Source organism: Autumnicola patrickiae (assembly GCF_031846525.1).
Taxonomy (GTDB): Bacteria; Bacteroidota; Bacteroidia; order Flavobacteriales; family Flavobacteriaceae; genus Autumnicola; species Autumnicola patrickiae.
In genome coordinates, this window is record NZ_JAVRHM010000001.1 from 57672 (window position 1) to 115342 (window position 57671).

At 38.5% G+C, this 57671-nt stretch carries 54 protein-coding genes and 1 pseudogene (2 of these 55 cut by a window edge); 24 read left to right on the forward strand and 31 right to left on the reverse strand.

What is annotated here, in order from left to right; genetic code table 11:
- A protein-coding gene (gene gap, locus RM549_RS00245) for a type I glyceraldehyde-3-phosphate dehydrogenase (protein WP_311679527.1) crosses the window boundary here: on the reverse strand, positions 1–158 show its start. Its footprint begins 841 nt before the window's first position; 158 of the gene's 999 nt are visible here — the first part of the coding sequence; its start codon is at positions 156–158; its stop codon lies beyond the left edge, outside the window.
- A 16-nt stretch (positions 159–174) separates the two neighbouring features.
- On the reverse strand, positions 175–1161 hold the full coding sequence (gene pfkA, locus RM549_RS00250; RefSeq protein WP_311679529.1) for a 6-phosphofructokinase: 987 nt from the start codon (positions 1159–1161) through the stop codon (positions 175–177).
- 795 nt (positions 1162–1956) lie between these two features.
- Here pfkA and RM549_RS00255 point away from each other — a divergent pair.
- Positions 1957–4512 carry an adenosylcobalamin-dependent ribonucleoside-diphosphate reductase gene (locus tag RM549_RS00255; protein ID WP_311679530.1) on the forward strand — a complete coding sequence of 852 codons (2556 nt, stop codon included), beginning with the start codon at positions 1957–1959 and terminating at the stop codon, positions 4510–4512.
- A 116-nt stretch (positions 4513–4628) separates the two neighbouring features.
- Here RM549_RS00255 and RM549_RS00260 read toward each other — a convergent pair whose 3' ends face one another.
- Positions 4629–5528 (reverse strand): hydroxypyruvate isomerase family protein, encoded by a 900-nt coding sequence (locus RM549_RS00260; protein WP_311679532.1) that lies wholly within the window; start codon positions 5526–5528, stop codon positions 4629–4631.
- Between the two features lie 105 nt (positions 5529–5633).
- Positions 5634–6338 carry an NUDIX hydrolase gene (locus RM549_RS00265; protein WP_311679534.1) on the reverse strand — a complete coding sequence of 235 codons (705 nt, stop codon included), beginning with the start codon at positions 6336–6338 and terminating at the stop codon, positions 5634–5636.
- Between the two features lie 106 nt (positions 6339–6444).
- Between RM549_RS00265 and galK the strand changes: the two genes are divergently transcribed.
- Positions 6445–7614, forward strand: coding sequence for a galactokinase (galK, locus tag RM549_RS00270; protein ID WP_311679536.1), 1170 nt, complete (start codon positions 6445–6447; stop codon positions 7612–7614).
- 15 nt (positions 7615–7629) lie between these two features.
- A complete protein-coding gene (locus RM549_RS00275; protein WP_311679538.1) occupies positions 7630–8673 on the forward strand; it encodes a UDP-glucose--hexose-1-phosphate uridylyltransferase in 1044 nt (347 codons plus the stop codon).
- Positions 8674–8777: 104 nt separating this feature from the next.
- On the opposite strand, the gene RM549_RS00280 is transcribed toward RM549_RS00275, so the two are convergent.
- The 9 genes from RM549_RS00280 to RM549_RS00320 all read right to left on the reverse strand — a co-directional run bounded on the left by RM549_RS00280 (position 8778) and on the right by RM549_RS00320 (position 19212).
- Entirely contained in the window at positions 8778–10454 is a 1677-nt protein-coding gene (locus RM549_RS00280; protein WP_311679541.1) for a sodium/sugar symporter, read from the reverse strand.
- Between the two features lie 74 nt (positions 10455–10528).
- A complete protein-coding gene (locus RM549_RS00285) occupies positions 10529–11527 on the reverse strand; it encodes an aldose epimerase family protein (protein ID WP_311679542.1) in 999 nt (332 codons plus the stop codon).
- Between the two features lie 10 nt (positions 11528–11537).
- Entirely contained in the window at positions 11538–13358 is a 1821-nt protein-coding gene (locus tag RM549_RS00290) for a DUF885 domain-containing protein (protein ID WP_311679544.1), read from the reverse strand.
- A 5-nt stretch (positions 13359–13363) separates the two neighbouring features.
- Complete coding sequence (locus tag RM549_RS00295) at positions 13364–15217, reverse strand: CocE/NonD family hydrolase (RefSeq protein WP_311679546.1); 1854 nt, start codon at positions 15215–15217, stop codon at positions 13364–13366.
- Positions 15218–15287: 70 nt separating this feature from the next.
- Positions 15288–16613, reverse strand: a complete 1326-nt coding sequence (gene tilS / locus RM549_RS00300; protein WP_311679548.1) for a tRNA lysidine(34) synthetase TilS — start codon at positions 16611–16613, stop codon at positions 15288–15290.
- A gap of 76 nt (positions 16614–16689) precedes the next feature.
- Positions 16690–17991: an aminodeoxychorismate synthase component I gene (pabB, locus tag RM549_RS00305; protein WP_311679550.1), complete on the reverse strand. Its 1302-nt coding sequence runs from the start codon at positions 17989–17991 to the stop codon at positions 16690–16692.
- Positions 17992–18076: 85 nt separating this feature from the next.
- Positions 18077–18373, reverse strand: a complete 297-nt coding sequence (locus RM549_RS00310) for a type II toxin-antitoxin system RelE/ParE family toxin (RefSeq protein ID WP_311679552.1) — start codon at positions 18371–18373, stop codon at positions 18077–18079.
- A complete protein-coding gene (locus tag RM549_RS00315; protein WP_311679555.1) occupies positions 18355–18591 on the reverse strand; it encodes a hypothetical protein in 237 nt (78 codons plus the stop codon). Before RM549_RS00315 ends, RM549_RS00310 begins: the two co-directional genes overlap by 19 nt.
- Positions 18592–18669: 78 nt before the next feature.
- Positions 18670–19212 carry an NADPH-dependent FMN reductase gene (locus RM549_RS00320; protein WP_311679557.1) on the reverse strand — a complete coding sequence of 181 codons (543 nt, stop codon included), beginning with the start codon at positions 19210–19212 and terminating at the stop codon, positions 18670–18672.
- A gap of 104 nt (positions 19213–19316) precedes the next feature.
- Between RM549_RS00320 and RM549_RS00325 the strand changes: the two genes are divergently transcribed.
- From RM549_RS00325 to RM549_RS00335, 3 genes are all read left to right on the forward strand, one after another.
- On the forward strand, positions 19317–20195 hold the full coding sequence (locus RM549_RS00325) for an aldose 1-epimerase family protein (RefSeq protein ID WP_311679559.1): 879 nt from the start codon (positions 19317–19319) through the stop codon (positions 20193–20195).
- A gap of 569 nt (positions 20196–20764) precedes the next feature.
- On the forward strand, positions 20765–21001 hold the full coding sequence (locus RM549_RS00330; protein WP_311679561.1) for a hypothetical protein: 237 nt from the start codon (positions 20765–20767) through the stop codon (positions 20999–21001).
- A 384-nt stretch (positions 21002–21385) separates the two neighbouring features.
- Entirely contained in the window at positions 21386–22729 is a 1344-nt protein-coding gene (locus tag RM549_RS00335; protein WP_311679563.1) for a DEAD/DEAH box helicase, read from the forward strand.
- Between the two features lie 318 nt (positions 22730–23047).
- On the opposite strand, the gene lpdA is transcribed toward RM549_RS00335, so the two are convergent.
- Entirely contained in the window at positions 23048–24454 is a 1407-nt protein-coding gene (gene lpdA / locus RM549_RS00340; protein ID WP_311679565.1) for a dihydrolipoyl dehydrogenase, read from the reverse strand.
- Between the two features lie 440 nt (positions 24455–24894).
- On the opposite strand from lpdA, the gene nhaC reads away from it, so the two are divergent.
- From nhaC to RM549_RS00375, 7 genes are all read left to right on the forward strand, one after another.
- Positions 24895–26376, forward strand: a complete 1482-nt coding sequence (gene nhaC / locus RM549_RS00345) for a Na+/H+ antiporter NhaC (RefSeq protein WP_311679567.1) — start codon at positions 24895–24897, stop codon at positions 26374–26376.
- Positions 26377–26571: 195 nt separating this feature from the next.
- The gene (locus tag RM549_RS00350; RefSeq protein ID WP_311679569.1) at positions 26572–27210 is read left to right on the forward strand and encodes a peroxiredoxin; all 639 of its coding nucleotides are present in this window, start codon (positions 26572–26574) and stop codon (positions 27208–27210) included.
- An 18-nt stretch (positions 27211–27228) separates the two neighbouring features.
- The gene (locus RM549_RS00355) at positions 27229–27543 is read left to right on the forward strand and encodes a thioredoxin family protein (protein ID WP_311679571.1); all 315 of its coding nucleotides are present in this window, start codon (positions 27229–27231) and stop codon (positions 27541–27543) included.
- Complete coding sequence (locus RM549_RS00360; RefSeq protein WP_311679573.1) at positions 27524–27772, forward strand: DUF6952 family protein; 249 nt, start codon at positions 27524–27526, stop codon at positions 27770–27772. The genes RM549_RS00355 and RM549_RS00360 overlap by 20 nt, the downstream gene beginning before the upstream one ends.
- A gap of 130 nt (positions 27773–27902) precedes the next feature.
- Positions 27903–28403, forward strand: a complete 501-nt coding sequence (tpx, locus tag RM549_RS00365; RefSeq protein WP_311679574.1) for a thiol peroxidase — start codon at positions 27903–27905, stop codon at positions 28401–28403.
- Positions 28403–28768, forward strand: a complete 366-nt coding sequence (locus RM549_RS00370; protein ID WP_311679575.1) for a diacylglycerol kinase — start codon at positions 28403–28405, stop codon at positions 28766–28768. Before tpx ends, RM549_RS00370 begins: the two co-directional genes overlap by 1 nt.
- A 39-nt stretch (positions 28769–28807) precedes the next feature.
- A complete protein-coding gene (locus RM549_RS00375; RefSeq protein WP_311679576.1) occupies positions 28808–29812 on the forward strand; it encodes an alpha/beta fold hydrolase in 1005 nt (334 codons plus the stop codon).
- 7 nt (positions 29813–29819) lie between these two features.
- Here the strand turns inward: RM549_RS00375 and RM549_RS00380 are convergent, their stop codons facing one another.
- Positions 29820–30647, reverse strand: a complete 828-nt coding sequence (locus tag RM549_RS00380; protein WP_311679577.1) for a universal stress protein — start codon at positions 30645–30647, stop codon at positions 29820–29822.
- A gap of 208 nt (positions 30648–30855) precedes the next feature.
- Here RM549_RS00380 and RM549_RS00385 point away from each other — a divergent pair, with 208 nt between their 5' ends.
- The 4 genes from RM549_RS00385 (at position 30856) to ribB (ending at position 36562) form a co-directional block, all read left to right on the forward strand.
- Positions 30856–33228 (forward strand): DNA translocase FtsK, encoded by a 2373-nt coding sequence (locus RM549_RS00385; RefSeq protein WP_311679578.1) that lies wholly within the window; start codon positions 30856–30858, stop codon positions 33226–33228.
- Between the two features lie 64 nt (positions 33229–33292).
- A complete protein-coding gene (gene lolA1, locus RM549_RS00390) occupies positions 33293–33934 on the forward strand; it encodes an outer membrane lipoprotein periplasmic chaperone LolA1 (protein WP_311679579.1) in 642 nt (213 codons plus the stop codon).
- A gap of 70 nt (positions 33935–34004) precedes the next feature.
- The gene (locus RM549_RS00395) at positions 34005–35384 is read left to right on the forward strand and encodes an LptF/LptG family permease (protein ID WP_432264689.1); all 1380 of its coding nucleotides are present in this window, start codon (positions 34005–34007) and stop codon (positions 35382–35384) included.
- A gap of 29 nt (positions 35385–35413) precedes the next feature.
- A complete protein-coding gene (ribB, locus tag RM549_RS00400; protein ID WP_311679583.1) occupies positions 35414–36562 on the forward strand; it encodes a 3,4-dihydroxy-2-butanone-4-phosphate synthase in 1149 nt (382 codons plus the stop codon).
- On the opposite strand, the gene RM549_RS00405 is transcribed toward ribB, so the two are convergent.
- Positions 36559–37191 (reverse strand): NAD(P)H-dependent oxidoreductase, encoded by a 633-nt coding sequence (locus RM549_RS00405; RefSeq protein ID WP_311679585.1) that lies wholly within the window; start codon positions 37189–37191, stop codon positions 36559–36561. The genes ribB and RM549_RS00405 overlap by 4 nt on opposite strands.
- Before the next feature lie 134 nt (positions 37192–37325).
- Here RM549_RS00405 and RM549_RS00410 point away from each other — a divergent pair, with 134 nt between their 5' ends.
- Together RM549_RS00410 and RM549_RS00415 are read left to right on the forward strand one after the other, a co-directional pair.
- Entirely contained in the window at positions 37326–37958 is a 633-nt protein-coding gene (locus RM549_RS00410; RefSeq protein WP_311679586.1) for a SanA/YdcF family protein, read from the forward strand.
- A 44-nt stretch (positions 37959–38002) separates the two neighbouring features.
- Positions 38003–38359, forward strand: coding sequence for a phage holin family protein (locus RM549_RS00415; protein WP_311679588.1), 357 nt, complete (start codon positions 38003–38005; stop codon positions 38357–38359).
- A gap of 75 nt (positions 38360–38434) precedes the next feature.
- Here the strand turns inward: RM549_RS00415 and RM549_RS00420 are convergent, their stop codons facing one another.
- Positions 38435–39601, reverse strand: coding sequence for a PepSY-associated TM helix domain-containing protein (locus RM549_RS00420; RefSeq protein WP_311679590.1), 1167 nt, complete (start codon positions 39599–39601; stop codon positions 38435–38437).
- Positions 39602–39963: 362 nt separating this feature from the next.
- Positions 39964–42450 (reverse strand): TonB-dependent siderophore receptor, encoded by a 2487-nt coding sequence (locus RM549_RS00425; RefSeq protein WP_311679592.1) that lies wholly within the window; start codon positions 42448–42450, stop codon positions 39964–39966.
- Positions 42451–42707: 257 nt separating this feature from the next.
- Between RM549_RS00425 and RM549_RS00430 the strand changes: the two genes are divergently transcribed.
- Positions 42708–43523 (forward strand): HAD family hydrolase, encoded by an 816-nt coding sequence (locus RM549_RS00430; RefSeq protein ID WP_311679594.1) that lies wholly within the window; start codon positions 42708–42710, stop codon positions 43521–43523.
- Positions 43524–43609: 86 nt separating this feature from the next.
- On the opposite strand, the gene RM549_RS00435 is transcribed toward RM549_RS00430, so the two are convergent.
- Both RM549_RS00435 and RM549_RS00440 read right to left on the reverse strand, forming a co-directional pair.
- A complete protein-coding gene (locus RM549_RS00435; protein WP_311679596.1) occupies positions 43610–44368 on the reverse strand; it encodes a hypothetical protein in 759 nt (252 codons plus the stop codon).
- 28 nt (positions 44369–44396) lie between these two features.
- On the reverse strand, positions 44397–45365 hold the full coding sequence (locus tag RM549_RS00440) for a L,D-transpeptidase (RefSeq protein ID WP_311679598.1): 969 nt from the start codon (positions 45363–45365) through the stop codon (positions 44397–44399).
- Positions 45366–45500: 135 nt separating this feature from the next.
- Between RM549_RS00440 and RM549_RS00445 the strand changes: the two genes are divergently transcribed.
- The 3 genes and pseudogenes from RM549_RS00445 to RM549_RS00455 all read left to right on the forward strand — a co-directional run.
- Entirely contained in the window at positions 45501–46586 is a 1086-nt protein-coding gene (locus RM549_RS00445; protein WP_311679600.1) for a Gfo/Idh/MocA family protein, read from the forward strand.
- A 46-nt stretch (positions 46587–46632) separates the two neighbouring features.
- The gene (locus tag RM549_RS00450; protein WP_311679602.1) at positions 46633–47217 is read left to right on the forward strand and encodes a M15 family metallopeptidase; all 585 of its coding nucleotides are present in this window, start codon (positions 46633–46635) and stop codon (positions 47215–47217) included.
- Between the two features lie 28 nt (positions 47218–47245).
- Positions 47246–47299, forward strand: a pseudogene (locus tag RM549_RS00455) (hypothetical protein); the annotation flags it as partial.
- A gap of 15 nt (positions 47300–47314) precedes the next feature.
- Here RM549_RS00455 and RM549_RS00460 read toward each other — a convergent pair.
- The 8 genes from RM549_RS00460 to RM549_RS00495 all read right to left on the reverse strand — a co-directional run bounded on the left by RM549_RS00460 (position 47315) and on the right by RM549_RS00495 (position 53542).
- Positions 47315–47773 (reverse strand): ankyrin repeat domain-containing protein, encoded by a 459-nt coding sequence (locus RM549_RS00460; RefSeq protein WP_311679604.1) that lies wholly within the window; start codon positions 47771–47773, stop codon positions 47315–47317.
- Between the two features lie 271 nt (positions 47774–48044).
- Positions 48045–49409 carry an oxygen-independent coproporphyrinogen III oxidase gene (gene hemN / locus RM549_RS00465; protein WP_311679606.1) on the reverse strand — a complete coding sequence of 455 codons (1365 nt, stop codon included), beginning with the start codon at positions 49407–49409 and terminating at the stop codon, positions 48045–48047.
- A 134-nt stretch (positions 49410–49543) separates the two neighbouring features.
- Positions 49544–50458, reverse strand: coding sequence for a bifunctional molybdenum cofactor biosynthesis protein MoaC/MoaB (gene moaCB, locus RM549_RS00470; protein WP_311679608.1), 915 nt, complete (start codon positions 50456–50458; stop codon positions 49544–49546).
- A gap of 14 nt (positions 50459–50472) precedes the next feature.
- Positions 50473–50913: a molybdenum cofactor biosynthesis protein MoaE gene (locus tag RM549_RS00475; RefSeq protein ID WP_311679609.1), complete on the reverse strand. Its 441-nt coding sequence runs from the start codon at positions 50911–50913 to the stop codon at positions 50473–50475.
- Complete coding sequence (locus tag RM549_RS00480) at positions 50903–52003, reverse strand: ThiF family adenylyltransferase (RefSeq protein WP_311679611.1); 1101 nt, start codon at positions 52001–52003, stop codon at positions 50903–50905. Before RM549_RS00480 ends, RM549_RS00475 begins: the two co-directional genes overlap by 11 nt.
- Positions 52000–52236: a MoaD/ThiS family protein gene (locus RM549_RS00485; protein ID WP_311679613.1), complete on the reverse strand. Its 237-nt coding sequence runs from the start codon at positions 52234–52236 to the stop codon at positions 52000–52002. The genes RM549_RS00480 and RM549_RS00485 overlap by 4 nt, the downstream gene beginning before the upstream one ends.
- A complete protein-coding gene (mobA, locus tag RM549_RS00490; RefSeq protein ID WP_311679616.1) occupies positions 52218–52808 on the reverse strand; it encodes a molybdenum cofactor guanylyltransferase in 591 nt (196 codons plus the stop codon). The genes RM549_RS00485 and mobA overlap by 19 nt, the downstream gene beginning before the upstream one ends.
- On the reverse strand, positions 52805–53542 hold the full coding sequence (locus RM549_RS00495; RefSeq protein WP_311679617.1) for a sulfite exporter TauE/SafE family protein: 738 nt from the start codon (positions 53540–53542) through the stop codon (positions 52805–52807). Before RM549_RS00495 ends, mobA begins: the two co-directional genes overlap by 4 nt.
- Before the next feature lie 385 nt (positions 53543–53927).
- Here RM549_RS00495 and RM549_RS00500 point away from each other — a divergent pair, with 385 nt between their 5' ends.
- Positions 53928–54272: a DUF3140 domain-containing protein gene (locus tag RM549_RS00500; RefSeq protein WP_311679618.1), complete on the forward strand. Its 345-nt coding sequence runs from the start codon at positions 53928–53930 to the stop codon at positions 54270–54272.
- A gap of 70 nt (positions 54273–54342) precedes the next feature.
- Here RM549_RS00500 and RM549_RS00505 read toward each other — a convergent pair whose 3' ends face one another.
- The 3 genes from RM549_RS00505 to moaA form a co-directional block, all read right to left on the reverse strand.
- Complete coding sequence (locus RM549_RS00505) at positions 54343–55824, reverse strand: cryptochrome/photolyase family protein (RefSeq protein WP_311679619.1); 1482 nt, start codon at positions 55822–55824, stop codon at positions 54343–54345.
- Between the two features lie 107 nt (positions 55825–55931).
- On the reverse strand, positions 55932–57113 hold the full coding sequence (locus tag RM549_RS00510; protein ID WP_311679620.1) for a molybdopterin molybdotransferase MoeA: 1182 nt from the start codon (positions 57111–57113) through the stop codon (positions 55932–55934).
- On the reverse strand, positions 57110–57671 hold the 3' portion of the coding sequence (gene moaA / locus RM549_RS00515) for a GTP 3',8-cyclase MoaA (RefSeq protein ID WP_311679621.1). 419 nt of this gene lie beyond the right edge of the window; 562 of the gene's 981 nt are visible here — the last part of the coding sequence; its start codon lies off the right edge, out of view — the gene reads right to left on this strand; it ends in the stop codon at positions 57110–57112. The genes RM549_RS00510 and moaA overlap by 4 nt, the downstream gene beginning before the upstream one ends.

Here is a 57671-nt window from a genome sequence, read left to right on the forward strand (position 1 = left end):
TTCCCATGTACTGAATCATGAGCTAACAAATATGCCAAATGATCTACTTCAAGTAAATCATTAATTGCTACTACTTCAACGTTGTCGTTTTCAGCTGCGATTCTAAAAGCTATTCTTCCAATACGGCCAAAACCGTTAATTCCAATTTTTGTACTCATTTCTCTATTTTTAAATTTAAACTGAAGTGATGTCTGCCACCCTTCTTAACTCTTTATCTACTTTTGGTTCTCCTTTTATAGCAGTTTCCAAAGGAACCCGAACTACATTCTGATGATGAAGACCTATCATTACTTTAGTCTTACCATCCATAATAGCTTCTACTGCTCCAACCCCAAGTTTACTGGCCAGAACACGATCGAAACAGCTTGGAGAACCTCCCCGCTGAATATGACCAAGAACCGAAACCCTTATATCGTAAGACTCATCCTGCTCATGAATAAATTCAGCTAACTGAAAAATATTCTTTCCACTTTTTTCCCCTTCGGCTACAACAATGATACTGGATGTTTTGCCAGCTGCTTTACTCTTCTTTAGAGATTCCAGCATTCTTTCTACCCCAGCATCTTCTTCAGGAATTAAAATTTCTTCAGCTCCCGCACCAATACCACTATTTAGGGCAATATCCCCGGCATCGCGGCCCATTACCTCCACAAGAAAAAGCCTATTATGGGAACTTGCAGTATCCCTGATTTTGTCTATTGCCTCTACAACCGTATTTAATGCAGTATCATAGCCCAGAGTATAATCTGTACCATTAATATCATTATCTATAGTTGCCGGAATACCAACAATGGGAAAATTAAATTCATCACTAAAAAATACACCTCCTGTAAAGGTACCATCACCACCAATTACAACCAGCGCATCAACACCGGCTTCTGTTAGTTTATCATGGGCTTTTTTTCGACCTTCTTTAGTTTTAAATTCCAGGGAACGGGTTGATTTAAGAAAAGTTCCACCCCTATTGATCACATTTCTGACAGATCTGGCATCCAATTTTTCAAAATCGCCTTCTATAAGACCCTGATAACCCCTGTAAACACCTACACATTCCAAATGGTAATAGGAACAAGCTCTAACTACAGCCCGAATTGCGGCGTTCATTCCGGGAGCATCTCCTCCGGAGGTTAGCACTCCTATTTTATTTATTTTCTTTGACATTACGTCAAATCTATTTTATTTAAACAATATAACCTAATTTAGCAAGAAACTAAAACGTTTTCGGTTAATAACTCATAAAAAACGCCACTTTAAAGGGGGCATTTTTAATGTTTTATGATTTAAAATCACAAAATCTTAATATTTTCGGCTTTGTCTTGAAAATTGGCATTTTTAGGCGGTGCTCCATAAAGTAATTGTAGTAGTAGTCTTTATCTTTTTATAACAACGTGTTTTTTAGATTCTTTGTGATAAGATTTATGTTTTTGCACCGGAAAATTAGCCTGAGCTGGCGCTATTCTAAGATTATTTTTTATATTAGTGCCAGAATAAGAATAATAAAGAGCAGATATGGCACAATTTTAAAATGATGTCATATTTCGAAGATATTTTCCCTACCTCCGATGAAAATATGGGGCGTTGGTCATCTGAAAAGCTGATCATAAAGCAGAATAAAGATTTTATTTTGGATTTTCATAGGTGTTAATTCAAGGCAGGCTGATTGATTTTTCAATCAGCCTCTTTTTTTGGCAATTATCATACTTCGTATACCTCTTTCTTTATTTCTTGACCTTATTCTACTAAAATCAAAGAGTTTCAGAGCTTTACTTTCTCAAAAACAAAATTATAAAATTTGTCAACTTTTTTATGTTGATAAATATTTAATTGTTTGAAAACCAACTTATTAACATATTTTACTTGATAACTTTCCAAAAATAATTTCCGAAATATCTCTTTTTCTTACCTACATTTACATTCGTTTTGATCGAAAATAATAATCCCAAAAATCCCAATTGTATGCCAGTACAAGCAAAACCAACGGCTCCTAAAACTTATACCCAGGAAGAGGCTTTTCAGGCTTCTTTAAAATACTTTAAAGGAGATGACCTAGCTGCCCGTGTTTGGGTAAATAAATATGCCTTAAAAGATTCTTACGGCCATATTTATGAACTTACTCCTAATGATATGCACAGGAGAATCGCAAAAGAAATAGCACGAGTAGAACAGCGCTATCCAAACCCGATGAGTGAGGATGAAGTTTTTGATCTTATTAAAGACTTTAAATATATAGTACCGCAGGGAAGTCCAATGGCTGGAATTGGTAATCCTTACCAGATTGCTTCACTTTCCAACTGCTTTGTAATTGGTAACGACGGAGATTCAGATTCTTACGGAGGGATAATGAAGATAGATCAGGAACAGGTACAATTAATGAAACGCCGTGGTGGTGTTGGTCATGATCTTTCACATATACGGCCAAAAGGATCACCCGTTAAAAATTCTGCTTTAACTTCTACAGGAATTGTTCCGTTTATGGAGCGTTATTCCAATTCTACCCGTGAAGTTGCCCAGGATGGAAGAAGGGGAGCTTTAATGCTTTCGGTTTCTATAAACCACCCCGATGCAGAGGATTTTATCGATGCCAAGATGCAGCAGGGAAAAGTGACCGGAGCAAACGTTTCGGTTAGAATAGACGATGCTTTTATGAAAGCAGTGAAGGATAATACTTCTTATATTCAGAAATATCCTATTCACAGCGAAGAGCCAAAGAATACTAAAGAAATTGAAGCAGAAAAGTTATGGAAAAAGATTGTTCATAACGCATGGAAATCTGCAGAGCCGGGAATCCTTTTTTGGGATACGGTCATAAATGAATCTGTGCCTGATTCTTATGCAGATCTTGGCTACAAAACAGTTTCTACAAATCCTTGTGGCGAAATCCCGCTTTGTCCTTATGATTCCTGCCGACTCCTTGCAATAAACTTATTTTCATATGTTGAAGATCCATTTACTAAAAGTGCTTCTTTTAACTACGAACTTTTCAGCAAACATATCGCCGCTGCACAGCGAATAATGGACGATATTATTGATCTGGAACTGGAGAAAATCGATGGCATTCTTGGAAAAATTGATGCCGATCCGGAAAATCAGGATATTAAAGGGGTGGAAAGAAATCTATGGCGTAATATTCAGAAAAAAGCTCAGGAAGGTAGAAGAACCGGAATTGGTATTACTGCAGAAGGCGACATGCTTGCAGGTTTAGGCATAAAATATGGTAGCAAAGAAGGTGTGGATTTTTCTGTGGATATCCATAAAAGAATTGCCATTGAAGCTTACAAAGCTTCAGTTACTGCAGCCAAAGAACGTGGTGCTTTCACCATTTATGATTCCGACAGGGAAAAGGATAATCCGTTCATCCAGAGATTGCGTGAAGCTGATGAAAAGCTTTACTACGACATGCTGGAATATGGTAGAAGAAATATTGCTTTACTTACCATTGCCCCCACAGGAACGACCAGTTTGATGACGCAAACTTCCTCCGGAATTGAGCCAGTTTTCCTTCCGGTTTACAAAAGAAGGAGAAAAGTTAATCCTAATGACAAAGATTCCCGCGTTGATTTTGTAGATGAAGTTGGAGATTCCTGGGAAGAATATGTTGTTTTCCACCACCGTTTTAAACAATGGATGGAGGTTAACGGCCATGATACTACTAAAAATTACAGCCAGGAAGAACTTGATAAACTTGTAAAAACTTCGCCTTATTACCAGGCAACCTCAAATGATGTAGATTGGCTGAGTAAAGTCAAAATGCAGGGAGCGGTTCAAAAATGGGTAGATCACTCTATTAGTGTTACAATAAATCTACCAAACGATGCGACTGAAGAGCTTGTTGGGCACCTTTACCTGGAAGCATGGCAGGCAGGTTGTAAAGGTGTTACGGTTTACCGTGACGGTTCCCGTTCTGGGGTTTTAATTTCCAATGAGGAGAAAAAGGATAAAAAGAAGGAAAAAGGAAATTCTGCTTTTCCAACAAAACGCCCACAGGTTCTGGAGGCAGATGTTGTAAGATTTCAGAATAGTAAAGATAAATGGATCGCTTTTATTGGTTTAATTGATGGTCGTCCTTATGAAATCTTTACCGGTTTTGCCGATGATGAAGACGGAATCTTAATTCCTCGTTGGGTAAATGAAGGACTTATCATCAAGAACCGTAACGAAGACGGAACTTCCAGATATGATTTCCAGTATGAAAACAAAAGGGGTTATAAAACGACAATTGAAGGGCTGTCGCATAAATTTAATCCTGAATTCTGGAACTATGCAAAACTGATTTCCAGTACGCTTCGCCACGGAATGTCCATAGAAAAAGTGGTAGATCTTATTGCCAGCCTTCAGTTGGATACCGAATCAATAAACACCTGGAAGAACGGAGTCGCACGTGCCTTGAAGCGTTATATCGCAGATGGTACAGTGGCCAGGAAAGAAAAGTGTAATAATTGTAATTCCACAAGCCTCATTTATCAGGAAGGTTGCCTTACCTGTAAAGACTGCGGCTCTTCAAAATGTGGATAATTCTTGTTTAATTTTACTGTTGAAAAAATGGCCTCTGGTTTCCAGGGGCCATTTTGATTTTAAACATTTATTTCAATTAAATCCAAAAGACAGGAAAAATTCTAAGGTTAAAAAAATTAAACATCACAAATCAACACTCCCTCTTTTAAAGCCGCCATTTTATCTTCGTAAGTAGGTACAAATTCCTGGGCAAGATATCCATCAAAACCGGTGTCGAGGATAGCTTTTACAATAGCGGGATAGTACAACTCCTGCGAATCTGTAATTTCATGTCTGCCGGGATTTCCTGCAGTGTGATAATGGTTGATATATTGATGATTATCCTGAATCGTCCTGATAATATCCCCTTCCATAATCTGCATATGGTAGATATCATAAAGCAGTTTAAAATTAGCCAAGCCCATTTTTTCACATAAAGCAACACCCCAGCTTGTATGGTCGCATTGATAATCTGGATGGTTCACTTTACTGTTCAAAAGTTCCATTACGAGGTTAACTTCCCGTTCTTCAGCATATTTGAGTAAAGGAGTTAAGCCTACAGCACAATTTTCGATACCTGTTTTATCATCGAGTCCGTCGCGATTTCCGGAGAAACAGATCACATTTTTAATTCCGTGGTCTGAAGCTTTATCAATTAAAGGTTTATAAAGCGACTGCAGCTTTTCATGGTTTCCGGGGTCGTTAAAACCTTCTTCAATGTTTGCAAAATTATCTGTAGCCATGGAGCAGGTAAGCCCGTGCTTTTCTACCGTAGCCCATTCCGAAGGTTTTAGAAGGTCAATAGCCTTTAATCCTATTTCAGCAGAATTCCGTGCGAATTCGTCTAACGGAATATCATTATAACACCACCGGCAGGCCGAATGGTTAATATTGCCCTTTAAACGGGAAGAATCCATTTCTTCCTTTCCAGATGATTGCTGTGTAGCAAAGGCGCTGCCTACAACCCCAAGACTTAATGCCCCTGTTCCCAAAGCCAGATTTTTCAGTACTTCCCTCCTATTCCGTATGTTCTTCATAATTTAATTATAAGCGTAATTGCTACAGTTATTTTCAATAATACAAAAATTTTGGGAGGAATTTATATACATCATAAATTAAAAGTCCTTTTACCAAGATTATGATCAGGATATTTCAAAATTATATCCTGATTTCTCAAGTTTATGATACGTTTCATAATCAAACTTGTAGAGAAAGGCCCCTCTTCTTGAGTTGGCTTTATCCTTTTCATCCAGCTTTATCAGCACCTTTAAAGAAAGAAGTTTCTTTCGGAAATTTCGAGAATCCAGTTCCTTCTGGTAAATTACCTCGTATAACTTCTGCAATTGCGGAATTGTAAATTTCTCCGGCAAAAGTTCAAATCCAATGGGCTGATACCTCGCCTTTTGTTTTAAGCGCTCCAGGGCATCCTGGACCATCCAGTTGTGATCCAGTACCAAATCTGGTACTGCACCAATATCATACCAGCGCGCACCGTGCTTCTCCACCAGCTCTTCGTCATATTCGCTTATCCTTATTAAAGCGTATTGGGCAATAGACAAACATCGGTAACCCGGGTCCCTGCTTGCTCTACCGTAAGCTTTAAGCTGTTCCATAAAAACATTTTCCAAGCCGGTAATCTCCTTTAAAACCCTTTTTGCTGCCTCTGCCACATCTTCTTCCAGCCGCACAAAACTTCCAATTAACGACCACTCCCCTTTTAAAGGTTCTACCCTTCTTTTAAAGACGAGCAATTTTAATTTTCCCGAATCAAAACCGAAGATTATGCAATCTGCCGCTGCATACATTTTATCTTTTATACTATAAAGATCTGTTTCTACTTCTGTCATTGGCATTATTCGATTTGGAATAAAGATATAGAAATAAATCAAAAAAATAATGAACGTATTTTTTACATTTATTATATTTACATGATAATTCTTTAAAATCAACTCTTTGGAAAATTCAGAAAACAAAAAAGCATATCCCAAACAATTCTCAGACTTTAATTCTGAAGTAAAAGTGGCTTCTCCGGGAAGGATCAACCTTATTGGGGAACATACAGATTATAACAATGGGTTTGTCATGCCCACTGCAATTGATAAAAAGATATATTTCGACTTCAGAAAAAATGAGTCGGAAGATAATTGCCAAATTTACAGCCTCACCTTCGACAGTTATTTTGAATTTAATCTGAACGATTTTTCTAAAGCTGAAGATTCCTGGAAAAATTATTTACTGGGGGTAATCGATGAAATTCAGAAACTGGGGAAAAAGCTGAAGGGCTTTGATTGTATTATTGAAAGCGAACTTCCCATAGGTGCCGGAATAAGTTCTTCGGCAGCCCTGGAATGCGGATTTGCAGCTGGTTTAAACCAGCTTTTTAACCTTGATTTATCCAAACAGGACATCGTGGAACTCTCGCAGCGCGCAGAGAACAATTTTGTTGGCTCCAACTGCGGAATTATGGACCAGTTTGCTTCAGTAATGAGTAAAAAAGATCATATTATACTTTTGGATTGTAAAAGTCTTGAAACCGAATATATTCCTGCCGACTTTAAAAATTGCAAATTATTACTGCTGAATACTAACGTATCACACAGCATTGCAGATAGTGAATATAATACCAGACGTGCTGAATGTGAAGAAGCGGTAAGCATTATTCAGAAAAAATATCCTGAAGCCGCTTCTTTAAGGGAAGTAACTTTTGAAATGCTGGAAGAGTTTAAAGCTGAATTACCGGAAAAAAGTTATCAGCGTTGTGTTTATGTTTTAAAGGAGAACGATAGGGTTCAAAAAGCTTCCGCAGCCATGAAAAGTGGAAAATTGAAGGAATTTGGAGAGCTGATGTACGAATCCCATGAAGGCCTTCAGCATAATTATGAAGTGAGCTGTACCGAGCTGGATTTTATGGTGGAATTTTCCCGAAATAAAGACTTTATCTACGGTTCCCGCATGATGGGCGGAGGCTTTGGCGGCTGTACAATCAATTTAATTGAAGCCGACAAAATCAAAGAATATTCTGAAGAAATTTCTGAAGCATATTTTAAAAAATTCAACAGAAAAATGGACGTAATTTCAGTATCAGCCGGAGAAGGGACGATAATTGAAGAATTTAAGGCATAGCTAAAAATCCAAATTATGAGCAACGAATTGAATAACAATCCGCATAGACGCTACAATATTTTAACCGGAGAGTGGATCCTGGTTTCCCCACATCGTACAAAAAGGCCATGGCAGGGAAAAACCGAGAAACATAATTCTGAAAAAGGACCAGATTATGATCCTTCCTGCTATTTATGCCCCGGAAATACCCGTACCAGCGGAGAAACCAATCCCGAGTATATCGAACCTTTTGCTTTTACCAATGATTTTTCGGCCTTATTGCCCGATACTCCTCAAAAGGAGTTAAATAATGGCCTTTTAAAAGCCGAAGCAGAACAGGGAATATGTAAAGTGGTCTGTTTTTCTCCCGATCACTCACTAACGCTTCCTTTGATGGAGACCGGCGACATTAAAAAGGTGGTGAAAATGTGGAAAAAAGAGTATGCCGAACTGGGAGCCAAAGAAAACATCAATTACGTGCAGATTTTTGAAAATAAAGGTGCTGTTATGGGATGTAGCAATCCGCATCCACACGGGCAAATCTGGTCGCAGTCTTCAATCCCAACAGAAATTCAGAAGAAATCGAAACATTTCAAAGAGTATTGGCAGGAAAATAAACAGAGCCTCCTGGCAGATTATTTAAAACAGGAACTTGAGTTGGATGAACGTATCCTGGTCAAAAATGAGCATTTTGTAGCACTCATTCCCTACTGGGCAGTTTGGCCTTATGAAGCTATGATAATTCCAAAGAAACATCACCAGCATATCGGCCAGCTAAATGAGGAAGAAGAGCAGTCTTTTGCTGAGATCATCAAGAAATTGACGATCATGTATGACAATCTTTTTGAGACTTCTTTTCCATACTCTTCAGGAATCCATCAAATTCCTACCGACGGAAAGGAATATCCGGAATGGCATTTTCATATGTCTTTCTACCCGCCGCTCCTAAGATCTGCAACAGTAAAGAAATTTATGGTTGGCTATGAAATGTTTGCAGGACCTCAGCGTGATATTACTGCAGAAATGGCTGCGAATACTCTTAAACAACTTCCTGAAAAGCATTATACAAAGGAAGTCTAATTTACCTTCCTTCTTTCATAGAAAAAGGCTGCGGAAAAATATTTCGCAGCCTTTTTTTATGTTTAAAATTATTTATGAAAAGAAAAATTCTACTTCATTTTTTCCTACCAGAACAAAGCGTATAACATTGCCACAATCAGTAAAATTGCAAAACTGCATATATTAAACACAGGACCTGTCTTAAACAATTTTTTGGAAATTATTATTGCCTTTTCATGGTCTCTTCCTTTGGTTTCAGCATAACTTATCCCTACCATGATGAGCATCGTTAATATCCAGGTGATAAACATCTGGTGCATGAATGGTAGCTCCACAAATAACCAACTATCAATCCATCCATTTGGACCTATTTTAAAATAAAGCGCTATTGGAATGGATAACAAAACGCCCCAGATTGCTGCTTTATTAGTAGTCTTTTTGTAAAACAAGCCGAGCATAAATACTGCAAGGATACCAGGGCTCACGAGACCTGTATATTCTTGAATATACTGGAATACCTGACCCAGATTTGCAAGTTGCGGAGCAAGAATTACTGCAATAATTAAAGCAATTGTAGCAGAAAGCCTTCCCACTGTAACAAGGTTTTTATCAGAACGTCCTTTATTAAAATAAGGCTTGTAAATATCCATCGTAAAAATGGTTGCTGTAGAATTTAGCATCGATGCAATGGATGACACGATAGCCGCGGCCAAAGCAGCCAATACAAGTCCTTTAAGCCCTACAGGAATAAATTCTTTTATAAGCCATGGAAAGGCGTTATCGTTGATAATAGTTCCGCTTTCAGAAATAAAAGAAGGATCAGTAAAAGCTGAAGAAATCTCGCCGTCGGGACCAGTGTTCATGACGTAAGCAATAATCCCCGGAATAACTACAATTAACGGAATAAGAAGCTTCAGAAAACCGGCCAGAATGATTCCTTTCTGTGACTCCCGAAGACTTTTCGCAGCCAGCGTTCGTTGGATAATGTATTGATTAAATCCCCAGTAGTAGAGATTCGCAACCCACATTCCTCCCAATAACACGGCTAATCCCGGTAAGTCCCACCAGGCATCTTTTCCGTTGGGAGTCATAATCTCTCCCTTTTCCAGGATCATAGAAAATTTCTCTGGCACCTGTTCGTAAATAGAAACCATACCCGATATCACTCCTCCATCTTCTGCAACGTGGGTAAGGCCAATATAAGTCGTGATCAAACCACCGGCGATAAGTAGCACCACCTGAACAACATCTGTCCAAGCCACTGCTGCAAGTCCGCCGTAAAGAGAGTACGCAGCCGCAAATAGCGCCAGGCCAATAATAGAATACATAAATATAGAACCATCGCCCACACCAATAATGGTATCAAGAGCTGTGGCACCCAAATAAAGTACCGAAGTAAGATTAACGAATATAAAAAGAGCGATCCAGAAAATGGCCAATATCGTCTTGAGGTTCGTCCCATAACGTACTTCCACGAATTCCGGAATTGTATAAAGTTTCTTTTCAATAAAAATGGGCAAAAAGAACTTACCCACTACCAGCAAAGTAATTGCCGCCATCCACTCATAGGAGGCTATGGCAAGTCCTATAGCAAAACCGGAACCCGACATCCCAATAAACTGTTCTGCGGAAATATTTGCGGCTATAAGTGAAGTACCAATCGCCCACCAAGGTAAAGATTTACTGGCAAGGAAATAATCTTCTGAAGATTCCCCCTTACCCCTGGAAACGTATAGGCCAATACCAATAATAAGTAGCGCATACGCTCCGAATACAATCTGATCCAGTAATTCAAATTCCATATCTAAATTAAATATTTTGTTAAATATATAATTTAAATTTTAAACGTAAAACTTACGTTTAACTATTTCTAGAATTATTTCTTTACTGTAAAACTTAACGAAATTTCATTAATGTATTTCTGCCCGGGCGCCAGTACAGCAGAAGGAAAATTCCTGAAATTTGGTGCATCAGGAAAATTTTGTGCTTTCAGACAAATAGAAGGATATTCTTCAGAAATGGAAGTTTGGTAATTTATAGAAGAAGGCAATTCTTCCGGACAAAAAGCTATAATGGCATCTTGATTGGTGCGCATTTCCATTTTTATTCCGGTTATTGGAGAGAAAAGTCTTGCAGAAATTTCCTCATCGTCAGAGTTTAGAACAAAAGTATCATCTAAAGGACGATTCCCTATTAATTTGTTACTTCCAAAATTTTTAGGATGCTTTCTTAGATTTATTAGATCTCCGGTGGGGAGTTTACTCCCATCTGTCTCTAAAATTTTATCTGCATTAATAAAAAGAAAATGGTCACTTACACTACCTTCTCCATTTAAATTGAGGTAAGTATGATTGGTAAGGTTAACAATAGTTTCTTTGTCAGTTTCTGCTGTATATGTAATGCTGAGTTTATCTTCTTCAGAAAGGGTATAATTAACTAAAACTTTTAAATTTCCGGGATATCCCTCTTCCCTATCTTTACTCAGATAAGATAAAGTAACCGAAGGATTTGCTCCTGAAGTTTCTTCTTCAACTTCCCACAACCTGTATTGAAACCCATCATCCCCACCATGTAAATGTACCCCATCTTTTTGGGGAAGACTATATCTCTCCTTGCCTATTTTAAATTCCCCCTTGTTTATGCGCCCCGAAAAACGGCCTGTAGAAGCCCCGAAAAACTTTTCATAATCCTTATAATGGGCTGTAATAAAATCTTCAGGCCTTTTAGGAGAAACAATTACATTCACCCTTTTTCCCGAAGAATCATCCATTTTTAAGCTGAAAAGAGTTGCTCCAAAATTCAGGATTTCCAGTTCAGTCTGATTTTTGTTTCTAAGGGTGATCAGCTTAAGATCCTTTTTCTCAATATGCTCCAAATGCCCGTATTTAATTTTTGTTTTTGGCGATCCACTCGTCAACCTTCTGTTCCAGAATGTTCAAGGGTATCGATCCATCAAGCAAAACTACATCATGGAATTTACGAATATCAAAATTTTCTCCTAATTGTGATTTTGCATTTTCCCTCAATTCAAGGATTTTGTTCATTCCTATTTTGTAGGCTGTGGCCTGTCCCGGCATCACAATATGCCTTTCCACCATTTTCACCGCATCACTTTCGGCATTAGGCGTATTTTGTACATAAAAATCGATACCTTCTTCCCTGGTCCATTTTTTTGCATGTATTCCGGTATCCACCACTAATCTTACGGCTCTCCAGAGTTCCATGGCCAACCTGCCAAAGTCTGAATATGGATCTTCATAAAATCCTATTTCCTTCGGAAGTAATTCGCTGTACAATCCCCATCCTTCAACATAAGCCGTGTAAAAACTGAATTTCCTGAAATTCGGCACCTCTTCCAGCTCCTGGGCAATGGCAATTTGCATGTGATGTCCCGGAATTCCTTCATGGTAAGCCAAAGCTTCCAACTGATAAGTGGGCATAGCTTTTATATCATACAAATTAGCATAAAAAGTTCCGGGACGGGAGCCGTCCATCGCAGGCTGCTGATAAAATGCTTTCCCTGCACTTTTCTCCCTGAAAGGTTCCACAGCTTTTACCACAATTTCGGCTTCCGGAAGAGTAAGAAACAAGTCGGGAAGCCTGTCCCGCATCTGGTCTATAATTTCTTTGGCATCGGCAAGGTATTTTTCCCGTCCTTCCGCGGTATCTTCATAATAAAATTGTTCATCATTTCTCATGAAGTTAAAGAAGTCCTGAAGGCTACCTTCAAATCCAACTTCATTTTTAATTTCCTCCATTTCCCTATGGATTCGTGCAACTTCATTTAACCCTATTTCGTGAATTTCTTCTGCTGTTAAATCTGTAGTAGTTGTTCGTTTTAACGCATTATTGTAAAACTCCTCCCCTTTCGGAAATTTCCAAACTCCTGCTTCATAAGTGGCACGTTGTTGTTGATTTGCCAAAAAATCCATTAAGTTGGTATAAGCTGGCTTTACCTGTTCTACTAGCGCAGTTTCGGCATCTGCAATTAGTTGCCGCTCTTCTTCTTCAGAAAGATTCAGAGCTTCAACTTTCGCTTTAAAATCTTCGAGTAAAGTGCTTGCTTCTGCAGATTTCTCAAATGGTCTACCTGTAATTATATTCCTGGAATCATCGAGAACTTTATCAAATACAAATTTAGGAGGCATTATCTGGTTTTGCTCCCTTACTTTCAAGCCTTCAATAATATCATTAAAAGCTTCCGGAAAACCTCGTAGCCTTGAGATATAAGCTTCAGCATCGCTTATGGAATCTATACTATGCATATTTATAAGGAAAGCGGGTAGCTGAGAATGATACCCGAACATTTGATTTACAGGATAACTATAAAATCTGTAGTTATAATCCTCAATTTCATTTTCCAGCTGCTGCCTGTACAACTGGTAACTAAGCCGTACTTCTTCATTTAAATTTTCAGGATTTATATCGTCTATATAATCCAGTCGTTTTTTTGCCTGATTAAGATCTTCTGCATATTTCTCTGTAGAAAAATCATCCCATTGGCCATAGTCTTTTTTAATTCCAAGACGTGTTTGCAGCATTGGCGATTCATCTACTTCCTCCTGAAATTGCTCCTCAAAATAATTATTAAGTTCTTCGGAATTCTTTTCAACATCAACTTCTGAAACATCTTTTTCTTCCTGTTTGCAGGAGATAATTGAAAGAATTAAAAATAATCCGAGCAGGTTTTTATAATTGATATTCATAAAAGTTATTCATTTAAAACTGAAAATATTATAGCCGAATCCCCGTAAACGGTATGCGTTTGTTCTGTAAAATCTTCTTCTTCGGCTTCAAAAATATTAGGAACATAAGTCTGAGGATTAAGATCTATTAATGGAAACCAGGTACTTTGCACCTGAACCTGCAGTTTATGTCCTTTTTTAAAAGTATGATTTATATCCTGTAAAGTAATATTTACAGCGGTTTTTTTATTCGGTTCAAAAGGCTCCGGATTTTCAAATCCATTTCTAAATCTCCCACGCATCACCTCACTGCGCACCATCATATGATAATTGCCCATTTTAAGGTGTGCCGGAGTCTCCTCATAATCCTCAGCATCGGGAGGATAAACATCAATTACCTTTACCACCCAATCTGCCGAAGTTCCCGTGGTGGCAACCTGTAACAGAGCTTCAATAGGCCCGGCCATTTTTAGGTCTTCTTCCAAAACTTCAGTTTCAAATACAAGAACATCCGGTCTTCTTGCCGCAAACCGCTGATCTCCGGTCATATATTCCCGCGGAGTAAATACCATTTTGATCTCATTATTATAGGAAACCGGCTTTTTTGGATCGCTGATAAATTCCTCTTTAGAATCTGAAGGAGTTTCTTTTAAGCTTTCGTTTTCGCCTAGGTAAAATGATTTTTGCTGCACTGCTTTTGGGGGCCATGCTTCATAATTGTTCCATTCCCTGAGGCCGGTGTCGTACATATGAGCTTCCGGTAAACTTGTGTTTCCATTTGCTTCTTCTTTAAGGAAATGATTGAAAAATACCCGCTCATAATTCTTCTGAAAATCATCGGAAATATTATCTCCAAAATATACATTGCCAACAGCCTGTCTTTCGGTATTCCTTGCCCAGTCTCCGTGGCTCCAGGGACCAAAGACTATAGTATTATAATTATCACTATGCTCTTCAATGCTTTTGTAAATATTGAACGGCCCATAAAGATCTTCAGCATCAAAAAGTCCGCCCACGATCATCACCGCCGGCTTAATATCTTTCATATGCTGCACGATTCCGCGGGACTGCCAGAATTCATCATAATTAGGATGATCTTTTAACTGCTGCCAGAAAATATTATCCTCTCCATAATATTTATCGAGATTACTTAACGGACCTGCATCCAGGAAAAACTGATATTGATCCTCAGTACCCAGGTCTGGTAGATTGTACCAAGCCTCATCTGCAGGTCCGTCTTTTTGATAACCAAAAAGTGCAGTCGCTCTCCAGTAACTCAATAAATAAGCACCATTATGATGAAAATCATCAAAAAAGAAATCGCCGATACTGGCTTGCGGTGAGGCTGCTTTTAAAGCCGGATGCTCACTTAAAAGCGAGTAAGTAGCGTAAAAACCGGGATAGGAAATTCCCCAGGTTCCAACTCTTCCGTTGTTGTTTTCAACATTATTAATAAGCCATTCGATCGTGTCGTAGGTATCACTGGCTTCATCAAATTGTTCTCCGGTTTTATTGGGAATAAATGCACGCATATTATCGTATTCTCCCTCACTCATCCACCTGCCGCGAACATCCTGGTACACAATAATATTTCCTTCCTGCATTAGATATTCGTTAGGACCAATTTTGGAACGGAATTGATCTTCTCCATAAGGCCGTGAACTATACGGAGTGCGCTGCATTAAAATCGGGTATTCTGTAGAGGTATCTTTTGGAGAATAAATGGTGGTATGCAGCTTCGTGCCATCCCTCATCGGAATATTCACTTCCAGTTTTGTATAGTTATCTTCTACGCTGTAATCTTCCTGTAGCTGGGCAAAAGACTGAACTCCAATAAAAAAGAAAAAATTTAAAAATAAAGTTATTCTGAATATTTTCATGTAGGTATTTTTATAAGTCCCTAAAGATAGAGATTACCTAATTAAACCTAAAGAAAATTTTTTTTCAGCTTTAACTGAAGGATTGCAGACAGCAGGAAATTTTAAGTATTTTCTGGTTTTCTGAAGTTATTGCAAAACGGTCGTCTGCCCTGTAATTAATTACCCAAACAATTTCTTCCCCGGAACATAAAAGCCATGTATTTTCTTTTTCGGGCAAAGACATTTTTTTGTCTTTAAAGAAATCGCTGATTTTCTTTCTGCCTTTCATGCCGAAGGGATAGAAATAATCACCTATTTTCCACTTCCTGATCTTCAGCGGAAATTGCAGTTTTTCCTTTGCAACAAATATTCTTGTATTATCCCGGTTCTCATCAATTTCTTCTACGTCCCGAAAACATACCCTGCCCATTGGCAACATCACAACTTCTTCTCCTTCAGTAACATTGTAAATCTTGTCTTCAGTATGGTTGATTTCGGTAAGAATTAGCGTTTCGCGGTCTTTTATAAGTCGGTAATCTTCAGAATAAACAATTTTCCCCGGCTGTGCGTCCAGAAGATTGTGAACATCATCCCATTCTGTAAAACCGAAGGATTTAAGGAGCTGATAAAGAATTGCTTTTGTATTGGGTATTTTCTTGAGATACTCAATATCCAGCATATAGCCAAATTTGCCAGATTTCACCACCTTTGGATAAATAAGGCTTATATAGTCTTCGATTAGCGCCTCACTTTCCTTTAAATGCGCCTGAGTTTGTAAAAAACCCTGCAATAACTGCGGATTCAATTCCTCAAGAACCGGCACTACATTGTGCCGAATTTTATTCCGAAGGTATTTTGTGGAAGCATTACTGCTGTCTTCCCGCCATTTTATGTTGTTATCACGGGCATAAGTTTCTATTTCTTTACGGGTAAAATTGAGCATTGGACGAACAATTTTATCGTTCTCAATTAAGATTCCACTTAGGCCTTCCAGACCAGTGCCCCGAACCAGGTTGATTAAAAAGGTTTCCAGCTCATCATTTGCGTGGTGGGCCGTGAGAATATATTCAAACTTTAAAGTATCGGATAATTCCCGAAACCAGTTATAGCGTAATTCCCGGGCCGCCATCTGGATAGAAATTTTGGCTTCTTCAGCAAAAGCTTCGGTGTCAAAATTCTGAATAAAAACCTCAACTTCAAGCTCATCTGCCAGGTCTATTACAAAATCTTCGTCGCCGTCACTTTCTTCACCCCTAAGATTAAAATTGCAATGTGCTATGGAAAATTCCAGTTTTGCAGCTTTACAAAGGTATGCCAGAACCACACTGTCTAATCCTCCGCTTACTGCAAGCAAAAGATTTTTTCCGCATAAAAATGGAAATCTGGACTTAAGTGTATTTTTAAAAGGTTTCTCCATAGATTCTTCAATATACAAAAAGAGCCTCTGCTCCTCTCCTACAGAAATTATAATTTCTCTATAATAATATCAAAAACTAACTTGATAAAGCTTCGCGCATTGCTTTTGCCTTTAGCAGGCATTCCTCATATTCCTTTTCAGGATCAGATTTTGCTGTAATAGCGCCACCTACAGAAAATGACAAATATCGATCTTCAGCATTGTAAAGAATACTACGGATTACCACATTAAAATCGAAATCACCATCTGGCGTAAAATATCCCACAGCCCCGCTATAAAGTTCGCGTTTGGTTTCTTCCAGCTCTTCAATAATCTCCATTGCCGAAATTTTTGGAGCTCCGGTCATGCTTCCCATCGGGAATGTGGCGCGCAGCGCTTCCACAGCAGGTAATCCTTCTTCAAATTGTGCCGAAATTGTGGAAATTAGCTGGTGCACCTGATTAAAAGTGTAGACCTTACAAAGCTCGTCCACATGCACACTGCCTTTTTTGGCAATTTTCGACAAATCGTTCCTTACCAAATCAACAATCATAACATTTTCTGAAATTTCCTTAGGGTCATTTGCGAGTGCACGGCTAATTTGAAGGTCTTCTTCCTTATTTTCTGACCTTCTGGCCGTTCCTTTAATAGGCTGAGACAAAATTTTGCTTCCGGATTTCTTTAAATAGCGTTCTGGAGAAGCGCAGAGCAAATAATGCTCTTCCAGTTTAAGAAAAGTGGCAAACGGCGGACCTGAAATATCATTCAGTTTTGAAAAAACAGCCGATGGCTGAATTTGGCAATTTTCGACATAGAATTCCTGGCAAAAGTTAGCTTCATAAATATCTCCCCGCTGAATGTGCTCCAGCATGTTGTGAACTTTGTGAAGATATTCTTCTTTTGAAATGCGGGCTTCAATTTTTAGTGGTGGGTTGTGAATTGTGGGTTGTGGGTTGTGGGTTTCCGAACGGTTTAAGATTTCGTTAAAATCTTCATCCATTTCATCATCCACCATCCGTAAATAATGAAATTCTGCATTGTTTCCTTTAACCTGAATAATTTTTTGAGGCTGAAAAAAATAAAGATCCGGAAAACGGAGTCCGTCGTAATTTTTTGAAGTCAGCCGCTCCACATCATTTTTGAGCTCGTAGGAAAGATAACCGAAAATCCAGTCTTTAGTAGTTTCTTGGTACTCCTGAAGTTGATCGAAAGCCTGGTGATAATCTGTTTTTAAAGCTGTAAAAGCCTGCACCGCCAGGAGAGCGTCAAAACTGCTGTTTTCCTGCTGATAATTATTGCTGTCCAGCCAGGTAATTTCATCAAACTGCCGGCTCCAGGCGAATAACTGTTTTTTAAATTGTTCCGGATTATCTAAAGGATAGGATTTGGTGGTACGCACTTAAAATTTCAATTTGAGGTGCAAAGGTAAGGAAAGCGGGTTGGATTACGGTTATGCAGAGACAGCAGCGTTAGATGAAGTTTCTTTAAAAAAGTCGGTTTTCAACAGCCTGACGATTATCCCAAAAAGAAAGAACATGAATAGAATTTTCGAAGGTCTCATAGAAGATTAAATATGCATCCAAAGGAATAACACGGATCTTGCCATTGGTAGTAGGTCTCCCAATAAATTCATTCTGAGAGAGGGTGCGTAAAAGAAGTTCTGTTTTTTCTAAAAGCTTGTAACTATAAACCGTAGACCGATTTCTTTTATTATAATAATTAAAAATCTCTTGTAACTCAGAATTGGCTCGACCAGACCAGACTATTGATTTTGCAGCCATTGCCGAAGATTTGAAATAGCCGTGTCATTCTCTATACAATTTCCTTCCCCGATTTGCTTCCTGCTCTCTTCTACAGCCTTCTTTTGATCCTCGCTCATTTCATAAGCAGGAACATCTGATGCTTCTAAAATAGCCTGAAGAGTTTCTAGAAGTTCCAGATTATTAGTCTCCTCTATTCGCGAAATCAAATCCTTTTTTATTTTAACATCGGAATTCATTAAGATAAATTTTTCTAAATATACGATTTTTCAACCTTGGAAAGAGAACACAAAATGAGCTCTAATAATTGTAGAATGCTACTTTGATTCCTCCACCTCATGAGAAAATGTGGTCAACACATCTTCAATTCCCATGTCCAGGACTTCATTATGTACTTTATCATCCTGAAAATTATCTGCATACGAAGGGAAACTGAAACTTTCCACAACCTCCCCACCAAACCTGGGAAGGACACTTTTCGTAAATTCCAAAGCACTTGCAGCGCCACGAGCGCCGTTGGAAGTACTAATAAGCAGAATCTTTTTATCCTTCAGGAAATTCCTATCAGCACGGGAAAGCCAGTCGATACAGTTTTTAAAGTAAGAAGAAACACTACCATTATGCTCATTAACTGCAATAATTAGTACATCATGTTCTGCAATTATATTTTTCACAATCTTCACATCCATGGGAATTCCTCTTTCAGACTCAAGATCTGAGCTGTACATGGGAAAGTCATATTCGGTGAGTTTAATCAATTTCACTTCATGCCCCTGGATTCTTTCGGAGATGTGTTTGAGCAAGCGGTGATTAATGGAAGTACTACTGTTAGAACCGGCAAAAGCGAGGATTTTCTTCATTTTGAGATTTTATCTGACTCAAAAATAACTAAAACATCTTGTCTTGCGAACAAATGAGAAATAATGATTGTAAATTTAAAATTCGGAACATAAAACCTTCAGTTTTGAAAAAATATACTATTCAGAATGAGGCCCTCAGCATTTCAGTACTCGAAAAAGGAGCTGAGCTTTGTAGCATCAAAAATATTGAAATGGGAACAGAACATATCTGGCAGGCCGATCCTGAAATCTGGAGCAGCCATGCCCCCAATTTATTCCCGATAATTGGCATTTTAAAGGACGGACAATATTTTTATAAAGGTGAGACTTATGAAATGCCAAAACACGGAATGCTGCGCCACAATGAAAACATCAGGTTAAAAGAAAAAACCACAAGTAAACTCGTTTTTGAACTTATTTATTCTGAAGAAAGCCTGAAAATCTATCCTTTTAAGTTCAATTTCCAGATTATTTTTAAGCTGAAGGGCAAAAGACTTAAAGTCAGTCACAAAATCATCAATCTGGACAGCAAAATCATGTTTTTCTCTCTTGGAGGCCATCCCGCTTTTAACGCTCCTATTAATAATGATGAAAAATATGAAGATTATTACCTGGAATTTGACCAAAATATGGATTTGAATACGCACATCCTGAATAATGAAGGTTTGGTAAGCCAAAAGACGCAGAAAATTCTTCAGAATGAGAAAAAAATTCAGCTACATGAGCATCTTTTTGATGATGATGCACTGATTTTTAAAAATATCCCTTCCAAAGAGGTGGCTCTAAAAAGCCATTTATCGGGTACTATATTGACTGTTGAATATTCCGATTTTAAAAATCTTGGTGTTTGGGCAAAACCCGGCGCACCTTATATTTGTATCGAGCCGTGGCTGGGAATTGCAGATGTGGAAGGGACAGATCAAAACCTGGAAACCAAGGAAGGTATTCTGAAACTGGAAGCAGGGAAAAAATTTAAGGCTGCTTATACGATTAAAATTGAGTAAGTCGATTAATAACAGTATATTAGGTGTAGCTAAATCATTAAATATAAGCTTGAAAAATCAGAAATAATTGCAAGTGATATATAAGTAAAAAAGAAACCATGGAACATCGTAAAATAGTAAAAATTGGTATTGGAATTTTTCTCATGGAATTGTTCCTGATGGGACTTTGGTATTACTGGACAAAACCAGAATTAAATTCTGCGCTTGAAACTTTACAAATAGTTTTATTTTTATTCGGAATAAATTTGATTCTCGGACTTATTCTCTACTCTGTAAAGAAATCATTTGCATTACTGTTATTAGCCAATTCAATAATTTGCCCATTCGTTTTTTATTCTACATGGATAATGTGGTTTACCTATTGGGTTAAATATTAGGCTCTCAGGAAAAGGGAATAAAACCTGCATACCACAAGCTGTAATTCTAATACCGCAATAACCGCCAAACACTAACCACAATGCCATCTTAAATCCAAAGAGGGAATTTTAGGACTCGAACTAAACAAAGAGCTTGAGGCAACCTGTTCTGTAATTATTGAATAAATTAATTAAAATCTTTATCTTAGATATATGGAAACTTCAGAACTTAAAGAGAAATTAATAGCCAGAATAGAAGGCATTTCAGATAAGAATTTACTGTCTGACATGCTGAAGTTTTTTGAAACAACTTCAACTCCTGATGAATTATATGAATTTTCCGAAGAAGAATTTCAGGCCATTACTATTGCGAGGGAACAAATAAAAAACGGGGAATACCATACTCCATCGGAAATAGATGAGGAGGTTAAAAAATGGCTCAAAGAATAATCTGGTCCACAAACGCAAGAGCGGATTTAAAAGAAATTCTGGACTAATGGAAAAACCGAAATAAATCTTCCCGATATAGTAAAAAACTCTACAGCCAGATAAAAGAATTAGTGAGTATTCTGGCGAATTACCCTCAGCTAGGTAGAGCAACAAAAGAAGATCCCGTACGAGTACAAATATTTAAAACTACAAAAATTTTTATTCAGCGGGTGCTCAGTCAATTGAAATTTTAAGGATATGGGATAGCAGGCAAAATCCGGAGCGACTGAAGTTTTAAAAATAAGTGTAATTCGAGTTACTTAACTACATCTTATTTTCCACCAGACTTTTATCCTTTAATTTGGCTATCATAGCTTACCTTTGCCGCAAATTAAAATTTACACTTTGACTTTTCAGGATTTAAATCTAAATACACCCTTACGTAACGCACTGGAAGATTTAAACTTCCATACGCCCACTCCTATCCAGGAACAGGCATTTTCTTCTATTATGTCTGGAAGAGATGTTGTTGGAATTGCGCAAACAGGAACCGGAAAAACTTTTGCTTACCTCCTCCCGCTGCTAAAAATGTTGAAATATTCGGAACAAAAGAATCCGAGGATACTTATAATGGTGCCTACCAGAGAATTGGTAGTACAGGTGGTGGAAGAGATCGAGAAGCTGGCAAAATATATTAATGTTCGGGTTTCGGGTGTTTATGGCGGAGTAAATATTAATACTCAGCACGAGAGTTTGCTACAGGGGCAGGATATTTTAGTTGCGACTCCGCGACGATTATATGATTTGGTGCTACGGAGAGCGGTGCTTTTAAAATCTATTCAAAAGCTGGTGATAGATGAAGTTGATGTGATGTTGGATCTTGGATTTAAATTTCAGATCAACAATATTTTGGAATTACTGCCGCAGAACCGACAGAGCATTATGTTCTCTGCAACCATGACGGAAACTGTGGAAGAACTTATCTACGTGAATTTTAAAGCCCCGGAAAAGATTTCGGTTGCTGTGAGTGGAACGCCGTTAGAAAATATTGAGCAACGTGGATATAAGATTCCGAATTTTAATACAAAAGCAAATTTGCTGAAGTATTTACTTGGAGACAAAGAAAACTTCAGCAAAGTCTTGATCTTTCTTGGAAACAAACGCATTGCCGACAGGTTGTTTGAATTTATCGACAAAGAATTTCCGGAAGAAGCCACTATTGTTCATACCGGAAAAGGCCAGAACTACAGATTGAGAAGTGTACGCCAGTTTGGTGACGGATTTTGCCGGATTTTGATCGCTACAGATGTAATGGCCCGCGGACTCGATATTGAAAATGTTTCCCACGTTGTGAATTTCGACACCCCTGCATATCCCGAAAACTATATGCACAGGATTGGTAGAACCGGCCGTGCAGAAAAACAGGGAATTTCCTTTTTGTTTACTACAGAAAAGGAACAGGAATTCTTGGAAAACATCGAGCAACTGATGAATATGCAGGTGCCACAGCACGGTCTTCCCGAAGAAGTAGAAGTTTCTACAGAATTGATTCCGGAAGAACGCCCTCGTGCCATCGAAATCAATAATCCCGGCACAGCTGCAGACCAAGCAGGGCCGGCTTTTCACGAAAAAAAGGAGAAAAACAAAAAGGAAAATCTTGGCGGATCTTACCGAAGAGAAGTTGCGAAAAAGTATAAGAAACCTAAGACCCGGGGCGACAAAAATGCCAACCGGAAAAAGAAGAAATAATAAAGGAGGCGAAATGCCTCCTTTTATTTTACAAGATATCAGATAAAGATTATGTTCTGTTCTTTTTCTTAGCTGCTTTCGCTGCACGCTTTTCCTTTAGGTTAAGCACGGGCTCCTTCTTAGCCGAATTTTTGGAAGGTGATTTTTCTTTTGCCATGGTTTCTAAAAATTTTAGAATTATTGGGTAAATGTATGAAATTCAGCGATTGAAAATTGAAAAATTTTCGATACCTCCTAAATTTTTTAAAGTAACTCTAACGCCATAAAAAAGCCCGGAAACATCTGCTTCCGGGCTGTAAAAAATTATTTGTAAGCACATTAAATATGCAACGGACGGTTATCTGTTGCTGCAAGAGCTGCTTCTTTTACTGCTTCAGCAAAAGTTGGATGCGCATGGCTCATTCTGGAAATATCCTCTGCAGAAGCACGGAATTCCATTGCCGTCACCGCTTCAGCAATAAGATCGGCAGTACGGGCGCCAATCATATGTACGCCAAGCACCTCATCTGTCTTTTCATCTGCAAGGATTTTTACAAATCCGTCAATATCGCCACTGGCCCTGGAACGACCCAAAGCACGCATTGGAAACTTGCCTTCTTTATATTTTACTCCGGCTTCCTTCAGTTCTTCTTCAGTTTTTCCAACAGAAGCAACTTCTGGCCATGTGTAAACTACACCGGGAATTAAATTGTAATCGATGTGTGGTTTTTGACCTGCAATGGTTTCAGCAACAAAAGTTCCTTCTTCTTCGGCTTTGTGAGCTAACATTGCCCCACGTACCACATCACCAATCGCGTAAATATTAGCAGTATTGGTTTGCAAATGATCATTTACTTTTACTCTTCCTTTATCATCAAGTTCTACACCCGCAGCTTCAGCATTAAGTCCATCAGTAAAAGGACGACGACCAACAGAAACGAGACAATAATCCCCTTTTAGTTCAACTTCCTGATCCTTTTTATCGTCAGCTTTTATGATAACTTCATCACCTTTTCGCTCCACGGCTTTTACTTTATGCTTCACATAAAACTTAACGCCTTGTTTCTTGAGAACTTTGGTTAATTCCCGGGCAAGAGCGCTGTCCATAGTAGGAATAATACTATCCATAAATTCCACTACAGAGACTTCAGCACCAAGTCTCTTATAAACCTGACCTAATTCCAAACCAATCACTCCGCCACCAATAACAATCATGTGCTTTGGAATTTCCTTCAGTTTAAGCGCTTCTGTAGAAGTGATCACCCGCTCTTTGTCAAGCTCGATAAATGGCAAATTTGAAGGCTTGGAGCCTGTGGCGATAATTATATTCTTCGCCTCTATTGTTTGAGTTTCACCTTCAGAATTTTCTATTTTAATATGGGTTTTATCTTCAAAAGATCCTACTCCCTGGATCACGTCAATCTTATTTTTGTCCATCAGAAATTTTACTCCGTCGCAAGTCTGGCTCACTACAGAAGATTTCCGTTTCATCATTTGCTCCAGGTTCACTTTAATATCCCCGGGAATGTCGATTCCATGTTCTTCAAAGTGTTCTACGGCATCATGATAGTGGTGCGAGGAATCCAATAAAGCTTTACTTGGAATACAACCTACATTTAGACATGTACCTCCCAGGGTTGGATATTTCTCTATGATTGCAGTTTTCATTCCCAATTGTGCGCAGCGTATGGCCGCCACATAACCTCCGGGACCTGAACCTATTACCGCAACATCATATTTACTCATAATTCTATGTTTTATATGTTAATTCTTAACGAATAGTAACAAAAGTACGACTATTCTCTTCAATGACCAATGCTGTAAAGAGGCTTTGTAAAATTTTAAGAACTTCAAAGTTGAACATCACTACGTAATTACAAAATTACGAATAAATACGTAAAAATATAAGTATGCTTATATAATCTAATCCCTGTTTCTAATATTTTAGAAAATAAACCTTGAGACTATCCGAGAAAGAATCAGCAAACTAAAATTTATAATTGTTTACTCTGTTCTTCTGCGGAAATAGATTAAAACTTGTCAAATTTTGTTTAAAATCGTAACATTACAGGCTAAACAGGCAAAGGGAAAGAATATTGGCTAAATGGAACATTCTCCTGAATTTGAGAAAATGGTTTAATACTGACTTCCTCCCTGCCTATTCCTTAAGAAACCACAAACGCTGAATGGAAAACGAAAATACCTCCTTTAAAGATGAAAAAATTGAAGAAAACAGGGAGCTGAGTATTGGGGAAGCATTAATACCCGTCTTTGCCTTAATTGCCATGCTGGCTTTTAATGTTTTTGTTTTTAAAGATGCAGCACTTGATGGATCCAATCAATTCATTCTCCTTCTTGGTGGCGCTGTTGCAGCTATCGTGGGCTACTTTAATAAAGTAGATTATGATAAAATGATAGATGAAGTAGCGGGGAATATACAAAGTACCACAGGAGCAATTTTAATTTTATTAATGGTAGGAGCCCTTGCCGGAACCTGGATGGTGAGCGGTATTATTCCTACGATGATTTATTATGGACTTCAGATTCTAAACCCTACAATTTTTCTGGCGGCCTGCGTAATTATTTGTGCTGTTATATCTGTCGCTACAGGAAGTAGCTGGACGACTTCGGCCACCGTTGGGATCGCTCTGATAGGAATTGCCGAAGCGCTGGGAATTTCTGTAGGAATGACTGCCGGGGCAATACTTTCGGGAGCTTATTTTGGAGATAAACTTTCTCCGTTGAGTGATACTACTAATTTAGCACCAGCCATGGCCGGGACAGATTTGTTCACGCATATTAGGTATATGACCCTTACCACAGTGCCCACCATTACCATAACGATTATAATCTTTATAATAATTGGTTTTAATATAGACACTTCGGGAACTACTGATACTACTGCAATTTTAGGTTCAATAGAAGATTCTTTCCAGATTTCTCCATGGCTTTTTCTAGTCCCGGTGTTGGTGATTGCCTTAATCGTAAAAAAGACATCACCTTTGATCGCTCTTTTAGTTGGCACCTTGCTTGGAGCCGTTGCCGCCCTCTTTTTTCAACCGGACATTATAGCCCAAATCGCCGGTACAGAAAACCTAGATTTTGTAAGTGGTTACAGAGGGATTATGCAAGCTATTACTGTAGATACTTCGGTTGAAACCAGCAATGAAAATTTAAATGATCTTTTCTCCTCCGGCGGAATGGCGGGCATGTTAGGAACAATTTGGTTAATCATCTGTGCAATGGTTTTTGGTGGTATAATGGAAGCCATCGGAGCGCTGGCGAGAATCAGTAAAGCCCTTTTGAATATGTTCAACAGCGTATTTGGATTATTTGCAAGTACCGTTTTTAGTTGTCTTGCACTTAACCTGACTGCTTCAGATCAATATCTGGCTATTGTTGTGCCGGGAAAAATGTTTGCAAAGGCTTACAGGGATAAAGGTCTTGCTCCTGAGAACCTAAGTCGTTCCCTGGAGGATTCGGGAACAGTGACTTCTGTACTTGTTCCCTGGAATACCTGCGGTGCATATCACAGCGGAGTTTTAGGTGTACCCGTTATCTCTTATTTTGGTTATGCCTTCTTCAATTATTTGAGTCCTTTTATGACCCTCATCTTCGCTGCTTTTAACATAAAAATCAAGCAATTGAAGGAGAAATCTGCAGCTTAGAAAACTCCGAACATCCCACTTTTACTACTATTTTCTGTTTAGAATAGAATAACCTTATTCATGTTTTTAATTTGTATAGGAAAAGACTATTAGAGCATAAATATTTAGAATTTGAAAGCTTTTATTAACTGCAATCATTCTTTAAATTTGCACCAGAATTAAAAACGAAAATCAAACCTTTAAAATCAACATAATATGGCATTAGTAGGAAGAAAATTTCCAAATTTAAGCGTGAACGCAATGAATGATATGGGCGATACCTTCAAGATCAACATTCTGGAAGAAGCTCAGAAAAATAACAAAAAGGTACTTCTTTTTTGGTATCCTAAGGACTTTACCTTCGTTTGCCCTACAGAACTTCATGCTTTTCAAGAGGCATTAGAAGAATTTGAGAAAAGAAATGTAATGGTAATTGGGGCTTCATGCGATACTCCGGAAGTTCACTTTGCATGGTTAAATACTCCAAAAGACAATGGAGGAATTGAAGGTGTAACTTACCCTATTCTTGCAGATTCTAACAGAAACCTTAGCTCCAGATTAGGTATTCTTGATATCACCAATGAATCTTACGATGATGAAACAGGAGATTTAACTGTTGAAGGTGATAACGTTACTTACCGTGCAACTTATCTAATTGACGAAGAAGGAACAATTTTCCATGAAGGTGTTAATCATATGCCACTTGGTAGAAACGTTAAAGAATTTCTTCGATTAATAGATGCATATACTCACGTACAGGAAAAAGGAGAAGTTTGTCCTGCAAACTGGGAAGAAGGCAAAGAAGGAATGAACGCAAACAGAGAAGGCGTTGCGTCTTATCTAAGCGTAAACTAAAAAGGGAGAAAAACTATTATGGTAAAAGAAATAGATAGTGATAATTTAAGTGAAATAGTTGCTGAAAACGAAATGGTTGTTGTGCAATACATGGCCGGATGGTGTGGTAACTGCCGGTTAATGAAGCCAAAGTTTAAGAAACTTGCTTCAGAAAATGAGAATGTAAAATTCTTAATGGTAGATGCTGAAAAATTTCCGGAGTCAAGAAAAATGGCTAACGTTAACAATCTTCCGACTTTCGCGACTTTTAAAAATGGAACTTTCGTGAACCAGGTTCAGACCAATAAATTTGAACCATTAAAAGATTTAGTAAATGAAGTTACCAGTAATTAAACACCTTCAACGGAACAACGATGTTGAAAAACTCGAAAACACCATTGATGTATTGGAAAGCTTCACCGAACATAGATCTGTTTCTGACGAGGAAATGGATGTAATCGGTGAATTACTTACCAATCTTTGTGGAGCTGTTGAGGTTCATAAAATGATAGAAAATGGCGATTCTGAAATGGACGCCGCGAATAATTTTGTAAAAAAAGTATTAGGTTCTATAGATAAATAACCACTTTTATTACAAAAATTTAGGTTGAAAAAGGCTGCTTCATTTTAAAAGCAGCCTTTCCTGTTTTATGATAATTTTAGTATTACTCAAGCAGTTTAATCCTAAATTTATCCTTCTAAAAAAATTACTTATGTCACAGATAACTTTCAAGGGAGATAAAGTCACCACTTATGGAGATCTTCCTGCCAAAGATGAAAGAGCACCACATTTTGAATTGGTAAAAACAGATCTTTCCACCGCTACTTTAAATGATTTTAAAGGAAAGCGAGTCGTCATGAATATTTTTCCAAGTATAGATACAGGGGTTTGCGCAACTTCAGTAAGAAACTTTAACCAAAGAGCTTCAGATTTAAAAAATACGGTTGTACTCTGCATCTCCAGGGACTTACCTTTTGCCCAGAAAAGATTTGTAAATGATGAAGGACTTGAAAACGTTGTTAATTTATCAGATTTTAGAGAAAGAAACTTTGGAAAGGATTATGGTCTAGAAATGCTGGACGGTCCTCTGGAAGGTTTACTTTCCAGGGTTGTAATTGTGCTGGATGAAAACGGAAATGTAATCCACAGCCAGCAGGTACCAGATATCGCTGAAGAACCAGATTATCTTGCAGCGCTAAAAACGCTCCTATAATGAAAGACAGTTTCCTCGGAAAACGTATTAGAGGAGGGGGCTATGCAATGAAGGGTGCCTGGCTGTTGGTGAGACACGAACCTAGTATCCAGGTGCAATTTGTAATAGCCATTGCTGTTACTATCGCGGGCTTCATTTTTGATATTACCAGGACAGAATGGCTTTTTCAATTTACTGCCATTGGTCTTGTAATGTCGGCAGAAGGTTTAAATACCGCTGTAGAAGCCATGGCAGATTTTGTGCATCCAGATTTTCACAGTAAAATTGGTCATATAAAAGATGTTGCTGCAGGAGGGGTTTTCTTTGCTGCATTAGTCGCTGTGATTATTGCGGGATTTATCTATTTTCCTTACATCTTTCCTTAGTTTTTTCTGTACCCTGCCAGGAAAGTTAAAATTTTTGCTATGCTGAAGAAATATTTCATTCTGCTTTTTGCAGTTCTTACTCTTCTTCCTGTTAATTCCCAGGAAACAAAAGGTCTCCAGGAACTGGATTTACGACTCACCAATTACGACTATCCTTTTGCCGTAGATTTCTTTGAGGTGAATGCACAGCAGGAAATTTTTGAAATGGCTTATATGTTTATTGAAGCCGAGAATCCCAACGGAGAAACTATAATGTTACTCCACGGAAAAAATTTTAATGGTGCTTATTGGGAAACTACAATAGAAGCCCTGTCTTCTGAAGGATTTAATGTTCTGGTACCTGACCAGATCGGCTTTGGAAAATCCAGTAAGCCCAACCATTTTCAGTACACTTTTCAGCAATTGGCTTTAAACACAAAGAACCTGGTTGATTCTCTGGACATAGAAAAACTGAGCGTTATTGGACATTCTATGGGTGGAATGCTGGCCACGCGCTTTGCACTAATGTATCCTGAAACAACCGAAAAACTTATCCTGGTAAATCCTATTGGACTGGAAGACTGGAAGCTCAAAATCCCATACCAAAGCGTAAATGACTGGTACGAGCAGGAACTTAAGAAAGATTACGAGGCAATAAAAAGTTATCAGAAGGAAAGTTATTATGCCGGGGACTGGAACGAAGATTACGCCGAATGGGCAAAGCTTCTTGCCGGCTGGACGCTAAATGAGAATTATCCTTTTATTGCATGGAATGCTGCACTTACTTACGACATGATACTTACCCAGCCTGTAGTGTATGAGTTCTCTAAAATTGAGGTACCCACGCTTTTAATAATTGGTACCCGCGACAGAACCGCCTTGGGGAAAAATCTCGTTTCAGAAGAAGTAAAAGCCACCATGGGTCTCTATGACCAGCTTGGGGAAGAAACCAGGGACAAAATTCCAAATGCCAAACTCGTAGAACTTGAAGATGTTGGTCACCTTCCGCACATTGAGGCTTTTGATCGGTTTATAAATCCGCTTTTAGATTACCTTCAGGAATAAATTAAAACTAAACTCCCCCCTCCCCTTGCGGAGATAAAAGCGGAATGGATAACACAGGCACAGAAGACCGGGAAGCCATCATTCGGGTTTTGCTCCTGTGAACCAAAGACTCCCAAAAGTTGTATTTCTGCGGAATCATCACCAGCATATCTGCAGGTAACTTCTTGATCTCGCTTTCAATTTCCTTTATAATTTCTTCTGACTTTACTTCTTTAAATTCATATTCCGATTCCTTGAATTCCTCTTCAATTTCCCTTGAGCAATTCTCCTCCGGTTTTGGTTGCACATGAAAAACCTCAATTTTCGCACTAAAAAAATCTGCTATCTCTTTTACTTTTGCTGAAATTTCATGCTTTCCTTCTTTAAGTTCGTCATAGGCGAAAAGGATATTCTTTATCTCATCAAATTTTACTTTTTCCGGAATTGCCAGCACAGGATAGCTGTGTTTCATAATTGCTGAAGTTGTGGTATTGCCAAAAATATCCTGTGCCACAGAATTTCCTGCCATTCCCATGACAATGAGATCTGCATCATATTTTTTGTAAAGGCGCTCAAGTTCTTCGGAAACTTCAACCATTAACTCCGCTTCGTACTTTACATCAATGGAGAATTTCCTCGCCACAGCTTCACATTTTTCCTTCAGTAAAATTTTATTCTCTTCAATTAAATGATCCAGAGCTTCTGCAGGCAACATAGTATTGGCTACATGAAGAGGAATCGTAAAAGAATTGAAAAGAATAATCCTTGCTCCTGTCTTTTGAGCAAAGCCTGCTGCATACTCAACAGCATTTCCTGATTCGGGCGAAAAATCTGTAGCAACAATTATAGTTTTCATGATAACAAATTTAGTGTGAAGCAATAGAACCTTGTAAGGGATCGTTTTTAACCTATAACAAAATTACGATTATAGTGAGGCTGTAAAATGACAATTATCATGCTCTATGCAATTTCCGGACGAAAATTGTTTATTTGAAATACCTAAAGCTTTTCCTTATTTTAGATGAGGCTAATTTGTATTTTTGCCGAAATACCGCAAATCATATATGGCTAAGAAAAAAGCTAAAACCAGAAAAAATCCTGCTAAAAAACCTTCCAAATTTACTTTTAAGCTCAACAGGCAACAAAAGGTAGTTCTTGGAAGTTTTTTAATGCTCTTTGGATTGGCTTTACTAGTTGCATTTATCTCCTTTTTATTTAATTGGCAGGCAGACCAGTCTACTTTGGATCACCTGGCAGACCGGCAGATTGAATCCAAAAACTGGCTAAGTAAATTTGGAGCAGCCATTAGTGATTTCTTTATCTATCAGGGCTTTGGTGTTGCTGCATTTGTGCTTGCTTTTTTGGTAGGCCTTACGGGAATTTACCTTTTCTTCGATTTTAAGAGAAGTAACCTGCAAAAATTCTGGTTTTGGGGCGTATTGGTGATGATCTGGCTATCGCTTTTCTTCGGGTTCTTTGCTGAAGAGAATCCGTTGCTTGGAGGGAGAATAGGATTTGAAATGAACGATTACCTTCAGGATTATCTCGGCTTTTTTGGTACCGTACTCTTAATGATATTCCTGTTTATGGTATATGTCACCGTTCGGCTGAAAATTACTCCGGAACTTATAGGAAGCTATGTAAAAAGCTCTAAAAAGGATTTTCAGTCTGAATTTCAAAAAACAGGTGGAAATGTTTCAGAAACAGAAGAAGAAAAAGACTGGAAGGAAGAGGTAATTCTTAAAAAGCAAAGAGATGAAGAAGAATCTGCTGCAGAAATAAAGCTGGAAACTGTCGCTACCCGGGAAAATAAAGCTACACCACCAACAGCTCCGGCTCCAAAGAAGGAGGAAATTGAAGAAGTTGAAATGGAAGTTGAAACTGCTCCCGAAGAAGATGAAGTTGAAGATAATTTAAGCAAAAAGCTGGTAAGTGATTTTGGTGAATTTGATCCAACCCTGGAGTTGAGCAACTACAAATTCCCAACGCTGGATTTACTTAAGGATTATGGCGGTGGTATTACAGTGAATCAACAGGAACTGGAGGAAAACAAGAACCGAATCCTGGAAACTTTGCGCAATTATAAGATTGAAATTGCCCAAATTAAAGCCACGGTTGGTCCTACAGTTACTTTATATGAAATTGTTCCGGAAGCAGGAATCAGGATTTCAAAAATTAAAAATCTTGAAGATGATATAGCACTGTCCCTCTCAGCACTTGGAATAAGGATTATTGCTCCTATTCCGGGTAAAGGAACAATTGGTATAGAAGTCCCTAATAAGAACTCCACAATTGTATCTATGCGTTCGGTGATTGCCTCGCCTAAATTTCAGAATGCCGAAATGGAGCTTCCCATGGCTTTGGGAAAAACAATTTCAAACGAAACTTTTGTAGTAGATTTGGCTAAAATGCCACACATGCTAATGGCAGGTGCCACGGGACAGGGTAAATCTGTTGGTCTTAATGCCATTCTTACTTCACTTCTATACAGCAAGCATCCTGCAGAAGTGAAATTTGTACTGGTGGATCCCAAAAAAGTGGAGCTTACGCTTTTTAATAAAATCGAAAGACATTATCTCGCTAAATTACCGGATACTGAAGAGGCAATTATTACCGACAACACCAAAGTTATCCATACACTCAACTCGCTTTGTACCGAAATGGATAATCGTTACGAAATGCTAAAAAATGCAATGGTTCGTAACCTTAAAGAATATAATGTTAAGTTTAAGAACAGAAAACTTAATCCCGAAGAAGGGCATCATTTTTTGCCCTATATCGTACTCGTCGTAGATGAGTTTGCAGATTTAATTATGACTGCAGGAAAGGAGGTGGAAACACCAATAGCCCGATTGGCACAACTTGCCCGTGCGGTGGGAATACATTTAATCATTGCCACACAAAGACCTTCGGTTAACGTAATAACGGGTATTATAAAGGCCAACTTCCCGGCCAGGATCGCCTTCCGGGTAACTTCAAAAATAGATTCACGTACTATTCTGGACAGCCAGGGAGCAGATCAGTTGATAGGTCGGGGTGATATGCTTTTCACGCAGGGAAGCGAAATGAAACGTTTACAATGTGCTTTTGTAGATACCCCGGAAGTTGATAAGATTACCGAATTTATAGGATCCCAAAAAGCATATCCAGATGCTCACCTTCTGCCAGCCTATGAAGGGGAAGATAATGGCACAGGAGTTGATATAGATGTGAGCGAGAGGGACAAACTCTTTCGGGAAGCTGCCGAAGTTATCGTTACGGCGCAACAAGGCTCAGCTTCCCTGCTGCAACGAAAATTAAAACTTGGTTACAACCGTGCAGGAAGAATTATCGATCAACTGGAAGCTGCAGGAATTGTTGGTCCTTTTGAAGGTAGTAAAGCACGGCAGGTATTAATTACAGATTTAGCAGCACTTGATCAATTGTTAAATGAATAAAGTCTCTTATAGAGCATCTAAAAAAGGACAAATTACTTTCTTGTCCGGAAAAATTTAAACTGTAATGAAAAAATTAATCTTTCTATTTTCCATTCTTATCAGCACGGGCCTTACCGCTCAAAATTCAGACAAAGCTAAAGCTTTATTAAACGATGTTTCTTCAAAAGTTAAAGGCTATGAAAATATGGTCATTGATTTTAAATACGCTCTGGAAAATACTGCTGAAAATGTTAGTCAGGAAACCCGTGGAGATGTTAGTATAAAAGGGGATAAATACGTACTTAATCTTATGGGTACTACCCAAATGTTTGACGGTAAGAAAATTTACACGATCATACCCGAAGATGAAGAAATCAATATTTCCAATTATGTAGAAGAAGACAGTAATAACATCACTCCTTCAAAAATGTTTTCTTTTTATGAAGAAGGATATAACTACAAATGGGATATTACTCAAGATGTAAAAGGAAGAAAAATCCAGTATATAAAACTTACGCCGCAGGACAGTAATGCCGAAGTGAAGGATATTCTCCTGGGTATAGACACTCAAACCAAACATATCTACAACCTTATCCAAACGCAGGATAATGGAACAAAAATTACCATTACAGTAAAAAGTTTTAAAACAGACCAGCCACTGGCGCAGAGCCTGTTTACTTTTAACGAAGACAGATATTCCAGCTATTACATTAATCGGTTAGATTAAATTGAAGATACTAGACAGGTACATACTATCAAGCTTTCTAAAAACCTTCTTTTCCGTTTTTATAATCCTTATGTTCATCTTTGTACTGCAGACGATCTGGTTGTACATAGGTGAACTTGCAGGAAAAGACCTGGATGTAGAAATAATTCTGAAGTTTTTACTCTACTTCTCCCCTAAACTTGTACCCTTAGTCTTACCCCTTTCTATCTTGCTTACTTCCATCATGACCTTTGGAAGTTTTGCTGAGAATTATGAATTCGCGGCAATGAAATCCTCAGGAATTTCTTTGCAAAGAGCGATGAGTGGACTTACAATTTTTGTATTTCTTGTTAGTCTTACTGCCTTCTTCTTTTCTAATAATGTTATTCCTGCAGCAGAATTTAAATCTATAAACCTTAGGAAAAATATTGCCAAGCTTAAACCCGCAATGGCCATTAGTGAAAATATTTTTAATGAGGTGGGGAATATAAATATTAAAGTTGAAGAAAAAAGTGGGGACAACGACCAGTTTCTAAGAGATATTATTATTCACAAAAAAAATCAGCGTAGCGGAAATTTCACAGTTATGAAGGCTACGGAAGGTGAATTGATGGGTAGCACAGATTCTGATGTACTTTCACTCGTCCTCAAAGACGGGAATTATTATGATGAAATCCAGCCCAATGATGCTGCAAAAAGAAAAAATAAACCTTATGCCAAGAGCTACTTTGAAGAATATATAATAAATATTGACCTCTCCGAATTTAATAATGTTGATTTAGATGATGAAAACTACCACAATAGTCAGGGTATGTTAAACACTTCGGAACTCAGGGAAAGTATCGATTCATTTTCTACAAATTATAATAAGGAAGTAAAAATCTTTAAGGAAAGCATGTTAAGCCGGTCAGGTGCTGCTACACTCGAGCTCAATTATAAACCTGCAGATACAATAACAGAAACTGAAGCATCTGTTCTTGATTTATTCAATGCACAACAGGCTTCACAAATTACCGGTTTTGCGATAAGTTCAGCAGAAGCGGCGCTGTCACATATAAAATTAAAGAAGCAGGATTTTAAAATAAGTTTCCGGCAAATCAATAAATATGAAATAGCCTTACATGAAAAATATGCTTTGGCCGCAGCTTGTTTTGTTCTTTTCTTTGTTGGGGCACCACTTGGTGCAATTATAAGAAAAGGAGGAATGGGGTTGCCAATGGTAATTGCAATTTTACTATTCCTTACCTATCACTTTATTGGCATATTTGCCAAAAACTCAGCCGAAGACGGTAGTATCAGTCCGTTCTTCGCCACCTGGTTACCTACTATAATCATGCTTCCGCTAGGAATACTATTAACCTACCGAGCTACCACAGACCAGGGGCTTTTTGCTTTTGACAGTATTTTTGAACCTTTTAAAAAGCTCCTCAAAAAAGCAGGGCTTATTAAGAAGAAAGACAAAATAGATTAAATATCTTTGAAGCTGATAAATACATTGCAATGCCAGAAACTGACACAAATTCAAATACTATAAAATTAGATGCTATTAAGGATGCTATTGAAGATATTCGCGCCGGAAAAGTAATTATTGTAGTAGATGATATTGATAGGGAAAATGAAGGGGATTTTGTAGCAGCGGCAGAAAAGGTGACGCCAGAGATGATAAATTTTATGGCAACACATGGAAGAGGTTTAATATGTGCTCCCATTACCGAGCGCAGATGCAAGGATTTAAGGCTGGAAATGATGGTTGGCACCAATACAGATCCTATGGAAACAGCCTTCACCATTTCAGTAGACCTTAAGGGGAAAGGAGTTACCACAGGGATTTCGGCATCAGACAGGGCAAAAACGATCCAGTCATTAATAGATCCAGATACAAAACCATACGATTTGAGTCGCCCAGGACATATATTTCCACTAAAAGCAAAGGAAGGTGGGGTTCTAAGAAGAACAGGGCATACAGAGGCTGCAATAGACTTTGCGAGATTAGCAGGATATGCGCCGGCTGGTGTGATTGTAGAAATAATGAACGAGGATGGCACCATGGCTCGTTTGCCTCAGCTTATAGACGTGGCGCGTAAATTTGATCTTAAAATCGTTTCTATCGAAGATCTTGTGGCTTACAGGATGCAACACGATTCCCTGATCGAGAAAAAAGAAGATTTTGATGTGGAAACCCGTTTTGGAAGTTTCAGGTTAAGAGCTTACAAGCAAACTACAAATAACCAGGTACATATAGCCCTTACCAAAGGCACATGGAAAGCAAACGAAGAAATTTTGGTGCGCATGAATTCTACTTTGGTGAATAACGATATCCTGGGAACGCTTACCAATGATGCAGATAAGAAACTGGATACCATGTTTCGGGCTATTAATGAGGAAGGACGGGGTGCCATTGTATTTATTAATCCCGTTAATCAATCTCTTAACCTGCTTAACAGGCTTGGGGAATTAAAGGATATTCAGAAGAAAGGGGAAGTAAAAGCCCCTCCTGTGAATATGGATAATAAAGATTTTGGGATTGGAGCCCAGATTCTACACGACCTGGAAATTCATAAAATGAAATTATTGTCCAATTCTCAACAGAAAAAACGGGTGGGAATGGTTGGTTACGGCCTTGAAATTACAGATTACGTTAGCTATTAATCTATCTCAATAATTACGTCCTCCAAAGGACGTCGTACTTTCTTGAATCCTGAAAATTCATCATCTTTTGCACGGTAACCTACAGGAAGCACCAGTACAGATTTAAGATTATGCTCTTCCAGTTTTAGGAACTCATCGTATTTTTCCGGTTCAAAACCTTCCATAGGGCAGGCATCTATTTCTTCAGTAGCACAAACGGTAAGTAAAGTTCCCAAAGCGAGATATGCCTGATTAACCGACCACAGCGCAATTTCATTATAGGGTTTTGAGCTAAAATCCTTTACCAGAAATTCTTTAAAAGGGGATAATATTTCATCAGGAGTTTTTCTGATGCTTTTCACCCTTGTAAAATAATTTTCAATAAAATCCGGTCCTACTTCTTTTTCTATACAAATAATGAGAATATGGGAAGCAGTACTTATTTGCTGCTGATTCATACTGTATCCCTTCAGCTTCTCCTGAATTTCTTTATTTTCTACAACGACCATTTTGATTGGCTGTAGCCCGTAGGATGTAGCTGTAAGATTAAAAGCTCTCTTTAAAATATCAATCTTTTCAGAAGGAAGAACCTTTTCAGAATCAAATTTTTTAGTAGCATAACGCCACTCCAGCGCTTTAATATTTCCCATAATCAACAGGTTTTTTTAACAGATTGCTAATTTAAGGAATGAATAAAAGATGACAGTACTTTATAGATAAATTAAACCTATACATCAAATTTTATTACCTATATTCGAATGAGTTTTTAATATTTCATGGGCAAATGAGGCTGATAAAAAAATCCATCCTTACTCTGGTTATTCTAGTTGTTCTTGCCAGTCTGATCGTTCTTGGTTTTGACTCTTTTCTTAAGCAGAATACGGCTTCACGTATCCACAGCGATATAAGTAAAGTACCCCCTGCCACCACTGTAATTGTTTTAGGGGCCAGTGTTCATGCCGATGGAAAACTCTCTCCTGTGCTGCAGGATCGTATGGATACTGCCATAGAACTTTTTCAGAAAAACAAAGTAGAACAATTTCTTGTTTCGGGAGATCATAAAACCGATGATTATGACGAGGTAAGCGCCATGAAGAATTACTTACTCAGCCATGGAATTCCAGAAAACCGAATTTTACAGGACCATGCCGGTTTTGATACTTATGATAGTATGTACAGGGCAAACAAACTCTTCAACATTAGAAGCGCTATTGTGGTTACGCAAAAATTCCACCTGCCTCGGGCCATATTTATTGCAAAAAACCTTGGCCTGGAATACAAAGGGTTCGTTGCAGATAAACGGTCTTATGAAACTTCTACAAAATTAATGCGACGTGAAAAACTGGCGAATTTTAAGGCACTGTGGGAAGTACTTACAGATGGAAAGCCTGCAACTTTAAAAGAAAGGCTGGAATAAATTCAATTTCCTATCTTTAAAGTCTAATCTCAAAAAAATTAAATATGATTCAATGGTTACTGCATATTGTAATAGACGCCGCCATACTCTTACTGGCTGCCAAAATGATGTCCAAAGTTGAACTTAAAGGATTTAAATCTGCTTTAATTGTTGCTTTAATAATAGGTGTACTGAGTTTCTTGCTTAGCTGGTTGCTTACTGCGGTCTTGAATATAGCTACTCTGGGAATTTTTTACTTCCTTGGATTAGGATTTATTATAAGAATAATAGTTTACGCTTTAATTATTGAACTTGCAGACCGTTTAAGTAGCGATTTTAAAACAGTAGGTTTTCTACCTTCCCTTTGGCTGGCTATTATTCTGGCTATCGTTGGAGGAATTGTGGACGCCATTTTATTTTAATTTATCATCATCAAAAGATAAGGTCGAAAATTGGCAATTTTCGACCTTATCTTTTGTTATCTCTTTGCCGTAAACTTAAACCTTGCTTTCTGCAGCAACAAATTTTCTTCTAGCTGCTGGTTTTGCTTTCTTTTTCTTGTTTCTTCTGCCCCACCAGATCATAAAACCGCTCACAGGAAGGCCTGCAATAAACAAACTGCCAAAAAAGGCAATTATCTTGCCTGTTAAGCCAAAATACTGCCCGGTATGCAGTCCGTAATTCATTTCCTGAAGCTTTAAACCTGTGCTTTTATTACTGTAAAGATGCTTTTCCAAAAGCTCACCTGTTTCAGGGTGAAAATAGAAGTTGGACTGATGATCAAAATCTAAAGTTTCGGGATAGGAACCGGTGAGAATAGGTGAATTGGCACCCTGTTCCCACACAAAATGCATTTCAGCATCCGGAAGGAGTGCAAAAGTTTTCTCCATGGCAACATCTATGGCAGGAATTGAAGAATTTTCGGGTTCACCATCTTCTACTGCAGGCATAGCGGTTTCTTCAGGATATTCTTCCCCAAAATTGCCAATTACATAGAAACTTTCATGCATCCACTCATAAGAAAAACTGAGTCCGGTAATGGCAATTATTAACGCGAGCAGAGAGATATAGAGTCCGGTAACGTTGTGCCAGTCGTAATTTACCCGCCGCCATTTGGCAGTAAACCTTATTTTTAAACGATCTTTCAGGTTCTTTCGCTTCTTTGGCCACCAGAGAATAATTCCGCTAATAAGCATCACCACAAATATTATAGTGGAAATTCCCACCACCTGTCTCCCTATTTCTTCAGGTAGAAGCAGGTACATATGTAAATTTTCAATAATTGCGAAAAATTCATCGTCAATTTTCTGACTGTGAAGTAATTCTGCGGAATATGGATTAAAATAAATATTAAATTCCGCATTATCTATAATGCTATACACAAAGGCAGACCTTTCCTTTCCCTGATAAACGACCATTCCCGGTGCCGCATCAGGAAAGTTTGCTGTAACTTTTTGCTGAAGTACAGAAGGTGCTATAAATTCCTGATTCTGAATTGCTACTTTTCTCCAGGGTTGTGTAATATCTTTTATTTCATCGTGAAAAACATAGATGCAGCCGGTTATTGCAACAATAAAAACAATCATTCCGGAAGCAAGCCCCAGCCAAAGATGCAGTTTGCCGATCCATTTTTTGAATTTACTATGTCTTTTCTGCTTCGGCATTAATGCTAATTCTTAGATTCGGCAAATGTAAACTTTTGAAGGTTATTCTGAAATATTAGTGTCCGGTATAGATTCAAGATCGCTTCGCTGCAGGAACAAAGAGACAAGACCAAATTATAGCCATTTTAAGAACAAAAAGAGTAAATTGAGAAATATCTGGTGTGACAGGCATTTTAAAAAAGTTAAAAATCAATCCTTCTTTATCCAGGTTATTTGGTAAAGCTTACATCTCTTGACCTTTGTAAAATTTCAAATAAGTATTCCGGACAACAATGATTCTGAAATAATTCAGATGCTCCAATTACCTAACAAAAAAACCGCCCGGATTTCTCCGGACGGCTTTTCCTAACTAACTAACTCAACTAAAATTTATAGGTAAGACTGGCGGCAAAATTTCTTGGTGTTTGCGGATTTATTGTAGACCAGCCGTTGTAATACTCTTCGTCTGTAAGGTTATTCAGCTTCAGATTAACTGCAAATTTCTCTACGCTGTAGAATAAAGAAGCGTTAAAAACAGTGTAGGAAGGAAGAGTGAAAACTCCGCCCAGATTCCTGTTGAAAATCATATTTTCACTGGCATAATTTCCTCCAAAACCAAAACCGAAACCATCAAGATTTCCTTGCTGGAACCTATAACTTGCCCAGAAATTCGCCTGATTTTCAGGACCTGCAGATTCAGGCCTTCTTCCCAGAAAATCGTTGCTTGCAATAGATTCTGTCACCTCACTATCATTATAGCTATAGCCTGCGATAAGGTTTAAGCCATCAAAAGGAGCAGCGGTTATACTGGCTTCAAAGCCACGGCTATATTGTTCACCACCCTGCAAATCTGTAGAAAAAGGATTTTCAGCAGCGATTGCGATGATATTTGACACTTCTATGTCATAATAACTTAAAGTTGCCGCCACACGATTATTGAGGAAATTCACTTTGGTACCAACTTCAAATTGTTTCGCCCTTTCAGGGTCAAAAGCAATGGTCCTGCTCTCACCGCTAGTCCTGTCTATAACTTCCTGCGGTGCTACATTGCTAAAACCATCCATATAATTAGCAAATAAGGACACCTTGTCCAAAACAGGCTGGTACACCACTCCAAATTTTGGTGAAAGTGCCGTCTGACTGTTGTTGTCATTCTCGAACTGGTCGATTCTTAAACTTGCCATAGCCGAAAGCTGCGGGGTAAAATTGAAAACATCAGAAATGTAAGCGCTGTAAATATTTTCTTTGGTAATAGTACTGTTTCTGTTTACACCGGAAAGGAGATCGTTTGTAGCCGCTGCAGAAAGGTTTCCGCTGTCATTATTTGTGATGTAAGCTTCAGGATTATAAATACCAAAAACACTTTCATTTACATTCTGAATACTGGCATCTCCTATATAAACATTTCCATTAGCAATATAGCCCGAGCTGTTGTCGATTACTTTTCTGTTGAAATAATCCAGCCCCACCACCATACGGTTTCTGAAATCTCCAATTTTAAAGTCCCCGATAAAATTCTGCTGAAGATCTGTGGTAAGCGTAGTAGAATTCTGGTCGTTAATGTAACGGGTAAAAACAACACCTTCATCAAGATTGGTAACTTCGCCGGGAACTTCCTCCTGCCCCTGCACAAATCTTGTGGTTTCATATAAATAGGAATAGTGCCCGGTTGCTTTTGCCGATCCTCTGGAAACTGCGGTTTGGGAAGTCCAGGAATCTGATAATTTGTAATTCATTTGCCCCTGCAGGGTGAAATTTGGATTTTCCAGCGTTAGATCGTTGCTGGTATAAGAACGCTCAGGATTGTAACCCAATTCTTCAGTATTTGTAACTCTTAGCGGTGCACCGCGATCTACAAACAGCATGGTAGGGTTAGTGCTTTCGCCGTTGTAAAATTCTGTATTAATAAGAAATGAAAGTCTGTCGTTCACTTTATAACTTAGAGATGGCGCTACAAAGAGTGACTTCTGAAAACCTGCATCCTGAAAGCTATTCTCAGTATGGTAGGCAGTATTTATTCGTAAAGCAACATCTCCCGTTTCGTCCAGCGGAGTGTTAACATCTGCAGTAATCCGGTTTAGACCGAAGCTGCCCATGGTATAAGAAATATTTCCGCCAAAATAGTTGTAAGGCTTTTTAGTCACAATATTAATAAGTCCGCCATAAGAAATAAGGCTACTGCCATAAAGCGTTCCCGAAGGCCCTTTGGCAATTTCTATTCTCTCAATATTTGCAGGATCCGGGCTGCCATTGGTAATACCTGGAAGTCCGTTTGTAAGTGTTGGTTGTACTGCAAAACCTCTAATGGCAAAGTAACCTGCACCGTCACCTCCCCTCCCGGTAGATTCCCATAACTTGGAAATTCCGGGAGCATTTTTAATGGCATCGTCAAAGCTAGTAACCACCTGCTCCTGCATTAATTCTGCTGTAATGGTGTTATAAACCTGGGGATTCTCGATATCCTTAAGAGGAAGTTTGGCGATATACTCACTCTTTGTGCGGGTAAATTCGTTCACGTTTCCACTTGATCTGAGAAGTACCTCCCCTAACTGCTCCTCTTTACTATTAAGTATTATACTTGGTACTGTAGTTGCCCGATTAGCCTGGACCGAAACTGCAAGTTCCTTTGTTTGGTAACCCACATACGAAATCCTAAGGGTGTAATTGCCTGAAGGAATATTTTGGAGTACAAATTCTCCTGTACGGTTGGATTCTGTACCTATGCTGGTACCTTCAATATCAATATTGGCATCTGAAACCGGGCTGCCGCTGTTGTTGATGATATTTCCCTGTATACTTCCTGTAGCCTGACCAAAGCTCAATTGAAATACTGCCAGAAAAAAGCTTAACAGAATAATTCTCTGATTCATAATCGTAGTAGTAGTTTATTTAGACTTATTTTAAATAGAGCCGCAAATGTAAAGAGGGAATCTGAGAATTAAAAGCTTATTTATAATTAATACAAATAAAAATAAGCTGCCCACTCAGAGATTTCAGAAAATCAGGAAGTTCTGTAAAATAAATTTTGCATTTTATTGCTAAACCTTATAACACTACTTATAAATTTGATCTGAATTTAACTTCAACCCAATACCATTAGTTATCTTTGCGTCTTTAAATTTTTGCTATGATAAAACTGATTGTGACAGATATGGATGGGACTTTGCTGAATGACCAGCACGAGATCCATCCCGATTTTTGGAAAATGGAAGAAGCGCTTACAGAAAAGGGAATCATCTTTTCTGTGGCCAGCGGCCGACAGTTTTACAATCTGGAATCAAAATTTGAAAGAATAAAAGACCGGATGTTGTTTTTTGCTGAAAACGGAACCCATGTGGTTCGTAATGGCGAAGAACTATATGTGAATCCGTTAGATCGTGAGGCTGCTAAGGAGTTTATTAATATCGGGCGGAAAATTGAAGGTGCACAACTTATTCTCTGTGGAAAAACTTCAGCTTATGTAGAATGTGACGATGAAGAGTTCATTAGAGAAATTCAGCAATATTATAAACGTTTAAAATACGTAGAAAACCTGGACGAGGTTGAAGACACTATTTTAAAAGTCACAATTTGCGACAATAAAGGAGTTGAAGAGCATTCTTTTCCGCATTACAAAAAATTTCAGGGTGACTATAAAGTTGCTATTGCAGCAAGAATTTTCCTCGATATAACTTCAGCTACGGCCAACAAGGGAAATGCTATAAGAAGAGTTCAGGAGGAATTGAATATTTCCCCTGAAGAAACACTTGTTTTTGGCGATTACCTGAATGACCTGGAAATGATGGAAAATGCTAAATTCAGCTATGCGATGAAAAATGCGCATTCTGAAATTATTGCCGCCAGCAAGTTTATTACCAGCTTTGATAATAATGAAAACGGCGTGCTAAAAACTATTGAAGAGCTGGGATTACTTAATGAAGAAGAAGTTAAGGCAAGCTCCTAAAATGCCAATTATCGACCTGCAGTTAGCAAACTTACCAGCCAGGGCAGCGTGGTTTTTTTTCTAAAAAATCCTGTAAAAATCCTGGCCTAATTGATAATTATATTGGTTTTATCTACTCCAGTATTTCCGGTTACAGGATCGAAGGCGTACACTGTAATTCCATAAAGACCTGCATTTAAATTTTTTTTTGCAGAAAAAGTACTTGGTTTCTCCCCTACCGTCATTTCAAGCTCTTGTATTTGCTCACCTTCACTGCTAATTAATGCTTTTACTTCATATTGATTAGCATCCCAAATTCCACCTTCGGTTACAGGGCATCCACACATCAGGACGATATTTGCCATTATTTGCACCTCATTAGTTTCCGGAATTCTTTCGTGCGTTTGCGGAGACAGAATATCCACCACAAAGCCCGGAACCTCCAAAACAACTCCGTCGCCGGTTATGTCCTTACCGGGAATTAACCAAAGCTGTGTACTGGAAATAACTGTTGCCTGCTTTTTGTTGATTGGCGCATGGGCTTCCACTGTCACAAAAACCGGCTCATCTATATCGATATTTGCCAAAAAACCCGCTGTGTTTTCTTCAGATAAATCCTCGTTACGCTTCCAGGGACTGTTCATTATCTTATCTGTGTTTCCTGTACTGCCCGTGGTGAGGCCTTCAGCAAGAATTTCTCCGGTTTCAGCGTTTTTGATGTAGATTTTAGCTCCGCCAATAGAACTTCCGATAAATTTTGCATCTTTTGCTTTAGCTCTTACCATTACCGAAGTCTGCTGTGCATTTAAGCCTGTAAAAATAAAAATGGATAGTAAAAAAAATAAGCGTGTAATGGAAAGTTTCATATTTTGATGTTTTCTTCAAGATAGAAAATTATTGCTTTACAGAATTTTCGGCAAGGTCATTCTTTGCCACTTCTGTCTCTTCCTGCTCAAAGTTACGGGGATCTTTTCTATATTCGGAAACGTAATTCTTCAGTGTTTGCAGTTCTTCTTCATTTAAGTCATTGTTATTCATATCTTTAGACAAATCCAGCCATGGGGCGGGACCATCATAATTATAATTTCCGAAGACCATAAATGGCGTCCCATTCCGAACGATGATATCATCTTCCAATTTCCACATTTTCGCCCAGTCGTAAATAAACTGCGCATCTTCCATATAAAGTCTCACACAGGCGTGGCTGGCAGGAAAACCCGGTAGATTATACTGATGCACGCCCACACCTTCAAAATTCATAAAGTTGAAATAATAAGGCAGGATCCAGTCTTTATTCACCGTACTAACTTTACGCTTAGCTTTATAATTGCCATAGTGGAGACCATTTGGAGTTGGCGTGGACTGCTTTCCGGAACTTACCGGACCCCATTTCACTAGCTTTCCGTCTTCATAAAGTGCGAAGCCCTGAATCCTTTGTGCAATAAGCACTGCTTTTGGAATAGAATCCAGAATCGCTAATTCTTTTGGAAAAGGACTGTAAAGGTTTAAATTTTCAGCAATAGTATCGGGAATAATTATCGGAATATTGGGCTGAACGCGATATTCCTCAATTCTGTTTAAAGCGTAAATGGTATTTCTTTCACGCTCTGTATAATTAGAAGCAAAACTATCAAGTGCTTCCCTGGTCAATAAAGAATCGATGCTGTACCTTACCTGCAGGCGTTTAATTTCTCTTACCTCTTCCTTGATCTTGTTACTTTCCTGAAGCGTATCTACCGAAGGTTCCGGTAATACCGAATTTTTTTTCTCTGGAACGTCTTCAGAACAAGCAATGAGTAGTAGGAAAAAAACTACCACCAAGGAAAATAAAGTATAGTTTTTATGAAATGTAGTTTTCTTCAAGTCTTCTTTTTTAATATTTTGTTTCAATAACTGTGCTAAATTACTTTCAGACAGCTTCAGGAACTGCCAAGAATTAGTTAAATCCGTTCGGTTTAATAGAAATTTTTTAACTTACTGACATAAAACCAAAAGCTCATGAATAATCGTCGCGACTTTATCAAAAAATCAGGATTATTCCTGGCAGCAACTACTCTTCCTTTTCCAAATCTTTTTTCAGCTAAACCTGCAAAAAAACTGGGTGTGGCGCTGGCAGGACTGGGATATTACAGTAGAGATTTATTAGCACCTGCACTTCAGTTAACCGACTATTGTGAGCTAAGGGGAATTGTAACAGGAAGTCCGGAAAAAATTCCGCAGTGGCAAAGTAAGTATGGAATAAAAGATGCCAATGTTTACAATTATGAAAACATGGAAGACGTCGCTAATAATGATGATATTGATGTAATTTACATTGTCCTGCCCAACTCGATGCATGCAGAATATGCGATAAAAGCAGCCAACGCAGGAAAACATGTATGGTGTGAAAAACCTATGGCGACAACTGTAAAAGAATGCCGGCAGATGATTGAGGCTTGCAATAAAAACAATGTAAAACTTTCTATTGGTTATCGCATGCAGCATGAGGCAAATACGCAAACCATTATGAAATGGGCAGAAACAAAACCTTTTGGTGAAATTGAGAATCTTAGAGCCGAAGCAGGTTTTTATAGTGATAATATAACACCGTGGAAACTGGATAAAGAAATGGGCGGCGGTGCTATGTACGATATGGGCGTGTATTCTTTAAACGGTGCAAGATATGCTTCGGGAATGGAGCCAATTACTGTTAGTGCCACACACACCACCAACCGGCCTCAAATGTTTAATGAAGTAGACGAAACGACAATTTTCGACCTGGAATTTCCGAATGGAGCTACGGCTGCATGCCGCACAAGTTCTGGAGAAAGCATGAATATTCTGGACATAGATTGTAGTAAAGGTGGCTATTATCTTAAACCATTCCAATCTTACTCCGGCGTGAAAGGAAAAGCCAGCGATGGTACTGTTTTAGAACCTTTTGGTAAAAACCAACAGGCCGTACAGATGGATGATGATGCTTTGGCAATTATTAATGATAAACCAGTAATGGTTCCCGGCGAAGAAGGCTTAAAAGATATTGTAATAGTTGAAAAAATATTTGAATCTGCCGCTAATGGCGGAAAAAGATTGAGCCTTGGCTAAAATATTTCTTCAAGCATCTAGATTCATCTGAAGAATTTTCAGCAATATGAAGTATTTCTATGTTTTAAGCCTGCTGCTATTTGTAAATTTTGCTTCCGCACAGAAATTACCGGAAAATTTCGTTTATGTCAGCAAAATTATTCCAGATATAGCGCTGGAAATACGCTATTGTGGTGCTAATAATTTTATGGGAAAACCGGTAGATGCCTATCGGGAATCTGTGGCCATTTTGACCAAACCTGCGGCAACAGCTTTATCCCAGGTTCAGGAAGAACTTAAAAAACAAGGATACCGGTTAAAGATCTTTGATGCTTACCGCCCGCAATCTGCAGTAGATCAATTCGTGGAATGGGCAAGAGATGAAGCCGACACGATTAACAAGAAAAGTTTTTATCCTGAAATTGACAAAAGGAACCTGTTCAATTTAGGATATATTTCCTCAAGATCCGGCCATTCCCGCGGCAGCACCGTAGACCTTACCATTATTAATGCTGAAACCGGAGAAGAGCTTGATATGGGTAGTCCTTATGATTTCTTCGGAAGTATTTCCAACCATAATTCCGAAGAAATTAATAAAGAACAAAAAGAAAATCGCCTGATACTCAAACACCTGATGGAAAAATGGCTTTAGACCTTATCCTGAAGAATGGTGGCACTATACATTAAGAAAAGAGGCTTATCCAGAAACTTACTTTGATTTTCCCGTGGAATAAATTCTAAAAAACTTGTTACTCCAGTTTTTCTGCTAATGAAGAGAGATTCTGCATTTTTGCATGGTTATACGCCGTCATTCCCTGGCTATCTTTAAGGGATTTATCTGCGCCATTTTCCAAAAGCAGCTCTGCCATTTTTTCCTGGCCAAAAGTCGCTGCAAAAATGAGTGCGGTAGCGCCGTTAGAATTTTGAATATCAACGTCGGCGTCTTTTTGAATAAGCAAATTGGCAATTTTCGTATTCCCTTTAAAGCAAACTCCCATAAGAGCTGTGTTTCCGGCAGCATCCAGGGCATTTACATCTGCCCCGGAATCCAGAAGAAGTTCTGTGACTTCATATTGATCGTTATAACTGGCCAAAACAAGAGGTGAAAAGCCTTTAGAATCCTTTTGCTCCAGTAAAGCCGGATTTTCAGCAATCATAGCTTTTACTTCCTCTTTGTTTCCTGAACGAATACTGTCATAAAAATTCATATAAATAGTGGTTAGTTAAGAGAGCCTTTAAAAATGGCAATTATCGTGCTTCAGTAAAAGAAATCTTTGATGCACGACAATGAGCAATTCTTCAATCTCTCATTTGTTAATATCTGATCCTTTTGTCAGGACCAAATTAGCAGATTGTGGAGAGAAAGCAGCTTCTGCGCAATATTCTTAATCAATCTACCTATAGAATACCTCTATTTATTTTACTTTAATCATAGTGTATGATTATCCTTCAACAATCTTTTCCAAAACAATTTTGATTCTAAACAGTCATAGAAAAAAGCTGGGTTTCAGGTTTGCTTCTCTGAAGTAACACATCAAAAGCCATACATACATTGCGTACAAAGGGTCGGCCTTTTTCTGTTATCTTAATCGATTTACTTCCGATGATTATCAAACCATCAGCTTCCATTTCTTTCAGCTTGATGAGAACATCCGGAATTTCTTCAAAATATTGATCAGCTTGGCTCCAGGAAGTTTGCAGTCTGCACATTAAATTCAGGATATGTTTCCGGATAATTTCATCTTCCGCAGTAAGAATGTGTCCGCGATATAATGGCAGTTCATCCTTATCCAGAATATCGTAATAATCCTCTATTTTCTTCACATTTTGAGCAAAACCGGACCAGCTATCGCTAATCGCCGAAACCCCCAAACCTATCATCACTTCTGTTTTGGAAGTAGTATATCCCATAAAATTGCGGTGCAGTTTCTGTTCTTCCACCGCCTGATATAATGAATCTGATTTTAAAGCAAAATGGTCCATTCCTATTTCAATATAGCCCGCCTCTTCCAAAAGTTTTTTTCCGGTTTCATACATCTCGCGTTTTACATCTGCGGTAGGTAGGTCTTCATCTTTATAACCTCTTTGTCCGTTACCTTTAATCCATGGTACATGTGCATAACTGTAAAAAGCAATCCTGTCTGGCATTAATTCCTTTGTTTTGGCAATCGTGGTACGCACGTGCTCTACTGTCTGAAAAGGCAAGCCAAAAATAATATCGTGCCCAACAGAAGTGTATCCAATTTCCCGGGCGTTCTCGGTGGCATTTTTTACGTTTACAAAAGGCTGAAAACGGTGAATAGCCTGCTGTACAACCATATTATAATCCTGAACCCCGTAACTTATTCGGGTAAAACCAAGATCGTGCAATACCTGCAAATGTTCTTTTTTGGTATTGTTTGGATGCCCTTCAAGACTAAAATCGACCTCCTCTGCCCTTTCGGCTTTTTTAAAGAGTCCGTTAATTAGCAATTTTAAATTTTCCGGAGAAAAGAAAGTAGGAGTTCCCCCGCCAAGGTGGATTTCTTTAATTACCGGAACTTTATTTAAAAGATCCAGGTACAAATCCCACTCCTTTAATACTGCAGTGATATAAGGAGATTCCACTTCATGCCGTTTGGTAATTCTTTTATTACATCCACAAAAAGTACACAGGCTTTCACAAAAAGGTAAATGAATATAAAGGCTTATCCCCTGCTTTGCATTGCTTGCCTTAAATGATTTTTGTAAAGTAGATTTATAGTCTGATACTGTAAAAAGCGCTTCATTCCAATAAGGAACAGTTGGATAACTGGTGTATCTTGGCCCCGCCACATTGTATTTCTGAATCAAAGAATTGTCCATACCTGCATTTATTTTGAAGCAAAAATATTGCAGGGGCAGGCTCTAAAAAATGATCCTGATCACATTATGCTACTTCAGAAAAAACTTACTGAGAAGATATTTCCAGTTGCAGAGCCCAAAGTTTTATACTGAATTTAATCATGTTTAAAGGCAGCAATTACCCTGAAGATATGCATAATTGCAGGGAACACAGCATCCATAGACTCTTCTGCTCCCTTAGTAGAACCCGGCAGCGCAAGCACCAGAGTATTCCCGATTAATCCCGATACAGAGCGGGATAACATGGAATACGGCGTCCTGTCCTGACCATAAGCGCGAATAGCCTCTTCTATTCCCGGAACCGGCCGTTCCAGCAAAGGTTTAACAGCTTCGGGCGTGACGTCACGTGGGGAAAGTCCGGTGCCGCCGGTAAGAATAACCAGGCTCACGTTATCTTTACATTTCTGCTTTACCAGCTTCTGAATTTCGTCTTTCTCATCGGGAATGATAACATAATCTTCGATTTCTACCTGATAGGTTTTCAGTTTGCCGATAATTGCCTTTCCGGCACGATCTTCTTTCTCTCCGGCAGAAATAGAATCTGAACAAACAATAACACTAGCCGAAATTCTATTTTCTTCTACTACTTTCCTGTAGTCTGTTTTGCCTCCCTTTTTTTCGAGAAGCTTAATATTTTCTATGCTAATTCCTTGATCTATCGGCTTTAGCATATCGTACATCGTAATTGCGACCACAGAAGCTGCATGCATGGCCTCTACCTCTACCCCGGTTTTATAAATCGTGTGAATTTCCACCTTAATTTTAACCGTAAGCTCTTCGATTTCGTAAGTTATACCGGTGTATTCAATGGGCAACGGATGGCAATCTGGAATCATATCGCTGGTACGTTTTGCAGCAAAAAGTCCGGCGGTTTTTGCCATTTCAAAAACATCGCCTTTAGGAACTTTTCTTTGTTCTATAGCTTCAATTGTTTCCGGACTACTAACCCGAACTACCGCCTGCGCGATAGCTTTTCTAAGCGTATTTGTTTTATACGTAATATTTACCATTGCCTTTATTACTCCTATTTGTTTACTTTCCAGGATTGTTTACTGCTCTCCAAAATCTCTTTTCCCCATACCGGCAATTCCTTTTTTATACGCTCTACCAGCTCATCACACGCATCCATTGCCGGCCTGCGATGTTTTGACGAGGTGAAAACAAACAGGCAAATTTCTCCTGTTTTCACTTCTCCAAGGCTGTGGTATATATGCATACAGGTAAGATCGTACTTCTCAAAAATATCTTCCCGTATTTCAAAAGCTTTTTGCAGCGCCATTTCTTCGTAGCAGGTATATTCTATCGCCTTTACGGCACTACCCTCTATCTCGTCTGCCCTTACCTGACCAAGGAAAATTGAATGTCCACCAATATTGGTTTTTGTACTGTGATTCTGAATAGAGGTCGCTATTTTCTCACTGGAGATAGGTCCCTCTACAAATATGTTTTTCGGTTTACGCGCCATGGTTTTCTTTTTTTAAAGGTGAAGAAGGATGCAAAATCCCTCCTTCTACGGAAAAAATCTTTTTCTCCGGAAATTTAATTTTCAGATCTTCAGCCATTTTTTGGCTTCTTGCACCCGATTTACAGAACAACAGAATATTTTCAAAAGCCTTTATCCGCGTCTGATCCTTTACCAGAATAGATATCGGAATTTTTTCTATTTTTGAATCATTTAATACCGGTTCTTCATTTGGCTCCCGAATATCTATTAAAACCGAATTTTTTAAATTCCGTGTCCAGTCTAAAGCCTTTTCCCAGCTGATGCTTTCGGCTACACCACAACTAATTTCGTAATTGGTAGCTTTAAAAGCTGCTTCATTTGCAGGAATCTTTTTCCGGGCATCCTGATTTGCTACTGCGCGGACTTCAAAAAAAGAAGTAGTTTTCAAATTGTAAAACATTATCTTATTGGAAAGCACCGTCCCCACTCCCGATAGTAATTTAATAGCCTCAGTGGCCTGTAAAGTTCCAATAAGTCCGGGTAGCACCCCGAGTACTCCCGTTTCACTGCAATTGGGAATTTCATTTGATGAAGGCGGATTTGGATACACATCCCGGTAATTGATTGGATCCTCTCCATAATTAAAAACCGCAAGCTGACCTTCATATTGATAAATCGCACCCATTATTAATGGCTTATGCAAAAATACGCAGGCATCGTTTATCATATACCGGGTTCCAAAATTATCGGTACCATCCAGAATCAAATCGTATTCAGAGATAACCTCAAGAGCATTTTTGGGATTAAGAAATTCTGAAATAATATTGAAAGTGACATCAGGATATTTCTGTTTTAAAACAGAAGCTGCTGTTTGAGCTTTCGGTTTGCCAACTTCATTTTGTCCGTACAGGGTTTGTCGGTTAAGATTGGATTCGCTTATCGTATCTCCATCTGCAATCCCTATTGTTCCAACACCGGCCGCTGCAAGATGCAGCAATGCCGGACAGCCAAGCCCTCCTGCCCCAACTACGAGCACTTTTGCTCCGGACAGTTTTTCCTGCCCCTTGATTCCAAATTCGGGTAATATGGTTTGCCTGTCGAACCTGCTCATCCTCCTGAAAATGGTGGTAACAACGCAATTTCCTCATTTCCGTTAAGGGCAGTATTTTCCTGAACTATCTGCTGATTTACAGCCAGCGAAAAGTTCTGGGATTCCAGTTGAGGATATTTTGCTTTTAATCTATCCAGAAGTTCTTTGGTATTTTGGTAATACGGAAATTGAAATTCTGATGCCTCAAGCTTTTCTGCAAGCATCCCAAAGGCCTTTATATTAAGTTGTTCCATCTTTTCTCTGCTTCTCTAAGTTCTTGCTGCGTGTTGATATTCCGGAAATATTCAGCCATTTTACTGAACCCGGAAGATACTAAAGTGTGCCTGTTTTTTAAAATGAAATCTGTCATTTTTAATTCTTCAGCAGTAATCGCATCCTCCACTGTTTTCTTCAGTTTTACAGGATAAAGGGCAAATAGCGGATTAATCCTCTGCCCTACCAAAGGCGCTATAATTTCCTCAATATCTGCTTCCGAAGTAAGATTTTTCACTCCTTCTTCGGTTAAAAAAGGCATGTCGCAACTCACCAAAAAAACGACATCTGCTGTAGTGTTTTGAAAGGCCGAAAGGAGGCCGCCCATTGGGCCTTTTTCCTTTACCACATCTGGAAATACTGAAACTCCAAATTGATCATATTTTGGATTATTGGCAATGATTTTTACAGGCAAATCTGCTTTTTTTAAAGTTTTCAGCACATAAGAAACCATCGGCTCATGGTCCAGAAGCATCAATCCCTTGTCGCGTCCCATACGGCTGCTTTTTCCCCCGGCAAGAACAAAAGCTTCTATTTTTATTTCCGAATTCACGACAGAATTAGTTTAATTGCTGCTCCCGCGAGTACGAAAGTCAGCAGGTTTTTCATTATTCTCACATTAAAGCGGTGAGAACCGTAATAGCTGCCAAGCATTCCTGCCACCACTGTAGGCGGAATGAAGATCCAGAGCGATTTATCAAAAGAAAAATTTAGACCAAGTGTGCCGATATATCCGGCCACAGAATTCACAAAGATGAATAATGCGCTTAAAGCTGCTGTTTGCCTGATGTTTGTCCAGCCCAGCATAAGTACCAGTGGAGAAAGAATAATACCGCCGCCAATCCCAATTAACCCGGAAAAGAATCCGATTAAAATTCCGATAAGTGGCGGCAACCATAGATTCTGCACCACAGCAGTAGATTCATTTTGAGGAAAAACCCTGAGAAATCGAAAAATGGGAAATAGTAAGAGCACACCCAGAATTTTCATATATATTGCTGTATCTACCATCACCATTCCCCCTACAAAAGCCGCCGGCATAGAGAAAATCACAAGTTGCAGGAAAAGTTTCTGTGGAAATTCGCAGGTTTTACGATGATTTAGAAAAGCTATAAATGAAATAATGATATTCATTAAAAGCGCAGTGGGCCTTATTTCCTCTGGCGCAAACCCTGCAAGCGCTAGAATCATCAAATAACTGCTCGCGCCACCATGTCCCACCGAAGCATAGAAGAAAGCGGCCACCGGTAATAATAGGAGCAAGTAAAAAATTACGTCTGTGGACATTAAAATGAATTAGATGCTGAACCTGAGAAATCCAAAAATAGCAAATCCAGTAAGTAGTCTAAAATATTACCTTCAAAATAATTAAGGTAAACAGAATGATTGCCAGGCTAAGGCCGGTAATCTTCTTGTTTTCTTTATTGAAAAAATCTCCCATTGAATGCTATACTTTTTAGATAAATGAAGGTAATAAATTGTCATGAAAATCAGCTTCTTCAGAACCAGCAAAATTGTAATAAAAGAGTCAGCGAAAATGAATGATAAAAGTGAGGTTTCAAATTTGGCAATTTTCGATATACGTTTTGCAATGGTTTACTGATTAAAACTTAATATATTTTTTGTGAATCTTCAGGATTTTTTTCTAAATTCCTTTGAAAAGTATTAAAATATGGATAAAGAAGAACAAAAGTCGATAAGAAATGAATTTTACGATAGTGTAAATATGGCTCCCAAAGAGCTGGAAGAGTGGCTAAAAACAGAAGAATCCAAATCTGTAGGCCAGGACAGCGGGAGCGGCGAATCCATCGGCCATAAATCGGGAAAGAAAATCATTGCTATTAAAAACAAAAATAAAGATGAATTAACCAACTCAGATTATGAGCATATGAAGAAGGTGAACAGTTATGTTAGCCGGCATACCGCACAAGGTCCTTCTTCAGATAAAAAAGAATCTCCGTGGAGGTATTCTTTAATGAACTGGGGTCATGATCCCTGTAAAAATGGCGGGTGCTAGAAAACAGCGTCTTCCGAAGAGTGAAAAAAGACAGGTTTGAAAATTGGCAATTATCGATCTTAAGTAAAGCTTATTCCAGACTAACCAGGAATTCGTCTGCTTTTTGATGTATGGAGATTTGTTTATTGTTATCCCATTTATCATATGTACCAATTAACATGCGAAGTCTATAATTTTTCAGAAAAAAATCGCGATGAATATCCATAAATCGCCAGAATAAAGCATCCCACACTTCCTGCCAGTCGCCTTTTGGATAGTCACTCATTTTCATGAGATAATTACTTCCGCTTATATAAGGTTTTGTGGACATCATCCCTCCATCTGCAAACTGGCTCATCCCATAAATGTTGGGCACCATCACCCAATCATACGCATCTATAAACAACTCCATAAACCACCGGTAAACCTCGTCGGGATCAAATTCGCAAAGCAACATAAAGTTGCCTAGCACCATCAATCGCTCTATATGATGGCAGTAGCCGGTTTTCAGCACCTTTTTGATGGTCTCATCTACGGGAACAATTCCGGTGGAGCCATCGTAAAAGCTTTTCGGAATTTTTCTTGTAAAGCCCCAATAATTTTTCGTCCGTTCTTCCCTACCCTTTGCTACGTAAATTCCTCTTATAAATTCCCGCCATCCAACAATTTGCCGGATAAATCCTTCCAGGGAATTTATTGGAATAGCATTGTATGAATTAAATTCTAGGGTCTGCTCAATAATTTGATGCGGGGTAAGCAAACCAACATTAAGCATGGGCGTGAGCAGACTGTGATTTAGCAACATTTCTTTGTGCACTATGGCGTCTTCATAATCCCCAAACTCTGCCATTCGATAGTCCAGAAATTGGTTTAGCCATTCCTCACTTTCTGAGTAATTTATGGGATAATTCATCTCTTCGCTAAGAATTCCAGGATTTTCAGAAAAGTGCTGATTGGTATAAGTTTGGGCTTCCCGAATATATTGATTTGGAAGCGGAAATGTGGTTTTGATTACCGGCTTTGCTTTTGGATACTTTTTGCGATTCTCTTCATCAAAAGACCATTTACCACCTTCGGGACCTCCGGTTTTATCTATTAATATCCTTCTCTTTATTCTTTCCTGTTTATAAAATTCTGTTTGAAAGAATTTCTTCTTTTCAGGTTTAAAGAAATCTTCCAGGTCTTCGTTGGTATTCAGAAACATCGGGGATTCTAAAATACTGAGCTCAATTTTCAGTTTTTCGCAACGTGTCTTTAATCTTCTGGTTAACCAATCGTCAACAGGATCGACAATGGCTAGAGATTTAATTCCAAGATCATGTAAATGCACAATTAACTGCCTTATATCTGCTTCCTGTTCCAGAGATTCAACATACTTTACTGAAAAACCTTTTTCGAGCAGGTAATCCTGATAAAACTTCATAGTTGCTCTGTGAAAAGCAATTTTTTGTTTGTGGAATTTATATTGTTTAAAGAATAGACTTTCTTCTATCAAATAAAAAGCACCTTCTATGGAAAATAGCGGATTTGATTTAAATAATTGATTTGGAAAAATTAATTTTACGGTACTCATCTTCCAACATTTTTTCTCCTCTACATTTTTTTATTCAATTAGTTACATCATCCCAGGTGAGCCTCCAGATTTGGCAATTATCGACCTACAGGAAAATAAACTTCATTTTATAAAATATAGACCTTTACCAAAGTTCCCGCTTCTACCTCTTCTTTATCTTCTGCTAACTCCACAAGGCAATTGGCGGTGCTAAAGGCCTGCAGGTTAAAGGACTGTTGTGCACCCAGAATTTCTACTTCGTCTCCATTGGTTCTACCTTTCAGGAAAAAAGTTAAACCCGGCTTTTTCTTGTGATCTCCGGCTAAAATTAACTTACTATCAGCATTCCAGACATTATTCCGACCCATAAAATAATAGAGACAAGGCTTTACATATTGATTAAAGCAACTTAACACCGAAGCAGGATTTCCAGGAAGTGCAAAAATCCATTTTTCTCCCTTTTTACCGGCAAACATAGGTTTTCCCGGCCGTTGTTTTATTTTATAGAAAAGCTCCTGAACTCCGGCATTTTCCAGGCATTCCTTTACAAAATCATAATCGCCAACAGAAATACCTCCGCTTAAAATAAGCACATCCTGTTGCTCCAGGGCTTCGTCAATTATTTTCTGAAGCTCCTCTTTTTTATCTGATGCTTTTTCAGGGAAAATATCTGTAATTCCGGATTTTTTTAGCAAGGCTTCAAGCATGGGTCCGTTGGAGTTGTAAATCTCACCCGGTTTAAGGGAAGTTCCCGGTTCTTTTAATTCGTCTCCTGTAATAATATAAGCTACAGTAGGTGCTTTATAGATTTTAACCTTAGCGAGACCGACAGAAGCCAGCAGCCCAATAACACCGGGAGAAATCACAGTTCCTTTTTTTAGAATTAATTCTCCGCGCTTACATTGCGAGCCTTTTAACCGGACATTACTTCCTGTGCTGGTTTTATCCTGCTGATAAATAATTCCTCCTGAAACTTCATCTTTTTCTATTAATTCCTGCGGAATAACAGTATCTGTACCTTCAGGAATTTTTGCGCCGGTAAAAATACGGGCAGCCTGTCCTTTTTCAATTTTATATTCTGAAGTATCCCCTGCCTGAATCATGGTATTAACTTTCCAATGCTGAAGTTTTGTATCAAACTTCAGAGCATAACCGTCCATGGCGGAATTATCGAAGGAAGGGACATCTATGGGGGAATGTATATCTTCAGCTATTATAGCCTGAAGGCTGTGGCCAAGCAGGACCGTCTCAATTTTTCCTCTTGTACTGTTATCAGAAAGAATTTTCCTAGCTTCATTTACTGAAATCATCCACCTATTTTAATCATACTACGGTTCTTAATTGTAGAAGCTTCAGAATCTTTATAGGATTTGGCAAACTGCCCACCCATCACTGCGTGTTTCCTTCGCACTGAAGTTTTAATTAGCGGAATTATATCTTCTCCTTTTCTGAGGGTTCCAAGAATATCCATCTCCTCGCTTCCAAAGAGGCAGTTCTTCATTTTTCCGTCAGCGGTTAGACGCATCCGGTTACAGTCTCCGCAAAAATGTTCGGTCATTGTGGTAATAAAAGCAAACGTACCTTCATGTCCTATAGCTTTGTACTTTTTTGCGGTTGCATGAGGTCTATCTTTCAGTTTCACCATGTCGTATTCTTCCTCCACCCATTTGAGCATTTGCGTGGCGGTAATAACTTTCTTGCTGTTCCAATGATTACCTTCAAATGGCATAAATTCAATCATTCGAACGTGTAGCGGTAAATCTTTGGTGATCGCCACAAAATCAAGAATCTCTTTTTCTATTACTCCTTCTATTGCTACGGCATTGATTTTAACCCTGAAACCTTCATCTAAAAGCAACAAAATATTA

Coding starts and splice junctions, on each gene's coding strand:
- pfkA (WP_311679529.1), bottom strand. CDS start 1,161: ATGTCAAAGAAAATAAATAAAATAGGAGTGCTAACCTCCGGAGGAGAT.
- RM549_RS00255 (WP_311679530.1), top strand. CDS start 1,957: ATGCCAGTACAAGCAAAACCAACGGCTCCTAAAACTTATACCCAGGAA.
- RM549_RS00260 (WP_311679532.1), bottom strand. CDS start 5,528: ATGAAGAACATACGGAATAGGAGGGAAGTACTGAAAAATCTGGCTTTG.
- RM549_RS00265 (WP_311679534.1), bottom strand. CDS start 6,338: ATGACAGAAGTAGAAACAGATCTTTATAGTATAAAAGATAAAATGTAT.
- RM549_RS00275 (WP_311679538.1), top strand. CDS start 7,630: ATGAGCAACGAATTGAATAACAATCCGCATAGACGCTACAATATTTTA.
- RM549_RS00280 (WP_311679541.1), bottom strand. CDS start 10,454: ATGGAATTTGAATTACTGGATCAGATTGTATTCGGAGCGTATGCGCTA.
- RM549_RS00290 (WP_311679544.1), bottom strand. CDS start 13,358: ATGAATATCAATTATAAAAACCTGCTCGGATTATTTTTAATTCTTTCA.
- RM549_RS00295 (WP_311679546.1), bottom strand. CDS start 15,217: ATGAAAATATTCAGAATAACTTTATTTTTAAATTTTTTCTTTTTTATT.
- tilS (WP_311679548.1), bottom strand. CDS start 16,613: ATGGAGAAACCTTTTAAAAATACACTTAAGTCCAGATTTCCATTTTTA.
- RM549_RS00310 (WP_311679552.1), bottom strand. CDS start 18,373: ATGGCTGCAAAATCAATAGTCTGGTCTGGTCGAGCCAATTCTGAGTTA.
- RM549_RS00315 (WP_311679555.1), bottom strand. CDS start 18,591: ATGAATTCCGATGTTAAAATAAAAAAGGATTTGATTTCGCGAATAGAG.
- RM549_RS00320 (WP_311679557.1), bottom strand. CDS start 19,212: ATGAAGAAAATCCTCGCTTTTGCCGGTTCTAACAGTAGTACTTCCATT.
- RM549_RS00330 (WP_311679561.1), top strand. CDS start 20,765: ATGGAAACTTCAGAACTTAAAGAGAAATTAATAGCCAGAATAGAAGGC.
- lpdA (WP_311679565.1), bottom strand. CDS start 24,454: ATGAGTAAATATGATGTTGCGGTAATAGGTTCAGGTCCCGGAGGTTAT.
- nhaC (WP_311679567.1), top strand. CDS start 24,895: ATGGAAAACGAAAATACCTCCTTTAAAGATGAAAAAATTGAAGAAAAC.
- RM549_RS00350 (WP_311679569.1), top strand. CDS start 26,572: ATGGCATTAGTAGGAAGAAAATTTCCAAATTTAAGCGTGAACGCAATG.
- RM549_RS00355 (WP_311679571.1), top strand. CDS start 27,229: ATGGTAAAAGAAATAGATAGTGATAATTTAAGTGAAATAGTTGCTGAA.
- RM549_RS00360 (WP_311679573.1), top strand. CDS start 27,524: ATGAAGTTACCAGTAATTAAACACCTTCAACGGAACAACGATGTTGAA.
- tpx (WP_311679574.1), top strand. CDS start 27,903: ATGTCACAGATAACTTTCAAGGGAGATAAAGTCACCACTTATGGAGAT.
- RM549_RS00370 (WP_311679575.1), top strand. CDS start 28,403: ATGAAAGACAGTTTCCTCGGAAAACGTATTAGAGGAGGGGGCTATGCA.
- RM549_RS00375 (WP_311679576.1), top strand. CDS start 28,808: ATGCTGAAGAAATATTTCATTCTGCTTTTTGCAGTTCTTACTCTTCTT.
- RM549_RS00380 (WP_311679577.1), bottom strand. CDS start 30,647: ATGAAAACTATAATTGTTGCTACAGATTTTTCGCCCGAATCAGGAAAT.
- RM549_RS00385 (WP_311679578.1), top strand. CDS start 30,856: ATGGCTAAGAAAAAAGCTAAAACCAGAAAAAATCCTGCTAAAAAACCT.
- lolA1 (WP_311679579.1), top strand. CDS start 33,293: ATGAAAAAATTAATCTTTCTATTTTCCATTCTTATCAGCACGGGCCTT.
- RM549_RS00395 (WP_432264689.1), top strand. CDS start 34,005: ATGTTCATCTTTGTACTGCAGACGATCTGGTTGTACATAGGTGAACTT.
- ribB (WP_311679583.1), top strand. CDS start 35,414: ATGCCAGAAACTGACACAAATTCAAATACTATAAAATTAGATGCTATT.
- RM549_RS00405 (WP_311679585.1), bottom strand. CDS start 37,191: ATGGGAAATATTAAAGCGCTGGAGTGGCGTTATGCTACTAAAAAATTT.
- RM549_RS00410 (WP_311679586.1), top strand. CDS start 37,326: ATGAGGCTGATAAAAAAATCCATCCTTACTCTGGTTATTCTAGTTGTT.
- RM549_RS00415 (WP_311679588.1), top strand. CDS start 38,003: ATGATTCAATGGTTACTGCATATTGTAATAGACGCCGCCATACTCTTA.
- RM549_RS00420 (WP_311679590.1), bottom strand. CDS start 39,601: ATGCCGAAGCAGAAAAGACATAGTAAATTCAAAAAATGGATCGGCAAA.
- RM549_RS00425 (WP_311679592.1), bottom strand. CDS start 42,450: ATGAATCAGAGAATTATTCTGTTAAGCTTTTTTCTGGCAGTATTTCAA.
- RM549_RS00430 (WP_311679594.1), top strand. CDS start 42,708: ATGATAAAACTGATTGTGACAGATATGGATGGGACTTTGCTGAATGAC.
- RM549_RS00435 (WP_311679596.1), bottom strand. CDS start 44,368: ATGAAACTTTCCATTACACGCTTATTTTTTTTACTATCCATTTTTATT.
- RM549_RS00445 (WP_311679600.1), top strand. CDS start 45,501: ATGAATAATCGTCGCGACTTTATCAAAAAATCAGGATTATTCCTGGCA.
- RM549_RS00450 (WP_311679602.1), top strand. CDS start 46,633: ATGAAGTATTTCTATGTTTTAAGCCTGCTGCTATTTGTAAATTTTGCT.
- RM549_RS00460 (WP_311679604.1), bottom strand. CDS start 47,773: ATGAATTTTTATGACAGTATTCGTTCAGGAAACAAAGAGGAAGTAAAA.
- hemN (WP_311679606.1), bottom strand. CDS start 49,409: ATGGACAATTCTTTGATTCAGAAATACAATGTGGCGGGGCCAAGATAC.
- moaCB (WP_311679608.1), bottom strand. CDS start 50,458: ATGGTAAATATTACGTATAAAACAAATACGCTTAGAAAAGCTATCGCG.
- RM549_RS00475 (WP_311679609.1), bottom strand. CDS start 50,913: ATGGCGCGTAAACCGAAAAACATATTTGTAGAGGGACCTATCTCCAGT.
- RM549_RS00480 (WP_311679611.1), bottom strand. CDS start 52,003: ATGAGCAGGTTCGACAGGCAAACCATATTACCCGAATTTGGAATCAAG.
- RM549_RS00485 (WP_311679613.1), bottom strand. CDS start 52,236: ATGGAACAACTTAATATAAAGGCCTTTGGGATGCTTGCAGAAAAGCTT.
- RM549_RS00495 (WP_311679617.1), bottom strand. CDS start 53,542: ATGTCCACAGACGTAATTTTTTACTTGCTCCTATTATTACCGGTGGCC.
- RM549_RS00500 (WP_311679618.1), top strand. CDS start 53,928: ATGGATAAAGAAGAACAAAAGTCGATAAGAAATGAATTTTACGATAGT.
- RM549_RS00505 (WP_311679619.1), bottom strand. CDS start 55,824: ATGAGTACCGTAAAATTAATTTTTCCAAATCAATTATTTAAATCAAAT.
- RM549_RS00510 (WP_311679620.1), bottom strand. CDS start 57,113: ATGATTTCAGTAAATGAAGCTAGGAAAATTCTTTCTGATAACAGTACA.